The organism is Janthinobacterium sp. BJB401 (assembly GCF_013372745.1).
GTDB classification, from domain to species: domain Bacteria; phylum Pseudomonadota; class Gammaproteobacteria; order Burkholderiales; family Burkholderiaceae_D; genus Janthinobacterium; species Janthinobacterium rivuli.
In genome coordinates this window covers 1-56,822 of sequence record NZ_JABXFH010000035.1, presented here as the reverse complement: position 1 = coordinate 56,822, position 56,822 = coordinate 1, and the positions used below count along the sequence as shown (strand labels likewise).

Annotated in this window: 53 protein-coding genes and 1 riboswitch (1 of these 54 running past the window's edge); of the genes, 26 read left to right on the top strand and 27 right to left on the bottom strand. The window is 63.1% G+C overall.

What is annotated here, in order from left to right:
- The 4 genes from HWE17_RS20380 to HWE17_RS20365 form a co-directional block, all read right to left on the bottom strand.
- Positions 1–430 carry the 5' portion of a PLP-dependent aminotransferase family protein gene (locus HWE17_RS20380; RefSeq protein WP_176390021.1) on the bottom strand. The gene continues 1,013 nt to the left of window position 1, outside the view, so the window shows 430 of its 1,443 coding nt (coding positions 1–430); it begins with the start codon at positions 428–430; the stop codon falls past the left edge of the window.
- A 10-nt stretch (positions 431–440) separates the two neighbouring features.
- Positions 441–1,025: a LysE family translocator gene (locus HWE17_RS20375; protein WP_176390020.1), complete on the bottom strand. Its 585-nt coding sequence runs from the start codon at positions 1,023–1,025 to the stop codon at positions 441–443.
- A gap of 266 nt (positions 1,026–1,291) precedes the next feature.
- Positions 1,292–1,603, bottom strand: coding sequence for a hypothetical protein (locus HWE17_RS20370; RefSeq protein ID WP_152598724.1), 312 nt, complete (start codon positions 1,601–1,603; stop codon positions 1,292–1,294).
- 211 nt (positions 1,604–1,814) lie between these two features.
- Positions 1,815–2,810, bottom strand: a complete 996-nt coding sequence (locus HWE17_RS20365; RefSeq protein ID WP_176390019.1) for an AraC family transcriptional regulator — start codon at positions 2,808–2,810, stop codon at positions 1,815–1,817.
- 59 nt (positions 2,811–2,869) lie between these two features.
- Between HWE17_RS20365 and HWE17_RS20360 the strand changes: the two genes are divergently transcribed.
- The 3 genes from HWE17_RS20360 (at position 2,870) to HWE17_RS20350 (ending at position 9,802) form a co-directional block, all read left to right on the top strand.
- The gene (locus HWE17_RS20360; RefSeq protein ID WP_176390018.1) at positions 2,870–4,087 is read left to right on the top strand and encodes an MFS transporter; all 1,218 of its coding nucleotides are present in this window, start codon (positions 2,870–2,872) and stop codon (positions 4,085–4,087) included.
- A 535-nt stretch (positions 4,088–4,622) separates the two neighbouring features.
- Complete coding sequence (locus HWE17_RS20355) at positions 4,623–5,780, top strand: two-component system response regulator (RefSeq protein WP_176390017.1); 1,158 nt, start codon at positions 4,623–4,625, stop codon at positions 5,778–5,780.
- 8 nt (positions 5,781–5,788) lie between these two features.
- The gene (locus HWE17_RS20350; RefSeq protein WP_176390016.1) at positions 5,789–9,802 is read left to right on the top strand and encodes a response regulator; all 4,014 of its coding nucleotides are present in this window, start codon (positions 5,789–5,791) and stop codon (positions 9,800–9,802) included.
- Between the two features lie 26 nt (positions 9,803–9,828).
- Here HWE17_RS20350 and HWE17_RS20345 read toward each other — a convergent pair whose 3' ends face one another.
- The 3 genes from HWE17_RS20345 to HWE17_RS20335 all read right to left on the bottom strand — a co-directional run bounded on the left by HWE17_RS20345 (position 9,829) and on the right by HWE17_RS20335 (position 14,321).
- Positions 9,829–11,421 (bottom strand): hybrid sensor histidine kinase/response regulator, encoded by a 1,593-nt coding sequence (locus HWE17_RS20345; RefSeq protein ID WP_176390015.1) that lies wholly within the window; start codon positions 11,419–11,421, stop codon positions 9,829–9,831.
- 542 nt (positions 11,422–11,963) lie between these two features.
- Positions 11,964–13,781, bottom strand: coding sequence for a DUF4153 domain-containing protein (locus tag HWE17_RS20340; RefSeq protein WP_176390014.1), 1,818 nt, complete (start codon positions 13,779–13,781; stop codon positions 11,964–11,966).
- A 102-nt stretch (positions 13,782–13,883) separates the two neighbouring features.
- Positions 13,884–14,321, bottom strand: a complete 438-nt coding sequence (locus HWE17_RS20335; protein ID WP_176390013.1) for a hypothetical protein — start codon at positions 14,319–14,321, stop codon at positions 13,884–13,886.
- A 79-nt stretch (positions 14,322–14,400) separates the two neighbouring features.
- Here HWE17_RS20335 and HWE17_RS20330 point away from each other — a divergent pair, with 79 nt between their 5' ends.
- Together HWE17_RS20330 and HWE17_RS20325 are read left to right on the top strand one after the other, a co-directional pair.
- Positions 14,401–14,784, top strand: a complete 384-nt coding sequence (locus HWE17_RS20330; protein WP_176390012.1) for a MerR family transcriptional regulator — start codon at positions 14,401–14,403, stop codon at positions 14,782–14,784.
- Positions 14,771–14,977: a DUF4952 domain-containing protein gene (locus tag HWE17_RS20325; RefSeq protein WP_176390011.1), complete on the top strand. Its 207-nt coding sequence runs from the start codon at positions 14,771–14,773 to the stop codon at positions 14,975–14,977. Before HWE17_RS20330 ends, HWE17_RS20325 begins: the two co-directional genes overlap by 14 nt.
- Here the strand turns inward: HWE17_RS20325 and rraA are convergent.
- Together rraA and HWE17_RS20315 are read right to left on the bottom strand one after the other, a co-directional pair.
- The gene (gene rraA, locus HWE17_RS20320) at positions 14,974–15,468 is read right to left on the bottom strand and encodes a ribonuclease E activity regulator RraA (RefSeq protein ID WP_176390010.1); all 495 of its coding nucleotides are present in this window, start codon (positions 15,466–15,468) and stop codon (positions 14,974–14,976) included. The two genes, HWE17_RS20325 and rraA, sit on opposite strands and share 4 nt — an antisense overlap.
- Positions 15,469–15,500: 32 nt before the next feature.
- Positions 15,501–16,736, bottom strand: coding sequence for an MFS transporter (locus tag HWE17_RS20315; protein WP_176390009.1), 1,236 nt, complete (start codon positions 16,734–16,736; stop codon positions 15,501–15,503).
- Between the two features lie 100 nt (positions 16,737–16,836).
- Here HWE17_RS20315 and HWE17_RS20310 point away from each other — a divergent pair, with 100 nt between their 5' ends.
- The gene (locus HWE17_RS20310; protein WP_176390008.1) at positions 16,837–17,637 is read left to right on the top strand and encodes a helix-turn-helix domain-containing protein; all 801 of its coding nucleotides are present in this window, start codon (positions 16,837–16,839) and stop codon (positions 17,635–17,637) included.
- On the opposite strand, the gene fliD is transcribed toward HWE17_RS20310, so the two are convergent.
- The 4 genes from fliD to alr all read right to left on the bottom strand — a co-directional run bounded on the left by fliD (position 17,634) and on the right by alr (position 22,248).
- Positions 17,634–19,019, bottom strand: coding sequence for a flagellar filament capping protein FliD (gene fliD / locus HWE17_RS20305; protein WP_176390007.1), 1,386 nt, complete (start codon positions 19,017–19,019; stop codon positions 17,634–17,636). The genes HWE17_RS20310 and fliD overlap by 4 nt on opposite strands.
- A gap of 229 nt (positions 19,020–19,248) precedes the next feature.
- On the bottom strand, positions 19,249–19,569 hold the full coding sequence (locus HWE17_RS20300; protein ID WP_225241901.1) for a PilZ domain-containing protein: 321 nt from the start codon (positions 19,567–19,569) through the stop codon (positions 19,249–19,251).
- Positions 19,570–19,700: 131 nt separating this feature from the next.
- Positions 19,701–21,077 carry a DNA repair protein RadA gene (gene radA / locus HWE17_RS20295; RefSeq protein WP_176390005.1) on the bottom strand — a complete coding sequence of 459 codons (1,377 nt, stop codon included), beginning with the start codon at positions 21,075–21,077 and terminating at the stop codon, positions 19,701–19,703.
- Between the two features lie 79 nt (positions 21,078–21,156).
- Positions 21,157–22,248 (bottom strand): alanine racemase, encoded by a 1,092-nt coding sequence (gene alr / locus HWE17_RS20290; RefSeq protein ID WP_176390004.1) that lies wholly within the window; start codon positions 22,246–22,248, stop codon positions 21,157–21,159.
- 246 nt (positions 22,249–22,494) lie between these two features.
- Here alr and lplT point away from each other — a divergent pair, with 246 nt between their 5' ends.
- Positions 22,495–23,757 (top strand): lysophospholipid transporter LplT, encoded by a 1,263-nt coding sequence (gene lplT, locus HWE17_RS20285; protein ID WP_035820370.1) that lies wholly within the window; start codon positions 22,495–22,497, stop codon positions 23,755–23,757.
- A gap of 62 nt (positions 23,758–23,819) precedes the next feature.
- Here the strand turns inward: lplT and HWE17_RS20280 are convergent, their stop codons facing one another.
- Genes HWE17_RS20280 through tsaB form a run of 4 tightly spaced genes read right to left on the bottom strand, consistent with a single transcriptional unit; the run spans position 23,820 to position 26,833 of the window.
- Positions 23,820–24,755, bottom strand: a complete 936-nt coding sequence (locus HWE17_RS20280; RefSeq protein ID WP_369681757.1) for a DUF1853 family protein — start codon at positions 24,753–24,755, stop codon at positions 23,820–23,822.
- Positions 24,751–25,617, bottom strand: coding sequence for a uracil-DNA glycosylase family protein (locus HWE17_RS20275; protein ID WP_176390002.1), 867 nt, complete (start codon positions 25,615–25,617; stop codon positions 24,751–24,753). The genes HWE17_RS20280 and HWE17_RS20275 overlap by 5 nt, the downstream gene beginning before the upstream one ends.
- A complete protein-coding gene (gene rimI / locus HWE17_RS20270) occupies positions 25,614–26,111 on the bottom strand; it encodes a ribosomal protein S18-alanine N-acetyltransferase (protein ID WP_176390001.1) in 498 nt (165 codons plus the stop codon). The genes HWE17_RS20275 and rimI overlap by 4 nt, the downstream gene beginning before the upstream one ends.
- Positions 26,108–26,833, bottom strand: a complete 726-nt coding sequence (gene tsaB / locus HWE17_RS20265) for a tRNA (adenosine(37)-N6)-threonylcarbamoyltransferase complex dimerization subunit type 1 TsaB (protein ID WP_176390000.1) — start codon at positions 26,831–26,833, stop codon at positions 26,108–26,110. The genes rimI and tsaB overlap by 4 nt, the downstream gene beginning before the upstream one ends.
- A 186-nt stretch (positions 26,834–27,019) precedes the next feature.
- Between tsaB and dapC the strand changes: the two genes are divergently transcribed.
- The 8 genes from dapC (at position 27,020) to HWE17_RS20225 (ending at position 36,522) form a co-directional block, all read left to right on the top strand.
- Positions 27,020–28,249, top strand: coding sequence for a succinyldiaminopimelate transaminase (dapC, locus tag HWE17_RS20260; RefSeq protein ID WP_176389999.1), 1,230 nt, complete (start codon positions 27,020–27,022; stop codon positions 28,247–28,249).
- A gap of 17 nt (positions 28,250–28,266) precedes the next feature.
- Complete coding sequence (gene dapD, locus HWE17_RS20255; protein ID WP_046683916.1) at positions 28,267–29,094, top strand: 2,3,4,5-tetrahydropyridine-2,6-dicarboxylate N-succinyltransferase; 828 nt, start codon at positions 28,267–28,269, stop codon at positions 29,092–29,094.
- A 122-nt stretch (positions 29,095–29,216) separates the two neighbouring features.
- Positions 29,217–30,764 carry an FAD-dependent oxidoreductase gene (locus tag HWE17_RS20250; RefSeq protein ID WP_176389998.1) on the top strand — a complete coding sequence of 516 codons (1,548 nt, stop codon included), beginning with the start codon at positions 29,217–29,219 and terminating at the stop codon, positions 30,762–30,764.
- Positions 30,765–30,880: 116 nt separating this feature from the next.
- A complete protein-coding gene (locus tag HWE17_RS20245; RefSeq protein WP_176389997.1) occupies positions 30,881–31,597 on the top strand; it encodes a hypothetical protein in 717 nt (238 codons plus the stop codon).
- A gap of 330 nt (positions 31,598–31,927) precedes the next feature.
- Positions 31,928–32,284, top strand: coding sequence for an ArsC family reductase (locus HWE17_RS20240; protein WP_176389996.1), 357 nt, complete (start codon positions 31,928–31,930; stop codon positions 32,282–32,284).
- 55 nt (positions 32,285–32,339) lie between these two features.
- Entirely contained in the window at positions 32,340–33,476 is a 1,137-nt protein-coding gene (gene dapE, locus HWE17_RS20235) for a succinyl-diaminopimelate desuccinylase (RefSeq protein WP_176389995.1), read from the top strand.
- Positions 33,477–33,532: 56 nt separating this feature from the next.
- Complete coding sequence (gene prmB / locus HWE17_RS20230; RefSeq protein WP_176389994.1) at positions 33,533–34,423, top strand: 50S ribosomal protein L3 N(5)-glutamine methyltransferase; 891 nt, start codon at positions 33,533–33,535, stop codon at positions 34,421–34,423.
- Between the two features lie 104 nt (positions 34,424–34,527).
- The gene (locus tag HWE17_RS20225) at positions 34,528–36,522 is read left to right on the top strand and encodes an ATP-binding cassette domain-containing protein (protein WP_176389993.1); all 1,995 of its coding nucleotides are present in this window, start codon (positions 34,528–34,530) and stop codon (positions 36,520–36,522) included.
- 38 nt (positions 36,523–36,560) lie between these two features.
- Here HWE17_RS20225 and HWE17_RS20220 read toward each other — a convergent pair whose 3' ends face one another.
- Positions 36,561–37,043 carry a chemotaxis protein CheW gene (locus HWE17_RS20220; protein WP_176389992.1) on the bottom strand — a complete coding sequence of 161 codons (483 nt, stop codon included), beginning with the start codon at positions 37,041–37,043 and terminating at the stop codon, positions 36,561–36,563.
- A 196-nt stretch (positions 37,044–37,239) separates the two neighbouring features.
- Between HWE17_RS20220 and arfB the strand changes: the two genes are divergently transcribed.
- The gene (gene arfB, locus HWE17_RS20215) at positions 37,240–37,638 is read left to right on the top strand and encodes an alternative ribosome rescue aminoacyl-tRNA hydrolase ArfB (RefSeq protein ID WP_034749850.1); all 399 of its coding nucleotides are present in this window, start codon (positions 37,240–37,242) and stop codon (positions 37,636–37,638) included.
- Here the strand turns inward: arfB and HWE17_RS20210 are convergent, their stop codons facing one another.
- Positions 37,639–39,498: a flagellar assembly protein A gene (locus HWE17_RS20210; protein WP_369681756.1), complete on the bottom strand. Its 1,860-nt coding sequence runs from the start codon at positions 39,496–39,498 to the stop codon at positions 37,639–37,641.
- A gap of 157 nt (positions 39,499–39,655) precedes the next feature.
- Positions 39,656–40,045: a hypothetical protein gene (locus HWE17_RS20205; protein ID WP_176389990.1), complete on the bottom strand. Its 390-nt coding sequence runs from the start codon at positions 40,043–40,045 to the stop codon at positions 39,656–39,658.
- 263 nt (positions 40,046–40,308) lie between these two features.
- On the opposite strand from HWE17_RS20205, the gene ompR reads away from it, so the two are divergent.
- Positions 40,309–41,010: a two-component system response regulator OmpR gene (ompR, locus tag HWE17_RS20200; protein ID WP_223278807.1), complete on the top strand. Its 702-nt coding sequence runs from the start codon at positions 40,309–40,311 to the stop codon at positions 41,008–41,010.
- A 13-nt stretch (positions 41,011–41,023) separates the two neighbouring features.
- Positions 41,024–42,382 carry a sensor histidine kinase gene (locus HWE17_RS20195; RefSeq protein ID WP_176389989.1) on the top strand — a complete coding sequence of 453 codons (1,359 nt, stop codon included), beginning with the start codon at positions 41,024–41,026 and terminating at the stop codon, positions 42,380–42,382.
- Between the two features lie 44 nt (positions 42,383–42,426).
- Here HWE17_RS20195 and HWE17_RS20190 read toward each other — a convergent pair whose 3' ends face one another.
- Both HWE17_RS20190 and HWE17_RS20185 read right to left on the bottom strand, forming a co-directional pair.
- On the bottom strand, positions 42,427–42,906 hold the full coding sequence (locus HWE17_RS20190) for an Imm26 family immunity protein (RefSeq protein WP_176389988.1): 480 nt from the start codon (positions 42,904–42,906) through the stop codon (positions 42,427–42,429).
- 93 nt (positions 42,907–42,999) lie between these two features.
- Positions 43,000–43,305, bottom strand: a complete 306-nt coding sequence (locus HWE17_RS20185) for a hypothetical protein (protein WP_255206329.1) — start codon at positions 43,303–43,305, stop codon at positions 43,000–43,002.
- Between the two features lie 141 nt (positions 43,306–43,446).
- Here HWE17_RS20185 and HWE17_RS20180 point away from each other — a divergent pair, with 141 nt between their 5' ends.
- Both HWE17_RS20180 and HWE17_RS20175 read left to right on the top strand, forming a co-directional pair.
- Entirely contained in the window at positions 43,447–44,604 is a 1,158-nt protein-coding gene (locus tag HWE17_RS20180; RefSeq protein ID WP_035820398.1) for an iron-containing alcohol dehydrogenase, read from the top strand.
- A gap of 67 nt (positions 44,605–44,671) precedes the next feature.
- Positions 44,672–44,769: riboswitch (TPP riboswitch) on the top strand.
- Between the two features lie 85 nt (positions 44,770–44,854).
- Complete coding sequence (locus HWE17_RS20175; protein WP_176389986.1) at positions 44,855–47,002, top strand: TonB-dependent siderophore receptor; 2,148 nt, start codon at positions 44,855–44,857, stop codon at positions 47,000–47,002.
- Here HWE17_RS20175 and HWE17_RS20170 read toward each other — a convergent pair.
- The 3 genes from HWE17_RS20170 to HWE17_RS20160 form a co-directional block, all read right to left on the bottom strand.
- Complete coding sequence (locus tag HWE17_RS20170) at positions 46,999–47,547, bottom strand: AAA family ATPase (protein WP_176390029.1); 549 nt, start codon at positions 47,545–47,547, stop codon at positions 46,999–47,001. The genes HWE17_RS20175 and HWE17_RS20170 overlap by 4 nt on opposite strands.
- Complete coding sequence (pnuC, locus tag HWE17_RS20165) at positions 47,547–48,158, bottom strand: nicotinamide riboside transporter PnuC (protein WP_176389985.1); 612 nt, start codon at positions 48,156–48,158, stop codon at positions 47,547–47,549. Before pnuC ends, HWE17_RS20170 begins: the two co-directional genes overlap by 1 nt.
- A gap of 74 nt (positions 48,159–48,232) precedes the next feature.
- A complete protein-coding gene (locus HWE17_RS20160) occupies positions 48,233–48,751 on the bottom strand; it encodes a DUF2867 domain-containing protein (RefSeq protein ID WP_255206328.1) in 519 nt (172 codons plus the stop codon).
- A gap of 67 nt (positions 48,752–48,818) precedes the next feature.
- On the opposite strand from HWE17_RS20160, the gene HWE17_RS20155 reads away from it, so the two are divergent.
- From HWE17_RS20155 to HWE17_RS20140, 4 genes are all read left to right on the top strand, one after another.
- Entirely contained in the window at positions 48,819–49,454 is a 636-nt protein-coding gene (locus HWE17_RS20155) for a TetR/AcrR family transcriptional regulator (protein WP_176389984.1), read from the top strand.
- 40 nt (positions 49,455–49,494) lie between these two features.
- Positions 49,495–50,109, top strand: a complete 615-nt coding sequence (locus tag HWE17_RS20150) for a bifunctional 2-polyprenyl-6-hydroxyphenol methylase/3-demethylubiquinol 3-O-methyltransferase UbiG (protein ID WP_176389983.1) — start codon at positions 49,495–49,497, stop codon at positions 50,107–50,109.
- A 99-nt stretch (positions 50,110–50,208) separates the two neighbouring features.
- Complete coding sequence (locus HWE17_RS20145; RefSeq protein WP_176389982.1) at positions 50,209–50,700, top strand: hypothetical protein; 492 nt, start codon at positions 50,209–50,211, stop codon at positions 50,698–50,700.
- A gap of 345 nt (positions 50,701–51,045) precedes the next feature.
- Positions 51,046–51,840 carry a 4'-phosphopantetheinyl transferase gene (locus tag HWE17_RS20140; RefSeq protein ID WP_176389981.1) on the top strand — a complete coding sequence of 265 codons (795 nt, stop codon included), beginning with the start codon at positions 51,046–51,048 and terminating at the stop codon, positions 51,838–51,840.
- A gap of 7 nt (positions 51,841–51,847) precedes the next feature.
- Here the strand turns inward: HWE17_RS20140 and HWE17_RS20135 are convergent, their stop codons facing one another.
- Both HWE17_RS20135 and HWE17_RS20130 read right to left on the bottom strand, forming a co-directional pair.
- Positions 51,848–52,570, bottom strand: a complete 723-nt coding sequence (locus HWE17_RS20135; RefSeq protein ID WP_176389980.1) for an SDR family oxidoreductase — start codon at positions 52,568–52,570, stop codon at positions 51,848–51,850.
- Entirely contained in the window at positions 52,567–54,144 is a 1,578-nt protein-coding gene (locus HWE17_RS20130) for a hypothetical protein (RefSeq protein ID WP_176389979.1), read from the bottom strand. The genes HWE17_RS20135 and HWE17_RS20130 overlap by 4 nt, the downstream gene beginning before the upstream one ends.
- Positions 54,145–54,320: 176 nt before the next feature.
- Here HWE17_RS20130 and HWE17_RS20125 point away from each other — a divergent pair, with 176 nt between their 5' ends.
- Together HWE17_RS20125 and HWE17_RS20120 are read left to right on the top strand one after the other, a co-directional pair.
- A complete protein-coding gene (locus HWE17_RS20125; protein WP_176389978.1) occupies positions 54,321–55,538 on the top strand; it encodes a thioesterase domain-containing protein in 1,218 nt (405 codons plus the stop codon).
- On the top strand, positions 55,516–56,822 hold a 1,307-nt coding region (locus HWE17_RS20120), incomplete at its 3' end, for an amino acid adenylation domain-containing protein (RefSeq protein WP_176389977.1). The genes HWE17_RS20125 and HWE17_RS20120, both read left to right, overlap by 23 nt.

The window sequence follows — 56,822 nt, the reverse complement described above, 5'->3', positions numbered from 1 at the left end:
CCACGCTGCGCGCCAGGCCACGCTGCACGGCGGCCGCCGGCAGCGCGTCCTGCAGCCAGGTGGGCGGCAAGGCGCCGCTGCTGGCCAGCAGCACGCCCGGCCGCTGGTCATTGACTTGCTGGCTCAGCCAGACCGGTTCCTGCTCCTGGCCCGCTTCCAGCGCCACCTCGTCGGGAATGGCGCGGCTGGCGTCAGTGAGTGCGCACACGAAGAAGCCCGTCGTACCGTGCGTATCGATGACGCCTGCGGCCACCAGCCTGTCATACGCCACCACCACGGTGTTGGTGCTGACCGCGAGCTGCGTGGCGAGCTGGCGGATCGACGGCAGCCTAGTGCCGCCAGGCAGGACGCGTTGCGCGATCTGCAGGCGCAATGCAGCCTCGATCTGCTTGAACAGGGCGATGGGCGAGGAGCGGTCGATGGCAAACATGGGTGGAAGTCTAGCGTAAAAACGTCATGGCGAGGACCAGCAGGATGGCGCCCATCGTGAGATTGAAGATACGCTGGTTGCGGGGCGCTTTCAACACGCTGCGAATCGAGACGCCGAACAGCGCCCACATGGCGTTGCACGGCGTGCCCACCACGGTGCCGATCACGGACACCAGCAGCGCGTTGGCGAGCATATTGCCCTGCGCAGGCATGAAGACCGACGCCATGGTGACCGCCTTGAGCCAGCTCTTGGGGTTGAGCGCCTGAAACAGCGCGGCCTGCGCAAACGACACGGCTTTCGCTGTGCTGCCTCCCGCCACCGAGGCGCCGGCAAGCTTCCAGGCCAGGAACATCAGGTACAGCGCGCCCGCGATCCGCAACACCTGCTGCGCCATCGGATACGCGAAGAACACGCTGCCCAGCCCCACGCACATGAGCATGGTCTGCACAAAGATGCCGGCCTGGATGCCGAGGATCACCGGCAGCGCACCGCGATAGCCGAAATTGGCGCCGGTGGTGGCCAGCATGACGTTGTTCGGCCCCGGCGTGGCGGACATCACAAAGCAATAGCTCATCAGGGGCAGGAGTTCGGTCATGGCAGGCAGTCGCAGCGTGGAGAAGGCCCCAGTCTAAAAGCGTGGCACGGCAGGGACAAGGCACAAGGCGCCGCATACAGGCACATGCTGTATCAGTCGAACGACTGCTACAGCGGCGATACAGGCAGCCCCGCCCGGACAAGCATTTGGAAAGCGCTGTTTCTGTCCGGTTGCGGTCGACAGTGCCGAAGGGCATTGTCAACATTGATAACGGACTTCAGCGTCCACCGCAGGCGCACAACGCAACTGGCGGATTGTCAGTGGGCTCAAGCGAGTCGAATTGTCATTTCAAAGGCGCTTCCACATTGGCCGGGATACCACCCCTTCATCAATGCCTGTCGAATAGCGTGTTCCACAACTGAGGGCGTGATAGCACGCGTGAAATTACCCAGCCAAATATCCGGACGTGCGATATCTGTTCTCACCAGAAGGGTGGTTCGGCCACCGCTTTCAGATTCCACTGCGAAAGACAGATTCGCTTCCCCCATGGCCTGTGTATAGGTGGGCAGACTGACCGACCATCGATATGGTAAAGAATCGACAATAATTCGGCGGCTTCCTTTTCTTGCAATGGACATGATATTTCCTGTTCGCCTATGCCAATCTTGTATTGGCCGGCCGGCGTTGTAAGATCACTGAATCCCGTGGTCCGTCTTGATTACAGAAAGGCGCGAACCAATCGCGTCAAATCGTCGAGAAATGCGCTTGATCGACGTGCTGTTCGGCCACTTCGCGCGCCAATGTCGCTGAAAAAAGTGGATTGATCAGCGCTTCCCTCAGCTATTCTCCTCAAAGCATTTGCCGACAGGCACCCGGCGGCTTGCCGATGATGCGCTTGAAAGCACGACTGAACGCGGCTTGAGATGTATAGCCAAGGCGTCGGGCGACGACGTCGATGGACACTCTTTCGTGAGTGAGCAATTGTGTGGCAAGGCGCATTCTCAATTCCGTGGCATAGCGCAGGGGCGGCACGCCGATGGTGGTTTCAAAGCGTCGCGCGAAGACAGAGCGGGAGATATGACACTCCGCAGCCAACTGTGCAACTGTCCATTCACGACCAGGCTGGCGGTGCAGCGCCAATATGGCAAGAGCAAGGCGCGGATCCCGCAATGCGGCGAGGAGACCAGAAGCGTTTTCACAACCGCATTCAATCCAGCCGCGCACGATCATTGCTGCCGCGACCTCCGCCAGGCGAGCCAGAATGCCTGCAAAGCCAATACGGCCGGCGCAGATTTCACGCTTCATGGAATCAAGAACAGGCAGTAAGCCAGGATAGCCTTGCGCTTGCGTGTCGGCCACCATGACGGTTGGCATCAGCTTGCCGATCCCTTGCATCCCGCCGAGATCGAATTCCATGCAGCCGTAAAAAATAACCGCACTGGGCATGGGGTGCGTACTGGGACATGTGTCGACTCCGCTAACGGATTCACCGAGGGGCGCGGCATCGAACTTTGCGATGTCCTGAAATGCAATATCAGCATCCGACAGAAGCTGATGTCTCCTGCCGTGAGGCATGAACACCGCGCTACCGGCAGACAGCTTGTGCAACTCACCATCATCGGTACATATGAAGGCAGTGCCAACGGCCAGGAAGTGGAAGTAGGCGTGGCCTGGCTTGTCTTCAAAGCCTATGCCGAACGCTGGGCCGGTCTGAATACGGCGGTACTGGACTCCACGCAGGCGCATACCTGTCAATAGTTCGCTGATGAGATTAGATGATGGGGAAATTTGATTTTGCTTGCTCATTTTAGGTGTTTCGATCAAAACATCAGGAGTTACCATCATAGATCATCCTGGATTTTACCTCTAGACTTTCGACTCCGATTGTTTTAGGGATTGTAGAGATGAACAACGATGTTTTTGCTACCAAGCAAACGCCCAACGCGAACGATGTGTCTGTTTCAGAGCCAGCGGCAGCAGCATGGATGGCCGTGTTTTCACTGGCAATGGGGGTTTTCGGTTTACTGACGGCGGAGTACCTGCCAGCCAGTCTGTTGACCCCGATGGCCTTCGATCTTGGTGTATCGGAGGCACTAGCTGGTCAGGCAGTGACGGTGACGGCCGTCGTGGCCATGTTCGCCGGGCTGTCGGTGCCAGGCCTCACGCGTCATTTTGACCGGCGTGTCGTCTTGTTGGCTTTCACAGTGCTGATGATCGCCTCCAATTTGCTGGTGGCGTTGTCCTCTAGCTTGACAGTATTGTTGGTGATGCGCATTCTTCTGGGCGTCGCGTTAGGCGGCTTTTGGAGCATGGCGGCAGCCGTGGCCATGCGGCTGGTGCCGGCAAAATTGGTGCCGCGAGCGCTATCCATCATATTCAGTGGCATCGCCATCGGGACGGTCGTTTCCGTACCGTTGGGCAGCTACCTGGGGGGACTATATGGCTGGCGCAGTGCATTTATAGCAGCCGCGGCTGTCGGAGGGCTGACACTTTTGTTTCAATTGTTCACGCTGCCCCGTATGGCGCCGCGCACGATGATGCGCACGACATCGGTACTGCAATTGCTCCGTCGCCCGGGGATTGGGATCGGGATGTTGGGCTGCGTACTTGCCCATACCGGGCAATATGCATTGTTTACCTATATTCGCCCCGCTCTTGAAAGCATTGCCCATATCGATGTAAACGGTTTGTCTCTGATGCTCCTGGGTTTTGGTGTCGCCAACTTCGTTGGCACGCTGCTGGCCGGCTGGCTAATGGAGCGTAGCCTGCGTGCTACTTTAGTGCTCATGCCTGCGCTGGTGGGCCTGGCGGCGTTCGGCATGATCTTACTGCCAGTCGAAGGAACAGGCCTGATGCTTTTGGTCGCTCTGTGGGGCCTGGCGTTCGGCGGCGTACCAGTCGCCTGGTCCAACTGGGTAGCCCGTGCTGTCCCTGATCAAGCGGAGACAGCTGGTGGCATGGTCGTCGCTGCGGTGCAATCGTCAATAGCTGCCGGCGCTGCATTGGGTGGCATGATGTTCGGGTTGGGTGGAGTGACAGGCGTTTTCATGATTGCTGGCGTGGTGATGCTGTTCGCCGCTCTCGTTATCGCTTTAAGAGTTCGAGTCGAACTGCCGCAGTGACCCGCCACGAGTTCGCCAGACGCTCTTCAGGCGATCAAAAATACTGCCTTTCGCTGATGACCAGTTCACCGCCAGCGTACGATATTCTCGGTCTCACCGAGCGTTCATTCAGATGCTCGGGAAAGAGAACACTCTGGCTGCGGTCGGTTCCCTCGACAAAACGCTTCATCCTGCTCTCCTGATTACGTCAAATGAGATATTAACGCTTCAGAAAAAATCTCGTTTACATTGGGGTGCGTTTTCACACACTCTGGCCCCAAAGCAGAAGTTCAGTTTGTCGGTGGTAGTCGCTCTAAACGCACCCTCACTACACTATCTTCATTTTCGACTTTTCGATTGAAAATACGAGGTTAGCGATCTCGCAAGGGCTCTATGCCGGGATGAGGAATCTATGCAATACCCAGGGATCGAGAGAAGGCAGCGTATGCAGCAGGAGCGATTCGCATAGCAAAACTAATATGCAGTTTACTTGCGCACAGGACACAGATATAGTCTAGGCAACAAATTAATGCAGACCTGATTGGAGCATTTAGGCATGAACCCATCTTCTACCCGTCCCGTCAGGCCTGTAATTCTTGTCGTGGACGACACGCCGGATAATCTTCTGTTGATGGCCAACTTGCTCAAGGATAGTTATACGGTCAAAGCAGCGAATAACGGCGAGAAAGCACTGCGCATCGCGCGCGATGCACCGCCGCCCGACCTCATCCTGCTTGACATCATGATGCCTGGGATGACCGGCCACGAAGTGGCGCAGGCACTGCAGGGCGACCCGGCCACGCGCGACATACCCATCATCTTCTTGACCGCTATGGCCTCCAGCGAGGACGAGACGCACGGTCTGGAGCTGGGCGCGGCCGATTACATCACCAAACCGATCAGCCCGCCCGTGGTGCTGGCGCGCGTACGCACCCAACTCAAGGTCAAAGACGCGGCCGACTTCCTGCGCGACAAGAACGAGTACCTGGAACAGGAAGTCCAGCGCCGCACGCGCGAGCTGGGCGCGATCCAGGATGTCACGATCCACGCCATGGCCTCGCTGGCCGAGACGCGTGACAACGAGACCGGCAACCACATCCGCCGCACCCAGCACTACGTCAAGGTGCTGGCCGAACATCTGAGCGAGCATCCGCGCTTCCGCGCTTTCCTCGACCCCGACACCATCAAGCTCTTGTTCAAGTCGGCGCCGTTGCACGACATCGGCAAGATCGGCATCCCCGACCGCATCTTGCTCAAGCCTGGCCGCTTCGAACCCGAGGAATTCGAGATCATGAAGACCCACACCACGCTCGGGCGCGACGCCATCGCCCACGCCGAACAACAACTGGGCATGGACGTCGACTTCCTGCGCCTGGCCAAGGAGATCGCCTACTCACACCAGGAAAAATGGGACGGCAGCGGCTACCCCGAAGGCCTGGCCGGCGACGCCATCCCGATTTCGGCGCGGCTGATGGCGGTGGCCGACGTCTACGACGCCCTGATCAGTCGTCGCGTCTACAAGGAAGGCATGCCGCATGAAAAGGCAGTGCAAATCATCGCCGAGGGGCGCGGCTCGCACTTCGATCCCGACGTCTGCGACGCCTTCCTGGCCAACCTGCCCGCCTTCCAGCAGATCGCCGCGCGCTACGCCGACAGCGACCAGGACATGGCCAAGCAGGCTGCCGCCATCGCACACACCCTGCCTGCACAGTGAGCGCCGGCATGCGTTCGCCCCTGGCTTATCTTGAACGGCTGCGCCTGCGCCAGAAGCTTGCGGCCGGCTTTTGCGCAGTGCTGCTGCTGGCCCTAGCGCTGGGGTTGCAAAGCCTGCGCACCCAAGACCAGTTGAGTAGCGACATGCAGCGCCTGCTCAGCGAGGGCATGATCGGCATCGTACAGGTCAAGGAGGCCCGCATCCAGCTCAACCGCTTTGAGCTAATGCTGCACAAGGTGGCCAACGGCCCGGACCCTGTTGCCGTCGACAAGGCGCTCGAACAGCTAGACAAGACGCGCGAGCAGCTACACTTTGCCGTCGACGAGGCCCGCGCCACCCTGCTGCGCATCGACAACCAGCAACGCCATAACGTCTTTGAAAGCATGCTGGCGCGCGCCGAGCGCATCGCCGACGAGGCAATCGAACTGGCGCGGCTGCACCGCAACGCCGAAGCCAACGCCCTGCTCAACAGCGAGCGCTTCCAGCACGCGATGCGCACCGCCGACCGGCAGATGGCCGAGATCGCCGCCGTCAAGGATTCCAACGCCCGCAGCACCATCTACCAGATTCGCCAATTCGCCCTCACCAGCAGCACCCTCACCTACGCCCTGCTGATCGGTGGCCTGGCGGTGGCGCTGCTATGCGCCTGGTGGATCAGCATCTCGATCCGGCGCCCGGTCAACCGCCTGCGCGAGGCGGTCGATGCGCTGGCCGCCGGCCAGCTCGACAGCGTGATTCCGCATACTGACTACCAGAACGAAACGGGCGACCTGGCCCGCGCCATCGCCAAGTTGCAGGTCGAATCGCGCCAGCTCGACATGCAGCGCTGGATCAAGTCGCAGGAAGCCTCGATCCAGGCCGAACTGCAGCAAGCGGCCAGCCTTGACCAGGCCGCGCAGCGCCTGTTGACGCTACTCGCGCCGCTGGTGCAGGCTGGCCAGGGCGCGCTCTACTTGCTTGACGAAAACGCCGCCGCATTGCGCCTTGCCGCCAGCTACGCCGCCGATCCGGACCATCCGCCGGCGCCGCAACTGGCGTTGGGCAGTGGCCTGCTGGGTCAGTGCGCGCAGGACCGCCAGCCGCTCCGGCTCGACGCCCTGCCGGACGACTACGTGCAGATTCACTCGCAACTGGGGCGGTCGCGCCCACGCCACCTGCAGGTGCTGCCACTGCTGCACGGCGAGCGCCTGATGGGCGTGCTGGAGCTGGCCGGCTTCGACGCTCCCAGCGAATCGGGCCGGGTGCTGATGGACGAGCTGCTGCCCAAACTGGCGATGTCGCTGGAAATCAAGGCACGCAGCCACGCGGTGCAGGCCATGGCGATCGAACTCGAAGCGCAGCAGGTGGTGCTGAAAGCCACCGAGGCCTGGTATCGCGGCATCATCGAGGCTGCGCCGGACGGCATGCTGGTAATCGATGTGCACGGCCTGATCATGATGACCAACCCGCAGCTCGACCAGCTGTTCGGCTACGAGGCCGGCGAGTTGGCCGGCTTGCCGATCGAAACGCTGGTGCCGCCGGAGGCGCACGGGCGCCACGTCGGCTCGCGCAATGGTTTCATCGAGCAAGGCACGGCACGCCAGATGGGCATGACAGGCGCCGACCTGCACGGTATGCGCAAGGATGGCAGCCGCTTCTCGGTCGAGATCGGCCTGTCGCGGCTGCCGGCTATCGCCGAGCGCGGCGTTTGCGTGTGCGCCTCGGTGCGCGACATCAGCGACCGCAAGCTGGCGGAGGCCGAGGTTCTGCGCGCCAAGGAGATCGCCGAGGACGCTACGCGCGCCAAGAGCGATTTCCTGGCCAACATGAGCCACGAGATCCGTACGCCGATGAACGCAATTATCGGCATGAGCCATCTGGCGCTACGCACCGATCTCGACAAAAAACAGCGCAACTACATCGAGAAGGTGCACCGCTCGGCCGAGAACCTGCTGGGCATCATCAACGACATTCTTGACTTCTCCAAGATCGAAGCGGGCAAGATGAACATAGAGCAGGCCCCGTTCCGGCTGGAGGACGTGCTGGAGAATTTCGCCAGCATGATCGGCCTGAAGGCCGAGGAAAAAGGCCTGGAACTACTGTTCGCCACTTCGGCCGACCTGCCGACCGCATTGGTAGGCGATTCGCTGAGGCTGGGTCAGGTATTGGTCAACCTCGGCAACAACGCCGCCAAGTTCACCGAACGCGGTGAGATCGTGGTCGGGATCGAGATGGCTGCCGACGCCGGGGATCAAGTCGAGCTTCACTTCTGGGTGCGCGACAGCGGTATCGGCATGACGGCCGAGCAGTGCGAACGCATGTTCCACTCGTTCAGCCAGGCAGACAGCTCGACCACGCGCAAATACGGAGGCACCGGGCTAGGTCTGGCCATCTCCAAGAAGCTGGTGGAGCTGATGGATGGCCGGATCTGGGTCGAGAGCATGCCGGGCGAGGGCTCGACCTTCCACTTCAGCGCCCGTTTCGGACGCCAGACCGAGGTGCAGCCGCGCCGCATGTTCCACGCCGACGAGCTGCTCGGCCTGCGCGTGCTGGTGGTCGACGACAACGCCAGCGCGCGCGAAATCTTGTCGACAATGGCTCGCAGTTTCGGCTTGGAGGTGGACCTCGCCGACAGCGGCCACAGCGCGCTGCGCACCATGGTCGAGGCTGAGCGCAAAAGCCTGCCCTACGACTTGGTGCTACTGGACTGGCGCATGCCGGGCATGGACGGCGTCGAAACGCTGCAGCGCATGCAGAGCGGCGCCGTGACTCACATCCCTTCTGTCATCATGGTGACTGCCTTCGGCCGGGACGACGCTCAGGAAGCGGCGGCGCTCCAGCAGGTGGCGCTGCCAGCCGTGCTGACCAAGCCAGTCACCCCGTCGACGCTGCTCGAAGCAATCGGCGAGGTACTGGGCAAGGGCGTGGTGGCCGAAACGCGCCAGGCAGAGCGACAGGACCGCAGCGCGGCCGACCAGGCCCGCATGGCCGGCGCCCGCCTGCTGCTGGCCGAGGACAACGATATGAACCAGGAGCTAGCGCGCGAGCTGCTTGAAAGCGCTGGCATCGTGCTCACCATCGTAGGCGATGGGCAACAGGCGCTGGACCTGCTGACCCAAGCCGGGACCGCCGCCTTCGACGGCGTGCTGATGGACTGCCAGATGCCGGTGATGGATGGCTACGAAGCCACCCGCCGCCTGCGCGCCCAACCCCGCTACGCTCAGCTGCCGATCATCGCCATGACCGCTAACGCCATGGCCGGCGACCGCGAAATGGCGCTGGCGGCCGGCATGAACGACCACATCTCCAAGCCGCTGAACGTCGCCTCCATGTTCGCCACCATGAGCAAGTGGATCCGCCCGGCGCAGCCGGCTGTAGCAACGCCCCCGGCGGAGCAGCCCGATGCCGAAGACAAAACGGCCGCCGACGCCCTACCTGCCCAACTCCCCGGTATCGACCAGCGCGCCGGCCTGGCGACCAGCATGGGCCGGCAGGACCTTTACCTGCGCATGCTGGTGCGCTTCCGCGACGGCCACGCTAGACTGCGGGGGGAATTTGAGGCTGCGCGGCAAAGCGATGACCCCACAGCGGCGGCGCGGGTAGCCCACACCTTGCGCGGCACCGCCGGCAACGTCGGTGCCAAAGGCGTGGCGGCGACAGCTACCGCACTGGAACTGGCATGCAAAGCTGGTGTAGCCGAAGCCGAACTGGCTGTGCTGCTGACGGCGGTCGAAAACGAACTGGCGCCGGTGCTGCTCGGCTTGGCGGCACTGGGCAACTATACTGCAGCGGCAGAGAACACCCGGGCCGGGGCCATCGCAGCGGCTCCCGCCCTGCCGCCGGACGCGGCCGCCACACTTGCCCAGCTGCGCAAGCTGCTGGCCGACAGCGACACCGCCGCGCTGGATGTGCTGGAGACATTGGAATCGCAAGCCGCCGGCCACCCGCTGGCGCGACAGCTGCGCAAAGTCAGCCAGGCAATTGAACGCTTCGACTTCGACGCTGCGCTGGAAGCGCTTGATGCCGTGGTGCAGCCAGCCTGACAAGCAAGGCCGCCGCGCGATTCGCCTTAGGCCGGGGGCGGCACCGACGGCAGGCTGACAATCAGGGTGGTGGTCTGGAGCTCGTCATCGACGGCGAAGGCCACCTCGCCGTATTGCGCGCGCGCCAGTAGGCGTGCCGAATAAGTGCCCAGGCCGGTGCCGCCGGACTTACCGTCGGTGACGAACTTGTCAAAGAAGCGTTCGCGTATCGGTTCCGGGATCACACCCTTGTTGACTATCTCGATGCGCAACGGGCTTCCGGCGTACAGCGTGGCAATGACACGGGTGCGCTCTGGCGCTGCCTCGCAGGCGTTCTTGATCAGATTATTCAGCAGCGAATAGGTCAGCATGGCATCGCCCAGCGCTAGCGGAGCGTCGATGCCGACATCGAAATCGGTGTCGACCGCCAACACCAGCTGCTTACCCGCGTAAGTGGCGCGTGCCGTCTCAACCACCCGCCGCAACATGTCGCTGATGGGCAGCGGCGCTGCATGGAGCACGTATTTTCCCGTCTCGATCTTGTACAGCTCGGTGGACAGGTTGACCATGTCGGTCACCTGCAGCATGGCCTGCTCGGCCAGCCGCAAATTCTCAAGCTGTCGGCGGTCCATGTCGGCGGCGTCGATCAGCGACTGCACTATGCCGATGGCGCCGGCCAGCGGTCCCTTGAGGTCGTGCCGCGTCATGGCCTCGACGTCATCGCGCAGGCGGGCGATGGCGAGCATGTTGTCGTAATCGGCTTGCAGGTGGCGGCGCAGCTCGACGTAGCGCATGAAGTTGTCGACCCGCAGCTTGAGCTGGGCCGGGTCGATTGGCTTGGTAATGAAGTCCACCGCGCCCAACTCCATGCCCTGCAGGCGCGCGGCGTCGTCGGTCAGGGCTGTGACGAAGATTATGGGCACGTTTTCCGCGCCGGGATGCTGGCGCATGCGGCGCGCCACTTCAAACCCGTCCATGCCAGGCATCATCACGTCCAACAGCACCAGGTCGGGTGGCGTGTCGCTGCAGCACAGAGCCAACGCTTTCTCGCCGTTGTGCGCTGCCTTGATGCGGTAGCGGCCCTTGAACACATTGGCCAGCACGTACAAGTTGTCGGCAGTGTCATCGACCAGGAGCAAGGTCGGCGGCAACGGTTGCGGCGGTGGCAAATGAACCACAGCCGGTGGCACGACGACGACATCGTCTACGATTACAGCAACGAGCGGCGCATCGATGTTCGTGTCCGGCACTGGTGGTGCAACCTGGTGCGCCATCGCGCGCTTGATGCTGGTGGCCAGCCGGCCCGCCGTGTAGGGTTTGACCAGCAGGTCGCTGACACCGCTGCTGATGGCCGTTTCGATGCGGCTGCGCTCGGCCTCGGCGGTGATCATAATGAACGGCATGTGCATATGGCGCGGACTGGAGCGTATCATCTGCAGTAGGGCGATGCCGGTCAACGCTGGCATATTCCAGTCGGAGATCACCAAATCATAACGCTTGCGCTCAATCATGCGCCAAGCTTCGGCTCCATCGGATGCGAGCTCCACCGCCCCATAGCCGAGCGAGGTCAGTTGGCCAGCAGTGACCTTGCGCATTGTTTCGACGTCGTCGACCACCAGTATTCTCAGCACTTCTGCCATGTCGCCCCCCATGTCGGGCCTGCTACATTGCGTAGCAGACCGCCTCATTTATTATGAGGCATTTTTTTGCTGGGTTGGAGCAAAAACATTTCAACCCATCGTTATTATGTTATAAGGCACAAATAGTGTGACATGAAAAAACGGTGACCATTCTGCTTTGTTCGCGCTAGTAGCCGACGACGTGTTAGCCACGATCTACGGCAGTTCAAGCAGATAGGACTGGCCCACAGCGCAATACGAAGAAAAAATCGCGGTACCATCGAAGGCTATCAATCGGTGGAATACGGCCTCACCGCGTCGGCTAGCGGAATACTTCACCTGAAGCTCAAGAGGAGCAATCACTCAGCATTTCAACTTCAGTTCGCCTGGCAGGGATTAAGATGTGTTCATTGGCTCGCGTGACGGAACGACTCCTACCCAAATAGCCGCCAACTTCGGCTTCTGGCCGATACCGCACAGTCAAAATGATTCAGTGCACGAACTTACTGCCTTCAGCGCCAGCAAGAGGTTTGGTCCGGTGCGCCAAGTCCTCTCACTGCCACTTACGGCCCCGGCGCCGTCTCATCGGGGCAGCTGACCTCATCCTCTGGCGTATATAAGGTCATCGGCACGCGCTGGCCGTCGACTTCCAGTTCGCGCACTTTCGGCGGCACCAGCTGGAACTCGCCCGCCTGCAGTTTCTCGCGCAGGGGCTTGCAGCGCAGGGCATCCGTGGGGATTTGCCCGCGCGCGATCCAGCTGCCGTCGTCCTTTTCCGCCAGCAACACCGACGAGGCACGCGGGTCATTGCTGATCAGCAGCACGTCCTGCTTGCCATCGCCATCGAAATCGAGCAGGTAGGCATCGCACTGCGGCCCTGCCCGTTTCAAACAGGCGGGCAGGCGCCAGGCCGGGCTCACTTGCGTCCAGTCCTGGCGCAGGAAACTCTCCGGCAACTTCGCCGTGGCCGGGCGCAGGGTCAGGTTGATCGACACGTCGCTCAGCGCCCCCGTCTCGTCGAGGCGGTTCTGGCGCTTGAGCATGGCTTCGGCACGGGCCCGCACGATGGCCACGTCTGGCCCCGTCGTGCGTTTCGTCAACTCCTGCAAGGCTGCCTGGCCATAGCGGGCGCCCTGGAAGCGCAGGTATTCGAAATCGAACTTGTCCACGCCGATCTTGCCGCTGTCCAGGCGCGCCATCTGGCTGGCCACGGAAATGCGGGCCGGGTCGGCCAGGGGCGAGAACAGGGCGAACAGCACCAGCAGGGTGACGCCGGCAGTGGCCACATTGACGTTGGCGATCAGGTGCAGCCAGTCGCCATACTTGCTGGCCGCCCAGGCATAGCCGGCGGCGTAGCAGGTGGCGACCAGCAGGCAGGCGGCAGCGATCAGGCGGTCGGACGTCCAGCCATGCGACATCACGCGCAGGGTCAGCGCATAGATGGCGATGCCCACCACCCATGGCAGCAGCAGGCAAGCCAGGCGCGTGCCCAGGCGGATGCCGCGCGCCACGCCATGGCCCACTTCGCCATTCTGGAAGGCGGCATTGATCAGCACCACCAGCACGCCGGCCATGCCCAGCAGCACGGACGCCGCATGGCGCGTGGCCCACAGGCGCTCGAAGCCGATGAAGGGCAAGGTCAGCAGGAAACCGGAGACGAGCACGGCGGCGATCGGCATCAGCCACGACAGCAGCACCAGCAGCAAGGTGCGGATGCCGCGCACGATGGACGGACGCACGTCCGTGATGTGGATGGCAAACGAAAACGCGAAGCAGATGACGGGAATCACGAACCAGGCCTGGCCCAGCAGTTTTTTCAGGAAACTCAGTTTGATGAGCAGGAACAATTGTCCGCCCAGCCACAGCACCAGCCACAGGCCCAGCACGAACAGCAGGGAAAACAGCAGCTGGATACCGAGCTTCCAGGCGATTTCAAAGTAGGTAGGATAACGGGCGATGCGCTGGCCATCCTGGGCGCTGGCCAGCACCAGCGCGTGGGCGATATAAAAACCCACGACGCAAAAACCGAACAGCTGGGCGGAAATGACGCGCAGGGGCGCGCCCGGCTTGTAGTTGCCCCATATCACGTGCTCGGCGCCGCGCGCCACGTCATGCCAGGCCAGCACGGCCATCACGACGGCCGCACCCGCCATCCACAGGCCGATGCGCTTGACCGACATGTGGCCCAGGCTGGACACCAGCAGGATCGGTAGCAGCAGGCTGATCAGCATCAGCGGCGCCAGCAGATAGGCTTCCGTGGCGGGCCAGACCTTGTCTTGCGCCGTGCTGTACAGCCAGTACAGCAGCAAGCCTTGCAGCAGGCCCGTCACCAGGCGCGTCACCGCGATGCGCGGCGCCACCACCGGATCGAGCAACGCCATGTTTTTTCCTGCGACATCCTGCTGCATAATCATCCTCTTAATAGTCGTTCATTGCAGTCATTGCTGTACTGCGAGCACGGCCATTATTGCATTTCGTTATCGTCATCTCAACAGCGATTCACGCGCACGCCCTCCCCGCGCGTCTTCACTGCGGCGCAATGGCAGGCTTTGCGCGAGGCCCCAGGCCAGTTCCGGCACGAGGAACAGCCACAGCACGGGTTGGCCCGTCACCAGCAGCGCCCACGCCATCCAGATGGAAAACAGGTAGCGCGCCGCCGCGTCGTAGCGGCCGAAGCGCGGCTGCGGGTCCAGCATGCGCAGCACCGACCAGACCATCACCACGCTGCCAAACAAGCTGCTGATGAGCAGATGAAACGGTCCGAAGACGGGCAGCGGCAGGCCGCCCAGGCTCACGTTGAGCGCGTTCAAGTGTTCGCGCAGCAGCAAAAACGTCCACGGCGTGGTAAACGGGGCAATCATGAGCACATCATAAATGGCGCTGGCGCGCACCACGCGGCGGAAGGCGGAAATGGACAACATGGGAACTCCTGGTTATGGAAAGCACCCATGATCGAGCTTGGAGTACACTCCATGGTCAAGCATTTTATGAAAGAATTCCATGCAGATCGGCGAGATGGCGCAGGCGACGGGCTTGAGCCGCGATACCCTGCGCTTTTACGAAAAGCGGGGCTTGCTGCGCGCGCGGCGCGGCGCGAATGGCTACCGCGACTACCCGCCCGAGGCGGCCGACTGGCTGCGCTACCTGCGCACGGCGCAGCAGCTGGGTTTTACGCTGGCCGAAATCGAGGCCGACATGCCGCTGCTAGCCAGTGCCGGCGATCCCGCCACGGCGGACCTGCTGCGCGCGGCGCTGGCGCGCAAGCTGGGCGAAATCGATGCGCGCATCGCGGGATTGACGCAATTGCGCGGCGAACTGGTGCTGCGTATGGGGCCGCAGGCGGCCGATTGTCCATTGCGGGGCGATGCCGGTGCAGCGCACTAAATTACTGCCGTGGCTTTACCTGCTGGGCGCCGAGCTGGCCTGCGGCGACTTCCTGTCCCGGCTGGGCAAGAAACCCGCGTATCTCGTCTACCAGGGTTGCCAGCAAAACAGGGAGCGCCATGAAGTCGGTGGCAAGCATGCGCAGCAGACGGAAGCGTATCTGCGGCGCTGCCCTGGTGGGACAGGCCCTTAGTCGAGTTCCTGCCGCGCCACCAGGATGCCGTCCGCATCGGCATAGATCCAGTCGCCCGGATGCACGGCCACGCCGCTGATCTGCACACGCACGTCGCGCTGGCCGGCGCCCGTCTTGTTGCTCTTGCGCGGATGCGTGGCCAGGGCGCGCACACCGATCTGGCAGACATTGATTTCCTCGCTGTCACGGATGCAGCCATCGACGACGATGCCGGCCCAGCCGTTGTTTTCGGCCAGCACACCCAGCTGGCCGCCCACCAGCGCGCGGCGCAGGCTGCCGCCGCCATCGATCACCAGCACATGGCCCTGGCCCGGCGTCTCCAGGGTGCTGCGCACGAGGGCGTTGTCTTCGAACACGTGCAAGGTGGTGGCGGGGCCGCTGAAACGCACGCGCTGGCCAAAGGCGCGGTACACGGGCGGCAGCACGGCCAGGGTGCCATCGTCCAGCATGGCTGCATAGTCGTCGCACAGGTCGGTGGTGGCAAAGGTCATGGGAATTCCTTTCGTAGCAGATGGCAACGATTCTATGCCTTTTGCAGCGCCGCGGCACGGGTTTTGCCGCCCACGCCCACGGCCGTGGCAATCGCCAGCGCCTGGAACACGCCGATGAAGACGAACAGCAGGGCCGGATGGTCGCCATCCATCAGCGCGCCAAAGAACAGGGGGCCGACGGCCAGGCCGCTGTCGAGGCCCGAATACACGACGCCATACACGCGCCCGGTGGCATTTTTCGGCGCGGCCGCGCGTATCATCAGGTCGCGCGACGGCCCCGCCACGCCGGACGTCAAGCCGATGGCGCCCATCAGCACCACCGCGCCCCAGGCCGGCACGACGGCCATGGCCAGCAGCACGGCCAGCAGCGCGGCAGCGGAAAAGGCGATCGCCACGTTGCGGTCCGGCTGCTTGCTGCGCGCGCCCACCACGCCGCCGGCCAGCATGCCTACGGCCGAGGCCAGCATATAGGCCGTGTAGGCGCTGGTGGCCAGCGCCAGGCTCATGCCATACAGCTTGACGAGGGCCACGCTGGCAAAGCTCTGGATGCCGCCCAGGGCGATGGCGGTAATGAAGAAAAAGGCAAAGCACATCCACACGGCAGGCAGGCGCAGGAAGTCCAAGGTGCCTTCGCCGCCAGCCGCCTGGCCTGGCGCGGCCTTTTTCACGGGCTCGGGACGGATGGCGTGGCGGTTCAGGAACAGGATCAACAGCACGCCGAACGGCAGCACGGCCGCGCATTGCAGCGCGACCCGCCAGTCATAATGGGTGGCAACATACGTCATGAACAGGGGCGACAAAGCCCAGCCGATATTGCCGCTGATGCCATGCACGGAAAAGCCGTAGGCCACGCGGGCCGCCGAGACGCGCTGGTTGAGGATGGTGTAATCGGCTGGGTGGAACACGCTGTTGCCCATGCCTGCCAGCATGGCGCCCAGCATCAGCGCCGCATAGCTGTGTGCGGTGGACAGGGCCAGCGCCGACACGCCCAGCAAGAAGATGCCGGAAAACAACACGGCGCGCGCACCGAAGCGGTCGACGACAAAGCCGGCCAGCGCCTGCCCCACGCCCGAGATGATGAAGAACACCGTCATCAGCAGGCCCAGCTCGGCATACGACAGGCCGAAGGCCGGTTTCAGCCAGACGAACAGGGCCGCGAGGATCAGGTGATAGAAGTGCGACACGCCATGCGCCAGCCCCACCAGGCCGATGACGCGGGCGTCGCTGCGCAGGGTGGGAATTTCGGATGCCGAGTGAGTTGTGATCATGTCATACCCTGTCTTATACTGGTGAAGCTCAAGTGTATGCAAAATACCATCGTCTGTTTTCCGACAGAACGACATAATTTATCGAATTAAGGCCAAGCTGATGGGTGTACCTATCCTCCACCATACCCGCATGTGTCCGCCACGGGAAGCGCCCAGCGCGACCATCCCCGTGACGATGGTCGCGCGCGACCTGCAAACCGATGAATTTCTCTTGCCGCACAGCCATCCATGGGGCCAGGTGACCATGGCGCTCGAAGGCGTGCTGCGCATCACCGCCAACAACAGCAGCTGGGTGCTGCCGCCCATGCGCGCCATCTGGATCGCGCCCAACGTGGAGCATGCCGTCACGATACTGGAAAAAACCCGTTTGCGGCCACTATGCATCCATGCCGCGCGCGCGCCGTTCGCGGGCCAGGACTGCAAGGTGCTGGAAGTATCGAACCTGCTGCGCCAGCTGATCATGGCGCTGGAGCAATTGGACCCGGGCCAGGAACCGGCGCGCGAGGCGCTGCTGGCCGAACTGATCCTCGATGAATTGAAACGCTCGGCCACGCATCCCATCCGCGTGCCCTTGCCCAGCGACAAGCGCCTGAAAACCCTGTGCGACAGCCTGATCGAGAAACCGGGCTTGAACCAGACGCTGGAACACTGGGCGCAGCAGGTCGGCGCCTCGGAGCGTACCCTGGCGCGGCTGTTCGAACGGGAATTGGGCATGAGTTTTGGCCAGTGGCGCCAGCAGGTGCGCCTGGCGCACGCGGCGCCCCTGATCGCGCGCGGCGTGCCGCTGTCGCAGGTGGCCGAAGAACTGGGCTACGCCAGCCAGTCGGCCTTTTCCGCCATGTTCAAGAAGACTTTCGGCAGTTCGCCGTCAGCCTTCTTTGCCCAGGGCGAGCGCTCTTAGGCCATGAAGTCGAAGAGGGAATTTTTACCGGTATAACCCGGCAAGGCCGAGTTCGTTCCCATCTGTTCCTGTGCGGAATATGCTTTCACCAGCGCCTGCGCCTGGGCCGTCAGCGCCTTGGCCAGCACGGCTTTCTTGTTGGTCAGGGTGGTGATGTCCTTGCCGACCGTCTGCACTTCCTTGCGGATGATGCTCGTTTCGCCCGTCAGCTCGCCGATCTTGCTGACGAACTGATCCGCCACACCCTTGCCGTTATTGGTAAACATCTTGCTGACGGCGTCCGGATCGGCCGCGATGGCCGCCTTGAGCTTTTTATCGTCGAGCACCAGCTCGCCACTCTTGCCCAGGGTCACGCCGGCGCTGCCGAGCACCGACGATGGCACGCCCGTGCTGGCCGTGCGCAGTACTTGCTCCATCTGCGAACGCACCTGACCCAGGGCCGTGTCGGACTTCAAGTCGCCCTGCTGCAAGCTCTGCAGCTTGCTGTTGAGTTCATTGTAGGCCGTGACGAAGCTGGCCACGTTGGTCGCGATCTGGCTGCTGTCCTTGGCGATGACGAGGTCCGTCACACCCTTTTTCTTCAATTCGATGGTGGCGCCCTCGACAGCCGTCGTCAGGGTATTCGTGGCGCTCTTGATCTCCTTGCCGTCGACGGTCAGCAGCGCATCCTGCGCCGCGGCCGTCTGCTGCATGCCCTTGCCGGCGCCAGGCGCATAGCTGAGCAGATTGCTGACGGCCGCGTCGCCGGACACGCTGATGCGCATGCTGCTGTCGGCGCCGCTCTTGCCGTTCAAGGCCAGCGAGTAGCCATCGGGACCCTTGACCACGCTGGCGTCGATGCCCTGCTGCTTGAGCGCGGCGGCGATGCCGTCGAGGCTATTGTTGCTGCTGTCAATCGTCAGCGAAATGATCTTGCCGCTGCCGGGCGTAAATTGCTTGCCGTCAGCCGAACCCACTTCGATCTTCACCAGCGCCGGCGCACCGGTGCCGATCGGCGCGCTCGAGGATTTCTGCGCGCCGCTGAGCAGGGTCTGTCCCTGCGCCAGCTGCTTGACGTTCAGTTCATGGCTGCCGCTGGCGGCCTTGTCGGTGGTGGTGGCGCTCAGCACATCCTTGCTGCTGGACGTGGCCGACGTGGCCAGGCCGCTGCCGGCCATGTTCTTGGCCACGGTCTGAAATTTTGCCAGCGCCGATTGCAACTGGCCCAGGCCCGAGAACTTGGCCTGGTCGCGCGCCAGACTGGCGTTGAGCTTGACAACGCCCGTGTTCTGCGACTGCATCTGGCGCTCCACCTTCGCATACACATCGGCCGAGATATTGCCCTGCGTCGTCTGCTGCGTGTTGTTGGTGTAAGCCCTGCTGTTGATGGTCGAATTAAACATGGTAGGCGTTCCCGTCGGGTGTAAGGTCAAGGCGCACGGTTCAGGTCGTGACCGTGCTGCGCTGGAGAAGGACGGCAGGCTCGCATGGCGCGGCGGCGTCCCTCTTCTGGTTGATAATTATGCAGTATTACCGGAATATCAAAACAGCGAACAGAGCAAGTTTTTCCTGACTGCAAACCCATATGCACCATTTTAGCGCATTTCACCTGCAGCACGCTCCCGGCTTTCCTCAGCGCATGAATTTCGAAATGGCGCTGCTGACGGCCATGTCCAGGTGCAGGAAAGTGAGTCCCACCTTGAAACCTGCGCTGCTGAAAATACAGTGCGAGACGGACACGCGCGCCTCGATGATGTGCGCCGCGCCATCGTAAAACAGCTCGAACAGCACCTTGCCCTGCTTGCCTGTCGGCACCGGCTCCGCGATGACGGCCGCCATCCCGCCCGGCCCCACATCAAGCGTGCGCGCCGCCACGGGACCCGCGCCATCCATTACCAACATTGCCTTGGCACGCAATATCTTGCGTGCGCCCTGCCTTTGCTCAACTGACACTATATTCCGCTTCTCTAACTATGCATTGTCGATGCGGATTCACGGGGTGAATCCATCGGACAAATATTATAGTTCCAAACGGAAATTTTGTTTGACTTGTCTCAAGCTTGGCATTTAAACCATACCAACTATTACTCCAGGTCGCGTAACTTGTTAAACGCTTCGTCGATACGCTCGACGCCGATGACCTTGAGGCCTTCAATGACTTGCTTGGGCAAGTTCGACTTCGGCACCACAGCCAGGGTAAAGCCCAGCTTGGCAGCTTCGCGCAAGCGCTCCTGGCCCCGTGGCGCGGGACGGATTTCGCCGGCCAGTCCCACCTCGCCAAACACGACCAATCCCCGTGGCAGCGGCTTGTTGCGCATCGACGAGTTAATCGCCAGTAACACGGCCAGGTCGGCCGCCGGCTCCGTGATTTTGACGCCGCCGACGGCATTGATGAACACATCCTGGTCAAAGGCGGCGATGCCCGCGTGGCGGTGCGCGACGGCCAGCAGCATGGCCAGACGGTTCTGCTCCAGGCCGACGGACAGGCGGCGCGCATTCGGCAAGTGGCTCGTGTCGACGAGGGCCTGGATTTCCACCAGCAAGGGGCGCGTGCCTTCCTGCGTCACCATCACGCAGGAACCGGGCACCTGGTTATCGTGCTGCGACAGGAACAGGGCCGATGGATTCGACACCCCCTTCAGCCCCTTTTCCGTCATGGCGAACACGCCCAGTTCGTTGACGGCGCCGAAACGGTTCTTGATGGCGCGCACGAGACGGAAGCTGGAATGGGCGTCGCCCTCGAAATACAGCACCGTGTCGACGATGTGCTCGAGCACGCGGGGGCCGGCCAGCGCACCCTCTTTCGTCACGTGGCCGACTAAGATGATGGTCACGCCCGTCTGCTTGGCCGCCCGCGTCAGCTGGGCCGCGCATTCGCGCACTTGCGCCACGGAACCGGGCGCCGAGCTGAGGGCGTCCGAATACACGGTCTGGATCGAATCGATGACCACCACTTCCGGTTTCAGGTCGTTCAAGGTGGCAAGGATCTTTTCCAGCTGGATCTCGGCCTGCAATTTGAGTTCCTTGGCATCGATGACGAGGCGCTTGGCGCGCAGGGCGATTTGCGCGCCGGACTCTTCGCCGCTGACGTACAGCACGCGCTTGTGGTGCGACATGTTCGCCAGCGCCTGCAGCAGCAGGGTCGACTTGCCGATGCCGGGGTCGCCGCCGATCAGCACCACGCCACCGGCCACCATGCCGCCGCCCAGCACACGGTCGAATTCCTCGATGCCCGTGCCGAAACGGGGCACGTCGATGGCGTCGATATCGTCGAGCGACAGCACGGGCGCCGTCTGGGCCAGCGACATGTGCTGCGGGTTCGAATAGCGGTTGTTGCCGCCCGTTTCGGGCAGGCTTTCCACCATGGTATTCCACTGATTGCACGAGGTGCATTGCCCCATCCATTTATTGCTGACGGCGCCGCAGTCGCTGCAGGTGTAGACGGTCTTGACTTTTGCCATGGTGTACTTTGCCCGGGTAAGGAATAATGCTGTTTATATATACAGTAGATTCACAGTATATACAAACAAGGCGGCGAGGTCACGCCTCGATCACCGGAACGCGGGGCGCAAGTGCACACATCAGCTCGTAGCCGATGGTGCCGGCGGCCAGGGCCACCTCGTCGATCGGCATGCCCTGGCCCCACAGGGTGACGGCACTGCCGACTTTTGCGCCAGGAACCTGCGTCAGATCGACCATCAGCATGTCCATCGACACCCTGCCGATGAGTCCAGTGCGCACGCCGTCGACCAGCACGGGCGTGCCTTCGGGCGCGTGGCGCGGGTAACCGTCCGCATAGCCGCACGCCACCACGCCCACCTTGATATTGCCAGCCGCTTCATAGCGGCTGCCGTAGCCGACCACGTCGCCAGCGGCGATATCCTGGATGCCGATGATGCGGCTGCGCAAGGTCATGGTGGGCAGCAAGCCGAACGCCTGCGCCGAGGTGCCGCCAGGAGCGCCGCTGGGCGTGCCGCCATACAGCATGATGCCGGGACGTACCCAGTCGCTGTCCAGATGGTGCATCAGCAGGCCGGCCGAATTGCACAGGCTGCGCGGCAAGGCTGTGCCAATGCTGGCCGCACCGGCTTCAAAACGCAGCATCTGCTGCTCTAACGGCAAGCGCGTGGGCGCCGCCTCATCCGCATTGGCGAAATGCGTCATCAGGGTGATCGTGCCGACGTGCGGGATGGCGCGCAGGCGCGCATACGCACCCGCCACGGCATCCGGCGTGAAACCCAGGCGGTTCATGCCCGTGTTCATTTTCAGGTGCACATCGATGGCGTGCGGCAGGCGCGCCGCTGCCAGCATGGCGATCTGTTCTTCGCAATGCACGCTGCCATTCAGTTTGTGCTGCGCCATGACCAGCAAATCGCTGGCGTCGAAAAACCCTTCCAGCAGCAAGATGGGCTTGGTCCAGCCCAGTTCGCGCAAGCGCACGGCGTAGTCGACCTCGACCAGCGCCAGGCCATCGGCCTCGGCAAAGCCCCGCATGGCCCGTTCCAGGCCGTGGCCATAGGCGTTCGCCTTGACGACGGCCCACACCTTGGCGCCGCGGGCGCCGGCACGGGCGCGCGCCAGATTGTGTTGCATGGCATCGAGATGGATGGTGGCGATGAGGGGCCTGGGCATATGCGTCGTGTACGGCGAGTGGGAAAGCCGTATTTTACCGGATGCACCGTATGGTGACATGGCAGGCGCCGACGGTCGTGCGCAGAGGACATCATTTATAAAATGCTCACATGTGATGTATTTTTCTGCGGCAGAAAAATTAAGCTTCGCTTAGACAAGACTATGCAAAGCAGCCCCTTCCAAACTTGGGGTTTGCCGTTTTTTCGTGGTATAAAGCAAGCCAGATATGATTTCAGGCATTCCAGAATGAATCGTGGTTTTTATACCATCATGGCGGCGCAGTTCTTTTCCTCGCTGGCAGATAACGCCCTCTTTTTTGTCGCCGTCGATTTATTGGTGTCCATGAAATCACCGGCGTGGATCACGCCGCTGCTCAAACTGTCATTCGTGCTGTTTTACGTGCTGTTGGCCGCTTTTGTCGGCGCCTTCGCAGATGCATTGCCAAAAGGCAAGGTCATGTTCATCGCCAACATGGTCAAGATTTTCGGCTGCGCCCTCGTCTTCTTCCACGTGCACCCGCTGCTGGCCTACGCCGTCGTCGGTTTTGGCGCGGCGGTATACTCACCTGCCAAGTACGGCATTCTGACGGAACTGCTGCCGCCGGAAAAACTGGTGGCGGCGAATGGCTGGATCGAAGGCTTGACCGTCACCTCCATCATCCTCGGCACCGTCATGGGCGGCGCACTCGTCAGCGGCCACGTGTCCGACATGCTGCTGTCCTTCGACTTCCCCCTGATCGACACGGGCATCACCAACAAGACGGAAGCGGCCCTGTGCGTGGTGGTCGGCATTTATGTACTGGCAACCCTGGCCAACCTGAAGATTCCCGACACGGGCTGCGTGTATCCGCACCAGGAACGCAATCCTATCAAACTGATTACCGATTTTGCCAATTGCTATTCCATCCTGTGGAAAGACAAGCTGGGCCAGATCACCCTGGCCGTGACAACCCTGTTCTGGGGCGCCGGCGCCACCTTGCAGCTGATCGTGCTGGAATGGGCCAAGCAATCCTTGAACATGCCCTTCGACAAGGCGACCAGCCTGGTGGGCGTTGTCGCCATCGGCGTGGCCGCCGGCGCCGTGCTGTCGGCCCGTTTCATTCCCCTGCGCAAATCGCTGACCGTCATTCCGCTGGGCATCGCCATGGGCGTCATCGTCATGATGATGACGCAAGTGCATTCCGTATGGATCGCCTACCCGCTGCTGATACTGATCGGCGCCCTGTCCGGCTTCTTCGTCGTGCCCATGAATGCGCTGCTGCAACACCGCGGCCACGTGCTGATGAGCGCGGGCCATTCCATCGCCGTGCAGAACTTCAATGAAAACCTGTCCATTCTCACTATGCTGGCCGTGTATTCCATCATGATCCGCCTGCACCTGCCGCTCAACATCATCATCACCCTGTTCGGCCTGTTCGTCGCCGGCACCATGTACATGATCATGCGCAGGCACAAGCTGAACCAGGCGGAGCACGACAATCTGTCGCTGATTGGCGAGCAGAAACATTAATTACGGTGGTGTCGGATTACGCGGCGTGCCGCCGCTAATCCGACCTACACGACCTACAGGACCTAAGCTGGTAGCGCGCCGGTAATCCGCCGCGCGGCAGCCTGCTCAATCCAGGTAGCGGGCACGACAAAACCGCGCGTACGCTCCACTTCCCAGCCTTCGATAGTATCCACTGTGGCCACCATCACCGGTTGCGCCAGATCAAACAAACGCGCGCGCAAGGCATCCACGTCCAGCACGTCCTCGTCGCGCCCCTTGTATGGCGCCAGCCATTGCAGGCGCGGCAGCACGACGTAGCGCTGCTGCGGCAGTTGCGCCGGCGTGCACCAGAAGCCGTGTCCATGTTCCGGGGAAATGCCGTCCATGGCGGGCGTGGCGCCCGGTGCATAAAACAGCCAGCCCTTGACCAGCGCCTGCGCCGCGCGCACGGGCTGCGACAGCAAGCTTTGTGCGGCCGGATGGCGGGACAAGGCCAATTGTTTGTCGAGAATCTTGCGCATCTTCAAGCCCAGGGTATCGGCCAGGTTCGGGCCGATCAAGTGGTTGAAGACACCCGGATCGGGCGCGCCTTCGAGCAGGTAGAACTTGGTGGCGAATTCCCAGTGCAGCAAGCCATCTCCATCATGCAGCAGAAAATCGAATTCACCCACGGTGTCGTTGCGGTTCACCTGCACTTGCAAGCCATGCGCAGCCAGCACGCCGTGCTGCTCAAAATAAAAGGCCAGCAGCTTTTCAGCATACAGGCCCAGGCGGGAATAGAATTTCGGCCCCAGCGCCGCATCGAGCGGCGACGGGTCATCCTGCAGCGCCCCCAGCCAGACAGCCACGGCAGGCGTGACGGGCGCAAGGCTGGCGATGCGCCCGCCCCAGTGGGGGCTGGACGGATCGAGCAAATCGGGCGAGTCGAGCAGCCAGGCCAGCGCGCGCACGCGAGGATGCGTCAGATGCCCCCAGCGCTGCTCGAAACGGGCCTGGAAAGTGCCGCTGGCAGTCTCAATCACCGTGCGTGCTTTTCGCCAGGCACAGGTCGGCCCAGGCACGGGCCTTGGCCTTGCCCGTCTCGTCCTGCAGCAACATTTCCGGATGGAAGGTGGCCACGACGGAGGCATTGCCCAGTTGGCGCACCGTGCCGCGCACGGGTTTTTCGCCGGGATTGATGCCGGCGGCGGCCATCGAACCCAGGGTGACGATGGTGCGCGGCTGCAGCAGGGCCAGTTCGCGCTCAAAGTACGGGCGGCAGGCGGCCGACTCCGATTCGGTGGGCAAGCGTTCCTGCCCGGCCTCGTCCAGCGGACGGCATTTCAGCAAGTGCGTGATGTACACGCCGCTGCCCGCGTCGACTTCGATGGCTTTCAGCATATTGTCGAGCAATTTGCCCTGCTCGCCCGGCAAGGCGCGCCCTTCGCGCTCTTCCTGGCGCGACGGGCTGCTGGCCAGCATCAGCCAGGCACCCTGACGGTCGCCACGCCCCATGACGACGCCCTTGCGCGTCTTGCACAGATCGCAGCGCGCGCACTTGGCGACGGCGGCCGTCAAGCCCTCCCAGTCGAGGACGGCGATATCGGCATCGCTCAGCTGTTTGACGGGCGGCGGTGGCGGCGCATCGTCGAACCAGGCCGTGTCGTCCTGCTCGGCGGCAGGAGCTGGCGTAGCGGCAACCGCAACGGGCGCTTCGACCTGCACCTCGGCGACCGCCTCAGCAACTACCTCGATCACGGTTTCTACGGCTTCTGCCACAGGCGCCGCCACGACGGCTTCCATTTCCACGGGTGCCTCGACGGCCTCGGCTGCGGCACCCTGGCGCAAGCGCCACAGGGGACCAACGCCCATTTCATCGAGGAAAACGGCGCTGCGGCTCATAAGGTATAACGCATCACGATGGCGTCCTCACGTTGCGAGTTACTGGCCGGATAGTATCCCTTGCGCCGGCCAATCTGTTCAAATCCATAACGCTGGTAGATGTCGAGCGCGCGCACGTTCGACGGGCGCACTTCCAGCAGCATCGATTCCATGCCCAGCTGGCGCGCGCAGGCGCAGGACTGGTTCAGCAGGAAACGGCCCAGACCCTGCCCCTGGATGGCGCCCTCGACGGCCACGTTGAGCAAGTGCGCCTCGTCGACAACCAGCATCAGCAAGAAGTAGCCAAGCAAGGTGCCATCCACGTCGCGCAGCACCCAGGCCGGGTAGCCGCTCTTGAGCGAATCGACAAAGTTGCCATGCGTCCAGGGATGCGGATACACGCGCTGTTCCAGCGCCAGCACCTCCAACAGGTCCGCTTCCTGCATCGGCTGATAGTCGAGGCGCAGCAAGTCCCAGCCTGCCGCGCTGTCCTTGTCCTTGCCCGCTTCCATCATTGTGCCGCCTCCGCAGCGGCCTTGGCGGCCTGCATGTCGAGGCGTTCCGCGCTCGTGTAAGCGATCTTGTTGCGCAAATACAAAGGCTGCGCCTCGGCCGCCGTCACGAACTGACCGGATGTAAAGGCGATGCGCGCCAGCTGCGCCACTTGCACGGCGTGCGGCATGATGGCGGCGTCCGCGCTGGCGGCACATGGCAGCGCGGCCAGGACGTCGGCATAGGCGCTAAAACCGTTGCCGCAACCGGTGACCTCGCCTTGCGGCGCCACGCCGGCCGGCGCGCTCAGGGCCGGTGGCGAAACAATCTGCAAGCCATCCTGGTAATCGTATTGCGCCCAGTACACTTCGCTCATGCGGGCGTCGAGCACGGTCACGATGCGCTGCGCGCCATGCTGCTGGTGGCACGCGAGGGCCATGGCGTCGAGCGTGACGACGGGAACGACGGGCAGATTGGCGCCGTAGGCCAGGCCTTGCGCGATGCCGCAAGCCGTGCGCACGCCCGTAAACGAGCCGGGGCCGGAGCCGTAGGCGATGGCGTCGACGTTGGCCAGGGTCACGCCCGCTTCGGCCAGCAATTCCTGCACCATGGGCAAGATGGACTGGGAATGGGTGCGCACGCCCGACGAGGCGCGGGACAGGACGACATCGCCGCGCAACAAGGCGCAGGAGGCGAGTTCGGACGAGGTTTCAATAGCAAGCAGTGTGGGAAGTAAGGTAGACATAGCGTATTTTACCTTGCCAGGCCCGGAAGCGGCATGCCGTGCAGGTCAACAACAGCCTACTTGCACAGCCCGTGCGCGAGGACGGCTATAATAAAAGGCTAAGCTGATTGCTTGACCGGCGTCATTGCGCCATGCCCGGCAATCCATACGCGACACTATCACCCCACTCTTGCCCTGGTCCGTTCCGTGAATCCACTTCTTGCTAAACTGCAACCATACCCGTTTGAAAAGCTGCGCCAGCTGTTTGCCGGCGTGACGGTCAACCCCGAATATGCGCCCATCAGCCTGGGCATGGGTGAACCCAAGCACCCGACGCCGGCCTTCATCGAGCAGGCATTGACCGACAATATCCACGGCCTGGCCAGCTATCCGACCACCATCGGTTCGGAAGCCTTGCGTACCGCCATCGCCGGCTGGCTCGAGCGCCGCTATGGCATCCCCAAGCTCAATCCTGCCACGCAAATCCTGCCCGTGAACGGTTCGCGCGAAGCGCTGTTTGCGCTGGCGCAAACGGTGATCGATCCATCGGCCGGTTCGCTCGTGATCAGCCCGAATCCGTTCTACCAGATCTATGAAGGCGCGGCCTATCTGGCCGGCGCCGAACCGTATTTCGTCAATTCCGACCCAGCGCGCAATTTCGGCTGCGACTACGACAGCGTACCGACCAGCGTGTGGGAAAAGGTCAAGTTGCTGTTCCTGTGTTCGCCGGGCAACCCGACTGGCGCCGTGCTGACTCTGACGGACTGGGAACACCTGTTCGCCCTGTCCGAACGCTACGATTTCGTCATCGCCGCCGACGAGTGCTATTCCGAGATTTACCACGGCGACACGCCACCGCTGGGCGCGCTGCAGGCGGCGCACATGCTGGGCCTGTCCACCATCGAGCGTCCGTATGCGCGCCTGGTCGTGTTTTCCAGCCTGTCGAAGCGCTCGAACGTGCCGGGCATGCGCTCGGGCTTTGTGGCCGGCGACGCGGAAGTCCTGAAAAAATTCCTGCTCTACCGAACCTACCACGGCGGCGCCATGAGCCCCGCCGTGCAGGCGGCCTCCGTCGCGGCCTGGAACGACGAAACCCATGTCGAGGAAAATCGCGCCAAGTACCGCGCCAAGTTCGACGCCATCACGCCGCTGCTGCAATCGGTGATGGACGTGCAATTGCCGGACGCCGGCTTCTACCTGTGGGCCGACGTCAGCCGCACGGGACTGTCCGACACCGAATTCGCGCAACGCCTGTACGCCGAATATAATGTGACGGTATTGCCTGGCAGTTACCTTGCGCGCGACGCGCACGGCATCAATCCGGGCCGCAACCGCATCCGCATGGCCCTCGTGGCCGAAACGGCCGAAGGGCTGGAAGCAGCGTTGCGCATAGTAAAATTCTGCCAGCAGCTTTCCGCATCCGCATCAACCAACTAAATAAACAAGACATCATCATGAGCCAACAACTGCAAACCATCATCGACCAGGCCTGGGAAAACCGCGCCGAGATCAATCCAGGCAACGGCACGGCCGAACTGCGCGACGCCGTCTCCCACGTCATCAATGGCCTGGACAACGGCAGCATCCGCGTGGCTGAAAAAACCACGGGCGACTGGGTGGTCAACCAGTGGGTCAAGAAAGCCGTGCTGCTGTCGTTCCGCCTGGAAGACAACGTCGTCCTGCCGTCGGACGGCACGATGCAGTTCTACGACAAGGTCCCGACCAAGTTCGCCAATTACACCAAGGAAGACTTCGCCAAAGGCGGTTTCCGCGTGGTGCCGCCAGCCGTCGCACGCCGCGGCAGCTTCATCGCCAAGAACGTCGTGCTGATGCCGTCCTACGTCAACATCGGCGCCTACGTCGATGAAGGCGCCATGGTCGACACCTGGGCCACCGTCGGCTCCTGCGCGCAGATCGGCAAGAACGTCCACCTGTCCGGCGGCGTCGGCATCGGCGGCGTGCTGGAACCCATGCAAGCAAACCCGACCATCATCGAAGACAACTGCTTCATCGGCGCCCGTTCGGAAATCGTCGAAGGCGTGATCGTCGAAGAAAACTCGGTCATCTCGATGGGCGTGTACATCGGCCAGTCGACCAAGATCTACGACCGCGCCACGGGCGAAGTGACCTACGGCCGCGTGCCAGCCGGTTCCGTCGTGGTGTCGGGCAACCTGCCTTCGGAAGATGGCAAGTACTCGCTGTACTGCGCTGTGATCGTCAAGCGCGTGGATGCAAAAACCCGCGCCAAGACCGGCATCAACGAGTTGCTGCGCGGGATTTAATCACTCCGCCGCGAGGCGCACGCAGCACCCTGAATGTCCCGCTTCGGCGGGACATTTTCATTTCCGACTGGCAACTTCAATCGTCGTGCAGCCATCCCCCATCCTGTCCTATACTGGATGGCATGAATACACCTCCCGTCCTGATCGTCGGCGCCGGTCCTACCGGCCTCATGCTTGCCTTGCGCCTGGCGCGCCATGGCGTCGATTGCCGCATCATCGACAAAAATAGCGGTCCCGGGCAGGCGTCGCGGGCCATGGCCGTGCATGCGCGCACGCTGGAGTTTTACCAGCAGCTGGGCTTTGCCGACGAGCTGGTCAGCCTGGGCATCAAGATCAATGCCATGCACATCCATGAAGGTGGCGAGGAGCTGGTGAAACTGGCGCTGGGCGAGATCGGCGAAGGGCTGAGCCCCTACCCTTTTGTGCTGAGCCTGCCGCAGGACGAGCATGAACGCTTCCTCATCAGCAAGCTGGCGGCGGCCGGCGTGCACGTGGAATGGAACGTGGCGCTGGACCTGTGGACACAGGACGATAGCGAAGTGCAAGCCATCCTGCTCAAGGACGGCGAACGCCAATATTGCACGTTCAACTATATTTGCGGCTGCGACGGGGCCCGCAGCAAGGTGCGCGAAATCGCCGGCTTTGAATTCTCCGGCGGCACCTATGATCACCTGTATTACGTGGCAGACGCGCAAGTGGCCGGCAAGAATACGGATTTGCATGCCCATCTGGGCGCGAACTCGTTTGCGCTGATGTTGCCCGTGCGCACCAGTGGCATGCAGCGCCTGATCGGCATCCTGCCCGACCGCCCGGAAGGCGCGCCCGCGCCCGTCTTCGACGATGTGCGCGGCGACGTGGAAAACTTGCTTGGCATCCAAGTCGAACAAATCAACTGGTTTTCCACGTATAAAGTGCACCACCGGGTGGCGGCGCAATTTCGCGAACGGCGCTGCTTCATCCTCGGCGATGCGGCCCACCTGCACAGCCCCGTGGGCGGCCAGGGCATGAACACGGGCCTGGGCGACGCCGTCAACCTGGCCTGGAAACTGGCGCAAAAGCTGCGCGGACAAAGCAACGACGCCCTGCTCGACACCTATGAAAGCGAGCGCATCGTGTTTGCCCGCAAGCTCGTCGCCACCACCGACCGCGCCTTCCAGGCCATCGTCGCGCAAGGCATCGCCGGGCAATTCCTGCGGCGCTGGCTGGTGCCGCACGCGCTGCCCTTCCTCTCGGGCTTCTCGCGGGCGCGCCGTTTGCTGTTCCAGACCGTGTCGCAAATCCAGATCCATTATGAAGACAGCGCCCTCTCCGCCGGCCATGCGGAATACCTGCGCGGCGGCGACCGCCTGCCCTGGTTCTCGGACGGCACGCAAGACAACTTTCTCGCCTTGCGCAGCATGGATTGGCAATTGCACATCTATGGCGAAGCGGCGCCCGAACTGCTGGACGAGGCGCGCGTGCTGAAACTGCCCGTGCACTGCTACACCTTCAATGTCGCCGCCAAACTGGCCGGCCTGGGCCGCGACGCGGCCTACCTCGTGCGCCCCGACGGCCACATCGCGCTGGCCCTGCACCTGCAGGAAAGCGGCGCCCTGCGCGCCCTGGCCTTGCGGCTGGGCCTGCATTTCGGCCCGGCAGAATCGGGCAAGGCTGCGCCACGGCCTGTGTAGGCCAGCCAGACTCCAAGCTTGTGGCAGATCAAAACATGAAGATTTAATTCCCTTGCTTTGTTTGCTTTGTTTGACTTCGTGTCCTATGCTGAAACATGCGTTTCAAGGAGACAGCCATGTCGAACACATCGAACACACGCTCCCCTGTCAGCGATGGCGACACCGGTACGATTGATGAGGCCGCCACCGGCACCGGGCATGCTCCAGCCGCGCCCTCGCTGGCCAGGCAGCTGGCGGATGCACTCGCTCCCAATGCCACGGGCTTGCGTTTTAACATTGCACAAGATACGTTCCAGGAAGCCTATGCATCGCTGCTGGACGCCGTGCCGCGCGACGACCGGCCCGCGCTGCTGGCGCAAATGCGGCGCGACCTCGATATCGTCGCCGAACGCGAGCTGAACCGGGCCTCTGATATCGGCGCGCATGCAGGACACATCAATACCCGGCAATTCATGCGCGGCCTGGAAGGGCAGGAGCGGCCGCAGCGTCAAAAAGACCTGGCCTCGCACAGCTTGCTGTCTGGCCCCGAACTGCGCGCCCGGCTGGAAGTCACGCCGCAGGCGCTCAGTGCGGCACTCAAAGCCAGACGCCTGTTCGCCTTGCGCGGCGCTTCGGGCGAATATGTCTATCCGGCATTTTTCGCCGATCCCCGCCACGACCGCCACATCCTGGAAAAAATCAGCAAAATCCTCGGCGACTTGCCGGGCGCCGCCAAATGGGATTTTTTTATCGCTCCGCGCCTGTCGCTGGGCGGCAAGTCGCCGCTGGAAGCCCTGGCCAAAGGCAAACTCGATGCCGTGATGGCGGCCGCCCGCGCCTACGCTGACGAATAACCGCGCGACCGTGGCAACCTTGCGCCTGCCCCGTCTGCCGCAACTGCCCGCAGCGCTGTACCGTGTCTCCGGCCATGCCACGGGCGAACCGTATTTCGGCAGGGCGAACACCTACCGCTTCGACGATCCCCACCCACAGGCGGCGGCCCGCTTCGGCACCTTCCGCTTGGCATCCGCAGCGCCTGGCACTGAATCTGCCAGGATCATGCAACCTTGTTGCACTGCCGCATCGACTGCGCATCGACTGTATAATGTCGGCTAACATCGTATTTTTCCCTGGCGCAAGCGCCGCGATCAAGCGAACCGCATTCATTCCCCTTAGCCCTACCCATGACGACCATTACACTCTACGGTATCCCCAACTGCGATACCGTCAAAAAGGCCCGCACCTGGCTGGCCGCGCAGCAACTCGATTTCACTTTCCACGACTTCAAGAAGCAGGGCCTGGAACGCGCTACAGTCGAAGCGTGGCTGCAGCAATTGCCGTGGGATGTGCTGGTCAACAAGAAAGGCACGACCTGGCGCGCCCTGTCCGACGAGCGCAAGGCCGCTACCGTCGATGCGGCCAGCGCCCTGGAGCTGATGCTGGAAAACCCGTCCATCATCAAGCGCCCCGTGCTGGATAAGGATGGCAAGTTCAGCGTCGCGTTTTCGGATGCGCAGTACAAGACCATTTTCTCAGTTTAAACCCGACACCTGCAAGGCTGGGGTCGCACCCAAGGGTACGACCCCGCTCGACAACATGACCACCTCCAAAACCCTCGCCCTGACCGAAAAACTGATCGCCCTATCCTCGGTCACGCCCGACGACAAGGGCTGCCAGCAGCACCTGATCGATATCCTCACGCCGCTGGGCTTTGTCTGCGAGACGATACAGTCGAACGACGTCACCAATCTGTGGGCACGCCGCGGCACCACGTCGCCCGTGTTCGTCTTTGCCGGCCATACGGACGTGGTGCCGACCGGCCCCGTCGAGCAATGGCGCTCGCTGCCCTTCATTCCCACGCACCGCGACGGCAAGCTGTACGGCCGTGGCGCGGCCGACATGAAGACCTCGATCGCCGCCATGGTGGTCGCTTGCGAGGAGTTCATTGCCGCCACGCCTGAGCACACGGGCTCGATCGCCTTTTTGATCACCAGCGACGAGGAAGGCCCGGCCACGGATGGCACCGTCATCGTGTGCGACAAATTGAAAGCGCGCGGCGAGCAGATCGATTATTGCCTGGTGGGCGAGCCGACCTCGAGCGCGCAGCTGGGCGACATGATCAAGAACGGCCGCCGCGGTTCGCTGTCGGGCCGTTTGACGATCAAGGGAGTGCAAGGCCATATCGCCTACCCGCACCTGGCAAAGAATCCGATCCACGAAGCGGCGCAGGCGCTGGCCGACCTGGTCGAAGAGAAATGGGATGCCGGCAACGAGTATTACCTGCCGACGTCGTGGCAAATGTCGAATATCAACGCGGGCACGGGCGCGAATAACGTGATTCCCGGCGACATGGTGATCGACTTTAACTTCCGCTTTTCCACGGCCAGCACGGCGGAAAACCTGCAAGAGCGGGTCCACGCCATCCTCGACAAACATGACTTGCAGTACGATTTGCAGTGGACCCTGAGCGGCCTGCCCTTCCTCACGCCGCGCGGCACCTTGAGCGATGCGCTGTCCGCCGCCATCCTGGAAGAAACGGGCCTCGCGACGGAGCTGTCGACCACGGGCGGCACCTCGGATGGCCGGTTTATCGCGCAAATCTGCCCCCAAGTGATAGAATTCGGGCCGCCCAATGCCAGTATTCACAAGATCGACGAGCACATCGAACTGCGCCACATCGATCCCCTGAAGAATATTTACCGGCGCACGCTGGAGCATTTGCTGCCCGTCTGAACCAGAATACCGAGGCCCGTCACGGCGGGCCAGAACACCGTCTTTTCGAGAATGCCATGACCCCGAACCCGTTTTCCACGCCACGCGACCTGCTGCGCTACGCCGTTACCCGTTTCAATACCGCCAAGCTGTTTTTCGGCCACGGCAGCGCCGAAGCGTTCGACGAAGCGGCCTATTTGATCCTGCACACCTTGAAGTTGCCGCTCGACAAGCTCGAACCGTTCCTCGACGCCAAGCTGCTGCCGTCGGAAGTGGCCAGCGTCATGAGCGTCATCGACCGCCGCAGCATCGACCGCGTGCCAGCCGCCTACATCACCAAGGAAGGCTGGCTGGGTACGTATAACTTCTACGTCGACGAGCGCGTGATCGTGCCCCGCTCCTTCATCGCCGAGCTGATTCCTGAATACTTCTCGCCATGGGTGGCGGAGCCGGAAGCCGTGGAAAACATCCTGGAACTGTGCACCGGTTCGGGCTGCCTGTCGATCATGATGGCTGACGCCTTCCCGAACGCCGCCGTCGACGCCGTGGATATTTCGGCCGACGCGCTGGCCGTGGCCAAGCGCAACGTCGACACGTACAAACTGCAGGACCGCGTCAACCTGATCGAATCGGACCTGTACACCAACGTGCCAGCCAAGAAATATGACTTGATCATCAGCAACCCGCCGTACGTGAATTCCGCGTCGATGGGCGCCCTGCCGCAGGAATACCTGGCGGAACCGCAAATCGCCCTCGACGGCGGCAGCGACGGCATGGACCTGGTGCGCAAGATCATCGCCGGCGCGGCCGAACGCCTGACGGACGACGGCATCCTGATGATTGAAATCGGCAATGAACGCGAATACGCGGAAGCGGCCTTCGGCGAGCTGGGCCTGACCTGGCTGACGACGAGCGCCGGCGACGACATGGTCTTCCTGCTGACGGCCGAGCAGTTGAAGCTGGTTTAATTGACAAACGCACGACCTCACTCAACCCAACAGAAAATGCCGGGGTCGTACCCTCAGGGTACGACCCCAGGTTTGCGCCTTTGGGTTAAAACACAAAGAAAAAAATGATACGTTTCCTACAAGTAAGCCTGATGCGCGGCATCAAACCGTTGCTCGAACAAGTCGATGTCACCCTCAATCCGGGCGACAAGATCGGCCTGATCGGCGCCAATGGCGCGGGCAAATCGAGCCTGTTCGCCATGATGCGTGGCGAATTGCACCCTGACCAGGGCGAGATCGATTTCCCGGCCAAATGGCGCGTGGCTTACGTGGCGCAGGAAACGCCGCCGCTGGACCGTGCCGCGCTCGACTACGCGATCGATGGCGACATCACCCTGCGTAAACTCGAAGCGGAACTGGCGCGCCTGGAATCGGAGCCGGCCACGTCGGAAAACGGTATCGCCATCGGCGAAATCTACAGCGCCATGGCCGATGCGGACGCGTATACCGTGCAGTCGCGCGGCGAGCAATTGCTGCTGGGCCTGGGTTTCACCCTGGACCAGATGCAGCAACCTGTCGCCAGTTTCTCCGGCGGCTGGCGCATGCGCTTGAATCTGGCGCAAGCGCTGATGTGTCCATCCGACCTGCTGCTGCTCGATGAACCGACCAACCATTTGGATCTGGACGCCATCATCTGGCTGGAAGACTGGCTCAAGCGCTACGCCGGCACATTATTGATCATTTCCCATGACCGCGACTTCCTCGATGAAGTCGTCAACGTGGTCGTGCACATCGACGAGCGCAAGCTGAAACGCTATTCGGGCAACTATTCGAGCTTCGAGCGCCAACGCGCGGCGCAGATGATCCTGGCCGCCGGCGCGCTGGAAAAGCAGCAGCGCAAGCGCGCCCACCTGGAATCGTTCGTCAACCGCTTCAAGGCGCAAGCGTCGAAGGCCCGCCAGGCGCAAAGCCGCATGAAGGCGCTGGCGAAGATGGAAGAGCTGGCGCCATTGCGCGCCGCCGCCGAATTCTCGTTCGAATTCCGCGAGCCGCTGTCGGCACCAAATCCGCTGCTGGTGATGGAAGACGTCGATGCTGGCTACAAGATCGAAAACGAAGCGACGGGCGAAATCACGCATAAAACCATCGTCAACGGCATCAAGTTTTCGCTGCAGATCGGCCAGCGCATCGGCCTGCTGGGCCAGAACGGCGCCGGCAAATCGACCCTGATCAAGACCATCGCCGGCGAACTGATGCCGCTGACGGGCGACGCCACCATGGGCAAGGGCCTCAACATTGGCTACTTCGCCCAGCACCAGGTGGAAATGCTGCGCCATGACGAATCGCCGCTGTGGCATCTGGCCAAGATCGCCCCGACCGTGCGCGAGCAGGAACTGCGCAACTTCCTCGGCGGCTTCAACTTCCCCGGCAACATGGTCACCGCCTCGATCGCACCGTTCTCGGGCGGCGAAAAAGCCCGTCTGGCGCTGGCCCTGATCGTCTGGCAGCGTCCTAACCTGCTGCTGCTCGATGAACCAACCAATCACCTGGATCTGGAAACGCGCGAAGCGCTGACGGAAGCGCTGGCCCAGTTCGAAGGCACGCTGGTCGTCGTGTCCCATGATCGCCATTTGCTGCGCGCCACCACCGACGAATTCATCATCGTTGCCGACGGCAAGCTGCAACCGTTCGACGGCGACCTGGACGACTACAAGGACTGGCTGTTCAAGACCAAGCTGGGTAAAGGTACCGATGTGCTGCCGGCCGCCGGCAAGGCCAACAAGACGGACTTCCCAGTGACCTCTTCCGTACCTTCGCCGGCAGCCGCCCCTGCCGCGCCCGTGCGCGACAAGCGCAAGGAAGCGGAAGAGCGCCAGAAAACGGCCGCCCTGCGCAAGCCGATCGAAAACAAGATCAAGCGCCAGGAAGAGCAGATCGCCAAGCGCAATGCGCAAAAGGCGGAAACCGACGCCAAACTGGGCGAGCCGACCATCTATGACGCCGCCAACAAGGCGAAATTGAAGCAATTGCTGGCCGACCAGACCTTCTTCACCAAGGATCTGGCGCAGCTGGAAGCGGAATGGCTGGACTTGCAGGATCAATTAGAGAAACTCGGCTAACGCTAAAATACAAAGACGACTTCCGGGTCGTCTTTTTTTTAGGCTGCCTGCATGGGGCTGGGGCTGCGGATCGCCATCAGGCGGTCGATATCGACGAGGATCAATCGGCGCCCCGCCACCGTGCCCAGGCCCAGCAGGTAGTCGGCTTCCGCCTCGCCCAGGCCGGGCACGGCGGCAATGTCGCCGGGCGCCAGGCTGACGATATCGGTGACGCCATCGACCACCATGCCCATCACGCCATTACTCAGCTGCAAGATGATCACGTCCGTGGCCGGGTCGGGCGCGCAGTGGGCGCTGCCGAACGCGGCGCGCATGTCGACGATGGGGATAATCACCCCGCGCGAGACGGCCACGCTGTGCAGCACTTCCCCTTCCGAGGAAAAACGGTCGAGTTCCTTCAACGGACGCAATTCCCGCACGCGGCGGTAATCGAGGCCGTATTCCAGGCCGCCCAGCCGGAAGCTCAAGTACTGCGTCAGGTATTGCGCGGTTGCGGCGCCAGGCGTGGTCGTGGGCTGCATGGTGTTCCTTTCATCCGGTAAGCGCTGCCAGGATGCGCAGTGGCGCAATGTTGGCCCCATGCTAACCAGCATCGCCGCGAACGGCGTTGAGAAACATCAACTTTCCCGGAAGACATCATCGGCCGGCCACCCCGCCCTTGCGCCGGCGCAGCCATCTTCCCTTACAATACCCCCATCGTTTCCCCACAGGCAGGCAATGCAACACCTCGTCAATCCCGCTGAAGTTGAATTTTCCGCCATCCGCGCCCAGGGGCCAGGCGGGCAGAACGTCAACAAGGTCTCCAGCGCCATCCATTTGCGCTTTCCCATCGCCGCCTCGTCGCTGCCGGAAGCGTACAAGGAACGGCTGCTGGCCCTGCGCGACAGCCGCATCAGCAAGGATGGCGTGCTGGTGCTCAAGGCGCAGCAGTCGCGCAGCCAGGAGCAGAACAAGGAAGAAGCGTTGCGGCGCTTGCAGGAAATCATCGACAGCGTGACCTTCCTGCCCGCCGTGCGCCGCGCCACCAAGCCCACGCGCAGCTCGCAGCGGCGCCGCCTCGACAGCAAGAGCACGCACAGCGTGCTGAAACAATCGCGCGGCAAAGTCACGGACTGATTACGGCGGTGGCTGGTACGTCCAGTCCAGGCTGCCCGTGCTATCCGCAAACACGGGCTGCGTGGCCGGCGTGGCGCTGCGCAGCAAGGCCTTGATTTCCTTCGGCGGCCGGTCGTAGACCTTGGCCGGTCCAGGCGGCACGACCAGGGCGCGCACCGTCGTCTCGCCATCGATCAGGCCCAAGGTGCAGCGCGACTGGCCCGCCGTTGCCTGCCGTTCCTGGCGCAGCTGCGCCACTAGGGCCAGCATCTGCGCGTGCAGGATTTCCGACTGTTTTACTTCCACGCGCAGGCGCGCCACCTCTTTCAGGACGGGAGCGATGCGCGCGGCCAGCTTGTCGTACTGCACCTGCTGTGCCGGCTGCAACTGCAATTCGCCGCGCCGCAGCTGGCCCGCCAGGGTCAGGTAGTTGCGCACCTCGGGCAATTGCGCAATGGCATCGATCTCCTGCTGGCGCTTGTGCTGCACTTGCTGATACTGCGCCGCCTTCGCCAGGCTCTCGGCAATCTTTTGATCGAGGGCGCTCAGGTCGGGTACGAGGGGAAACAGCAGCATCTCCACCTGCCTGCGAGGGCCGGCGCTGCCGATGCGGATGGTGCGCGCCGCCACAGCGCAGCCTTCGGCCAGTTCGATGACGACCTCGTCGGCGATGATTTCGCAATTGCTGGCGCTGTCGATCACCACGCGCGTGCCGGCGATGACGCAGCTTTCCGCGCGTTTTACGTGGATTTCACCGCTCAGCGCCTGCAGCACGGAACCGGAAGCGACGCCCTCGACGCGCACGTCGCCATGCTCATTGAAGGCTGTGCCGCCCACCAGGTTGCGCTGCAACCATATCAACCCGCCATGCGAGTGCAAATGGCCATACACGTCGCCATGGATGGTGATGTCGCTGCCGTCGAGCTGGCGCTGCTCCTGCACTTCGCCATATTCCTCGTAGGCGGCGCGCAGCTTCAGATTGCCCGTCGTGCGGCTGCTGACGCCTTCGCGGCTGACGATCTTGTTTTCGATCGACATCTTGCCGTGCTCATCGACATTCACGTAGCCATCCTGGGTGGCGACGAGGAAAGCGCCATCGCTGAAATGCTCGACCGCCGTGCCTGGCCCCGCCACCGTGGCCAGGTCCAGTTCCAGCGGCGCGGGCGGCGGCAGCGCCTTGCCGGCCAGGTCGTAGCCTGGCAAGCCGGGCGTACCAGGCAGCAGACGCAGCAGGCGCGCGTGTTTTTTCACTTGCGGAAAGCGGTTCTTGAAACTGAGCAAATCCAGGCGGCCATCGGAGCGTTCGCGCGGCGCATCGTCGCGGTGGATGCCCTGAGACACTTCGACCAGCTGGGCGTCGCGCCCCGGCTGCGGCGGCAGCACCCGCGCCACCGTGATGCGCTCGGCCTTGCCGCTGGCGAGCATGGCGCGCACGGCCACGCTATCGATGCCGTAGTGCACGCCCTTGCACCACAGGTCGGCCACCAGCTCGTCGAACTCGCGGCGCGCCGGCACCTGGCCATCCGCGTCCGCCGGCAACGCTTCAAAGTAAAACTCGGCGCTGTCGCCACGGATCTTGATTTGCTGATACAGCGCGCGGCGCGGCGGCGGGAATGGCGACACGCGCACAGCGATGCGCAGCAAGGCGTCGCCCTTGGGCGCGGCGCGGGGAGCGGGGGCATGGAACAGGGTCAGCAGGAACAAGCCGTAATCGAGGCCGGCCAGCAGTTGGCCCGACTGGAACAGCTGGTCGACGGCGGCGCGCAGTTGCGCCGGCGCCAGCGACAAATCCAGGAACACGCCCTCGTCGCGCTGGAGCAGGCCGTGCGGCAGGCCGCCTGCGGGGGCCGCATCCGGAACGCGTGTGTCGTCGTCGCTCACCACTTGCCTCCCCCAGCAACAATGTCAGAGAATTGCCTCATTGCGTTAGAACAATATCACGGGGCGTGGCCGTGTGCCTGACTGAGCAACAATGTTGGTGGCCAAATGCAAACAGGGCCACCTCTTGCGAGATGGCCCTGTCGGAGGGGGATGGAGCCTAGCGGCGCGGCGGATTCGAGTAAATGTCCTGGCCCACTTCGTTGATCTGGCGGCGCAGGTCGCGCCGCTCGTCAGGCGTCATGCGGCCCGTGCGGCGCGAAGCGTCGGCGCCTTCGTTGGCGCGGCGCTGCTCTTCGGCACGCGTGTCGAAACTGCGTGCGTCACGCTGTTCGCGCAGTCGCGTATCATTGCTGTTGCTGCGCTGTGCCTGCTCATACCGCTGGGCCTGCATTTGCTGCTGGTCGTCACGGCGTGGCGGCGGCTGGTTTTGCGCCGACGCCAGGCTGGCGGCAAACACGGAACAAATGGCAAATGCGGACAGCACAGTCGTGCGTGCGGCGATAGCTGCGCTGGGAGCGGCGTGAATTTTTTTAGTAAAGATATTCATTGAGTTCCTCTTCCGCGATGCCGTATAAACTAAAGCTGATTTCCACTGTGGCCCCAGTGTATGATGCTTTACACGGTGCAGTAAGAGTAATTGGGTAAAGTTTGTAACACTTTGTAATGGGTCGCCACAGCCCCTTGCCGACGCCGCGCGAGGCGTTACTATAGCAACTAATATAAGATAACACGACACCCTAAATGACCACAACCTCCACTTCCGGCAGCAACACAACAACGCAATCGATTCACGGCCACCAGGCAAAAATCATGGTGGTCGATGACGATGTGCGCCTGCGCGACCTGCTGCGCCGCTACCTGACCGAACAGGGCTTCAATGTCTTCACGGCAGAGAGCGCGACGGCCATGAACAAACTGTGGCTGCGCGAACGCTACGATCTGCTGGTGCTCGACCTGATGCTGCCGGGCGAAGACGGCCTGTCGATCTGCCGCCGCCTGCGCGGCGCGGGCGACCAGACGCCGATCATCATGCTGACGGCCAAGGGCGAGGACGTGGACCGTATCGTGGGCCTGGAAATGGGTGCCGACGATTACCTGCCGAAACCATTCAATCCGCGCGAGCTGGTGGCCCGCATTGGCGCCGTACTGCGCCGCAAGGGTCCCGATGAAATCCCCGGCGCGCCGTCGGAAACGCCGCAAACCTTCGAGTTCGGCGACTTCGTGCTGGACCTGGGCACACGTACCCTCAAAAAGAATGGCGAAACGGTGCCGCTGACGACGGGCGAGTTTTCTGTGCTGAAAGTGTTTGCCCGCCATGCGCGCCAGCCGCTGTCGCGCGAAAAATTGATGGAACTGGCGCGCGGCCGCGAATACGAAGTGTTCGACCGCAGCCTGGACGTGCAAATCTCGCGCCTGCGCAAACTGATCGAACCCGACCCGTCGAGCCCGCTGTTCATCCAGACCGTGTGGGGCCTCGGCTACGTTTTCATTCCGGACGGACAGCCGCGCTGATCGCAGGCGAGGCATGATGAAGCTTGTTCCCGATATCAGCCTGGCGCGGCTGAAAAGCGGCCTGTTCTGGCGCACCTTTTTGCTGCTGGGTACTTTGACCACCGTCAGCATGATCACCTGGATCGGCATGATTTCCGTCATCCAGCGCGAGCCGCAGGCGCAGCAGATTTCCGCCCAGATCATTTCCGTCGTCACCATCACGCATGCGGCATTGACGCACTCGGCGCCCGAGCTGCGGCGCGAGCTGCTGTTCGACCTCGTCAGCAATGAAGGCATCCGCATCTTCTCGCTGGAAGAGGACGACCGCATCGAGCCGCCGCCCGACAATTACCTGATGCCCGAGATCGAGGCGCAGGTGAAGGCCAAGCTGGGCAAGGACACGCGCTTTTCCGCGCGCGTCAACGGGGTGGCCGGCTTCTGGGTCAGCTTCAAGATCGACGACGACGAGTACTGGCTGATGCTGGACCGCGAGCGCCTGCGCGGCCTGACGGGCTTCCAGTGGCTGGGCTGGGCCAGCCTGGTGTCGCTGCTGTCCCTGCTGGGCGCGGCCATCATTTCCAGCCTGATCAATCTGCCGCTGTCGCGTCTGACGGCGGCCGCGCGCGACATCGCCAAGGGCAAGCAGCCAGCGCCGCTGCCGGAAAAGGGCCCGATTGAAATCATCGAGGCGAACCGCAGCTTCAACCAGATGGTCGATGATTTAAAACAGGTGGAATCGGACCGCGCCGTGATTCTGGCCGGCATTTCGCACGATTTGCGCACGCCGCTGGCGCGCATGCAGCTGGAAGTGGAAATGGCCAACCTGTCGGACGAGGCGCGCGAAGGCATCCAGTCCGATATCGGGCAGATGGACGCCATCATCGGCCAGTTCCTCGACTATGCCAAGCCGACGGAAGCGTCGAGCTTTACGGACGTCGACCTCAGCGGTTTGCTGACCGACATGACGCGCGAAGCGATGCGCCTGCCGGACGTGAAGATCAACGCCAGCATCGCCGACGGCGCGCATGCGATGGGCAACCCCACCGATTTACGCCGCGTATTGAACAACCTGATCGAAAATGCGCGCCGCTATGGCAAGACGCCGGGCAGCGACGTGACGGAAATCGACATCGCCTGCCAGGTACGCACCAGCCACGGCGCGAAAAAGGTGATCATCGAAGTGCAGGACCACGGCACGGGTGTGCCGACGGAAAAGATCGAGCAACTGATGAAGCCGTTCACCCGCCTCGACACGGCGCGTGGGCAGGCGAATGGCGCCGGCCTGGGCCTGGCCATCGTCGACCGCGTGCTGCTGCGCCATGGCGCCGAATTGCAAGTGCGCAACCGCGAAGGCGGCGGCCTGGCGTTTCAGATCAGTTTGCCAGCGGCGTAAGCTAACACGCCGGGGTCAGTCCCGTCGGGCCTGACCCCGTGTCATCAAGCCGACGCCTGCTCCTGCACCAGCAATTTGTTCATCAGCAATTCCGTCGCCCCGTAGCCGTACAGGGAATCGCTTTCCATGCCCGGCGTGTCGAAGGGGATCGATTCCTCGCGATTCAGCTTGGCAGGATCGGCGTCCGCATAGCTGGCGCGCCAGGCGCGCTGCAGGGATTCATTGCGGCGGATAAAGGCCGGCATGGGCCAGTCGTCGCGGTTCCAGTGCGGGCTGTCGCCCAGCAGGGGCCAGCGCTCGTTGAGCAGGGCCATGTCGCCCGTGCGCAGGCGGCGCACGGCCTGTCCCGGCCGCAAGCCTTCCAGCTCGTCCAGCGTGGGCAAGCTGTCGCGCTTCGGCCCGAACATATACGCCAGCATGATGCGCCCGGCAGGCGCCCTGCGCGCCACCACGCCGACGGCATAACCGCCGCCCGGCAGGGGCACGGCAAACCAGCTGCCTTCTCGGTATGGTAATGATTTCATTTCTGCAAACTCCCCCAAAATCGTGTTCGGGGCACAGTCTACGCGAAGCAAGGCGAAAGTGGCGCATGGTACGCCACGACAACAAACCAATAGTTACAATATTTTCTCGTCATAGTGATACTGGGCAACAATTGGCCCCGCCTTGAACAGCGCTTCCTTCATGGCCGTGTCCAGGCGCGCGTCGCGGCGGCGCATCCATTCGAGCAGCATGGCCGCTTCCTTGCGGCTGGTGTCGCCCGCATGCGCCAGCACGCGGCGCAGTTCCGGGTCCGTGCACGCCTCGAAGCGCTGGCTGTTCAGGTCCAGCGCATGCAGCGCGGCGATGGTGGCGCCGATGGCGCGGTGCATGTCGAGCGCGGTGGCCGGCAAGCCGGATTCTTCCAGTGGGACGTTGGTCATGCGCATTCCTTTTCGCGTAGTGGTGACATCGGCTGCATTCTCCACCGCGCGGACGAAAAGCTCAAGCGTCCACGACACGTTTCCACCCGTTCGGCCATAATCATGGCTCAGCAACAGCCTAAACCCAGCAGCAGGAGCCCCATGTTCAATTTCGACTTTTACAATCCGACGCAAATCCTTTTCGGCCAGGGCCAGATCGCCGCCATCACGGCGCTGATCCCGCCGCAGGCCAGAGTGCTCATGACGTATGGCGGCGGCAGCATCAGGCAGAACGGCGTCTATGATGAAGTCAGGGCGGCGCTGGCCGGCCATACGGTGCTGGAATTTGCCGGCATCGAACCCAATCCCAGCTATGAAACCCTGATGCAGGCCGTGGCCATGGTGAAAAGCGAGCGCATCGATTTCCTGCTGGCCGTCGGCGGCGGCTCCGTGGTCGATGGCACCAAGTTCATCGCCGCGGCCGCCCTGCACGAAGGCGAGGCGTGGGACATCCTGGCCAAGGGCGGCAAGATCGTCGAGGCCGCCCTGCCCTTCGGCACCGTATTGACCCTGCCGGCCACGGGGTCCGAAATGAATGGTTCGGCCGTGATCACGCGCAAGGCGACGCAGGAAAAACGCTCGTTCATGAGCCGCAAGGTGTATCCGAAATTCTCCGTGCTGGATCCGTCGAAGACCTTTACATTACCGCTGCGCCAGGTGGGCAATGGCGTCGTCGATGCGTTTGCGCACGTCATGGAGCAATACCTGACTTACCCTGTGAACGCGTCCGTGCAGGACCGTTTCGCCGAAGGCATTTTATTGACCCTGATCGAGGAAGGCCCGAAGGCCCTGTCGCACCCGGACGACTACGACGTGCGCGCCAACGTGATGTGGAGCGCCACCCTGGCCTTGAACGGCCTGATCGGCGTGGGCGTGCCGCAGGACTGGTCCACGCACGCCATCGGCCACGAATTGACGGCCTTGTACGAGCTCGACCACGCGCAGACCCTGGCCATCATCCTGCCCAGCATGCTGCGCGTGCGCAAGCAGGCCAAGCGCGCCAAGCTGCTGCAGTACGCGGCCCGCGTGTGGGGACTCGACGGCGGTGACGAGGATGGACGCATCGAGGCCGCCATCGCGCGCACGGAATTCTTCTTCCGGCACATGGGCGTCAAGACGCGCCTGGCCGACTATGGCCTGAATCACGCCAGCGTGGATGCCGTCGTCTCCGCCCTCGACGCGCACGGCATGACGGCGCTGGGCGAACAGCGTGAAGTGACGCCCGCCGTCAGCCGCAAGGTGCTGGAACTGAGCCTGTAGATTCCATACACACTGTTGTAAAACGGTCAGCCGGGTGGGACAGCTGGCCGTGGTTCATGCTAAGCTGTCAGTTCGCTAGGGGTCCTGGAGCAGTCATCCGGGTGAGAGATACCCTTCGTACCTGATCTGGATAATGCCAGCGAAGGAAAGCGCAAAGTACCTCCCTCCTTTGATAGCTCCTGCGTTGGCGCCAGCCGAACAAGCAGCCTGCCGTGCTCTTTACCGAGTCGGCTTGAACCACGAGCAATCTATGTCCACACCGAATTTATCTGTTTCTGTATTGACCCTGGCGATCCTGCACGCGTTTGCCGTACCCGCCCTGGCCGCGAATGACACCGCCGAAGCCGTCGACCCGCAGGCGCAAAGCATGGCCGAAGTCGTCGTCACGGCCAGCAAGGCGCCGGCCGCCAGACGCGCCTCCGTCGGCGGTTTTTCCGACGCGCCGCTGCTGCAGACGCCGGCGTCCGTCACCGTCATCGGGCAGAAAGAAATACAAGATCTGCAGATCCGCAACCTCAGCGACGCCGTCAAGCTCGACGCCAGCATCAATGAATCGTACAACGCCGTCGGCTATGCGGAACAGTTCACCATCCGGGGCTTCAAGCTCGATACGAACTCCAGCTACCGCAAGGATGGCGTGGCGATCCCCGGTGACACGCAAATTCCGTTGGAAAACAAGGAACGCATCGAAGTATTGAAAGGCCTGGCCGGATTGCAGGCAGGCGTGGCCGCGCCGGGCGGCGTGATCGACTTCATCGTCAAGCGCCCGACCGCCGCGCCATTGCGCACCGTCACCGTGGAAACGCGCGAGCGTGGCACCCTGTATGGCGCCGTCGACCTGGGCGGCCGCCTGGAAGACACGCGCTTCGGCTACCGCGTCAACGTGGCGGCCGAGCGCCTGCGCTCCTACATCAAGGGCGCGGATGGCAACCGCAAGTTCATTTCCGGCGCCTTTGACTGGCAAATCTCGCCGCAAGCGCTGCTGCAACTCGATGCCGACTACCAGGACAAGGCGCAGGCGACGGCGCCCGGCTTCCAGCTGCTGAATAACACGACCTTGCCGACCGGCATCAGCGCCGACGCCATGCTCAACTTGCAGCCGTGGACGCGTCCCGTGGAAACCGTCACCAGCAATATCGGCCTGCGCTTCCAGTACGCCTTCAATGACGACTGGCGCGCCACCGTGTCGGCCAACCAGCACTCGTTCAAGCGCGACGACTACACGGCCTTCCCTTACGGCTGCAGCGCGCAAGACCTGTACCCTGGCTTTTGCGGCAATGGCGACTACGACGTGTATGACTACCGCAGCCTGGGCGAAACGAAAAAACCGCTGAGCGCGCAAGCCATGATCCAGGGCAAGTTCGCCACCGGCTCCCTGCGCCATGAATTCACGGCCGGCGTCTCGACCTTCCGCCGCAAGGACCGCGCCGGCCTGTACGTGTACGACTGGGCTGGCGTGAGCAACATCTACCGCCCGCAGATCGTCGACATGTCGACGGGCGTGCAAGGCCCCGTGCGCCTGGTGCGCAAGGATACGGAAAACTCCGTCTTCGTGCAGGATATCGTCAGCCTGGCCCAAAACTGGAAGCTGCATGGCGGCTTGCGCCATATCAATGTCGACGGCTACCAGTATGTGCTGAAGGCCGACACGGAAATCCGCGCCAAGCATGACTTCCTGCTGCCGAACGTCTCGCTCGTCTACACCCCGCTCGACAATCTGTCCGTGTATGCGGCCTATTCGCAGGGCATGGAACATGGCGGCACGGCCGACCGCAAGGCGGAGAACGCCAACGTGGAATTGTCGCCCAGCCGTTCGAAGCAGATCGAACTCGGCGTGAAAATGGATGTAACGCCGGACTTCATGGTGGCGGCCAGCCTGTTCCAGATCCGCAAGGGCCTGGAATTCCAGAATACCGCAGGCTACTTCGTGCGCGAAGGCCAGGCCCAGCACCGTGGCCTGGAATTGTCGGCCCAGGGCAAGGCATCGTCCAACCTGAGCCTGGGCGCCTCCGTGACAGCCCTGAACAGCCAGCAGTCAGGCACGGGCAATGCGGACCTCGATGGCAAGCGCGTGCCCAACGTGCCGGCCTTCAAGGCAGCCGTGCATGCGGATTACGCCGTGCAACAGGTGGCGGGCTTGAGCGTGAATGGCAGCTGGGAATATGCGGGCAAGAAAGCGTTTGAGTACAGCAACACGACCTTCGTGCCGTCGTACAACGTGTTCAACCTGGGCGCCGCGTACGCCACGCGCATCGCCGGCACGCGCGCCGTGCTGCGCGCCAGCGTCAACAACGTGGCCGACAAGTTCTACTGGCGCGACGTGACGCCGGAATCGGACGGCTATCTGTATCCGGGCGCCAGCCGCACATTCAAGGTCTCGGCGCAGTTCGACTTTTAAGTGAGGGAAATGGCAGGCGCTGCAGCTAGCGCCTGCTGCAGCAAAGGCGCCGCCTGTGCCAGGCGCGCCTCCAGGCTGTCGTGCAGCACGTGGTAGGCGATGCCGCGCGCGTCGAGCTCGTCGAGCAGGTAGCGGTAGATCAGCTGGCGCACGGCTTCCGACTCACGCTGCAAGCCGTCGGCCACCCACGGGCTGTCGGGCGCCGTCACCAGCGTCAGATCGTACTGCGTGGCATCGGCCAGCGCCGCCAGCGGCGCATCGGCGCCATGGAAATAATGGCGGCTGTAGACCACCGTCATCAACGGCGTCGTATCGCAAAACAGGAAGTGACGGGCTTGCGCGGCGGCTGCCGCTTCGCGCTCAACTTGCGTGCGCGCGATGCCATACTGGTCGGCCGCAACGGGCACCCTGCCCTGCGTCTCGACGAATTCGCGCAAGTATTCCGGTACCCAGACGCTGCCGTAGCGCTCGGCCAGGGCGGCCGCCAGGGTCGACTTGCCCGACGATTCCGCGCCCAGGATCGCCACGCGCACGCAACGCTCCATCACTTGAGGACCATCGCGCTCGGCGCGGCCGGTGCCGACTTTCTCCACGCCAGCAAGCCGATGATGGCCATCACGACGAAGAAGGCATACAGCACGGCCGTCAGGGTCAGGCCCTTGTGCAGGTACAGCCACACATACAGCACGTCGACGACGATCCAGGCGATCCAGTTTTCCAGTTTCTTGCGCGACAGCAGGAACTGCCCCACCAGGCTGCCTGCCGTGAGGAAACCGTCCGCATGCGGCACGTCCGTGTCCGTCGTCGTCAGCAGCCAGGCGATCAGCAGGAAGCCGACCAGCCAGCCTGCGGCGCAAGCCATCCAGCCGCGGCCATCGAGGCGCGTGACTGGCAGGACCTTGCCGCCGCTGGCCGGATGCAGCCACTGGTACCAGCCCCAGAACGAGACGCTGATGAACAGCAATTGCAAGGCCATGTCGCCATACAGGCGCGACTCGAAAAACACAAAACCGTAGGCGGCCGAGGAAATGATGGCGAACAGCCACGCCCAGTGATTCTGGCGGATGTTCAGCGCAACGGTTGTCAATGCCAGGACAAAGGAAATCAGTTCAAGCGGCGTGGTGGCAAAACCCAGCAGGAGAAGCGTATCGTTCATGGGAATCGTGATGAGGCTGGTGGTGCAGTATGCAATACCAGCCCTGAATAAGCAAGATTGCCCGCTCAGAGCGCTTAGGCGAAGCCGCCCTTGACGGCGCGCGCCAGCGAACGCTGCACGATCAGCTTGTGGAAAGGCCGGATCACCAGGATGTAGGCGCGTCCCACCGCATTATGGCAATGCACGACGCTGGACATGGTGATGCTGCCATGCGGCCCCGCGTCCCGGTGGCGCAGCACCGACAGGCGGAAGTCCAGGTGGCTGTCATCCTCGCCCACGATGATTTCATCGTCGCTGACGGCAAAGATGCGGAAGATGCCGATGCGCTTGCCTGGCCGCGCTTCCATCTGCCTGGCCGTACGGATGCCGAAGCGCGCCACGATGGCGTCGCGCACCACCATCAGCTTGCGCGCCCAGCCCGGCTGGCTGCCCAGCAGGATGCGCGCCAGGCTTTCCATGTCCATCTGGCGCGCCTGCGCGGTCGGCAGGTCGACGGCGTACGCGTCGGCCAGGTGGCTGCCCGGGTACAAAGGGGCGATGCTGGCGCCGGGCGGCATGGCCACGGCGCGTACCACGTTGCTCATCTCTTGCATGTGCTCTCCATGTGTTCAGTGATAACATGAGCATCATACACGACAATGTGAACAGCGATAACATAGAATGACAAGCCCAAGTACTTACCATCACGGCAACCTGCGCGACACCCTGGTCGCCGCCACCATCGCGCAACTGGCGCAGCAGCACGACGCCACCCTCTCGCTGCGCGAACTGGCGCGCACGGTGGGCGTGTCGATCGCCGCCGTGTACCGCCACTTCCCCAGCAAGGAAGCCTTGCTGGCCGACGTGGCGGCGGCCGGCTTCGCCAGCCTGATCGCCAAGTGGGAGGCAGAACTGCCGCCGCAGGGCAGCCTGCCCTCCGAGCAGCGTTTTCAGCTGCTGGGCCAGCAATACATCGAATTCGCCCTGGCCGCACCGGCCCACTACCGGCTGATGTTCGAGCACCAGGACGTGCGCCAGTTCCCCGCCCTGCTGGAAGCGGCGCAGGCGTGCTTCCAGTACGTGCTGCAGACGGCCGGCGCGGCCGTGCGCGAAGCGGGCCTCGATGCGCGCTGGGACAAGGCCGCCGCCAGCGCCGGCTGGTCGCTGGGCCATGGCTACGTGATGCTGCTGCTGAGCGGCCGCCTGGCCATGGCGGACGGCGGCGACGATTTATCGCCCGCGATGGTGCCGCGCTTTTTCCAGTTGCCGGTGGAGGCGTTGCGGCAGGCGCATCAGCAAGCGGGAGAACAGCAATGACGGCCATCGCCAGATGCACCGGCTGATCATGCAACATCCCATGGAACCATCCACTGTCCCGGGCACCGAGGGCTATGCAGACAATGCAGGGCAGCTCATCGCCCGATACGACAGCGTTGCCTTCCTGGAGAAGTACCGCCCCGTTGCTCATCTCTTGCCGACGCGAGCAAGCAGCGTGCTCGACATCGGCGCCGGGACAGGCGGCGACGCGGCGTGCCTGGCAAGCCTGGGGCACACAGTGGTCGCGCTTGAGCCCGTTGCCGCATTCCGCGCAGCGGGCATGAAGGCGCACGCCCCGGCCAACATCGAATGGGTGAACGATAGCCTGCCCGCCCTGTCTGCGATAGGCGCGCGCCAAACCAGGTATGACCTGATTGTCGTCGCGGCCGTCTGGATGCATCTGGCAGCGGAAGAAAGAATGGAGGCGATGGGCAATATCAGCATATTGCTCAAGCCCGGCGCAATGCTCGTCATGTCCCTGAGGCATGGACCAGCCCCTGAAGGCCGTCGCATCTTTGATGTATCCGCCAGTGAAACGGCAGAGCTCGCAATGCGGCATCAGCTCAAAGTGATGCTGCATACGCAGGCGCCATCCGTGCAACTGCAGAATCGCCAGGCGGGGGTGAGCTGGTCCTGGCTTGTTTTTGAGAAATGATTCAAGCTGAAGCAGCATGCGCCAGGGAGTTGGCACGGCGCGCAGTCAGCCGAATCTAGCCATTATTTTTGAAACGCCGTCAATTTATGCACAATATTTATGCACAATATATCGATAGACACGCTCTCCGTGATTGCAAGACAATGCATTGCGCTCACCTGTTTGCAACGCTTTTGCCAGCAGCATGCCCTTGACCATCCCGCCCTGTCCGCGTTCACCGAACACGTGTGGAAAGTGGCACAGCTCGCGCCTGGGGATTTTGCGGCCTGGGAACGCGGCTTTGCTTCACTGGCCGTGAACGGCATGGGCGATCCCTGGCCGGATGACATCCGCATGGCCATCCCCAGGCATCTGCTCGGCACGCTGGAGGAACTTGTTCAGCATGTGCTGGAAACGAGCGCCTGTAGCTGGTATGGCGACGATCTTGCGGCCAGCCGGCGGCAGCTGGAAGCCGTCCTTGCCATCTGTGCCAGGCACGATGTGGCCGTGCCGCAGCTTGCGCACTATGCGCAGCACGATGCGGCGCTGCGCGGCGGCTGGGGGCCGGTGCTGACGGACGAAGAAGTCAGAGCCTGGCAAGCCCTGATATAGCATGCGGCAGGCAACTGATCGGGCAGCCGCTCCTCTTCATCCGTACCGGCATCGACTTGCTTGACCACGGTCGGGAAGCGCGCGCAAGTCCTGATTTGCTCGAAAGCATGGCACAGCTGGCCAATTGCCGGCACGTCGGCTTCCATGCACGCGTTCGTGTCAAAGCTCAGCGAAAGGGACCGGCGTTGAAGGCAAAAGCTGACAATGCCTGATCCTTGAAGGGGGAGGCGCCCAGCACTGCCAGCGACGCGCTGCGGCAAGCGGGTCGTCCATCGTGAGCAATGACCTTGCACGATGGCAGGAATCGGGTAATCTATGCCCATCTCAATGTATAGAACGGCGACGATGAAGCGTGCAGAAGCGAGCGTTGACATGCTGTCCGGGCGCTTGCCGGCCAGCGATGAAGCCCCGCGGCAAGGGCTGCCCCCCCTGCCCCTGCCATTCATCCACCAGGCAGAGGACGGCATGGCGCCTGCGCTGCAGATCACCGTCCTGCATTTCCAGCCCTATCCATTCCAGAGCGCCGCCTTCCATGCGCATGACATCGCCCTGCCCGCCGCCATCGCGCGCAGCGTGCCAAAACGGCAAGCGGAGTATTTTTTCGGCCGGCTGGCAGCGCGCACCGCGCTGGCGCGCCTCGGCATCGCCGACGCGCAGATCGGCACCGGCGCCTCGCGCCAGCCCTTGTGGCCAGCCGGCGTGGTCGGCAGCATCAGCCACGGCGGCGGCTATGCCGCTGCGGTGGCCTTGCCGGCGCAGCGGCACGAAGCCATCGGCATCGACATTGAAGCGGTGGTCGGCGCGGAGATGCGCGAAGCCTTGCTGAGCACGGCGATCGGCCTGCCCGAGCTGGCCCTGCTGCATCAGCTCAACAGCGTAAACCCTCTGGAGTTTTTGATGACGGTGGTGTTTTCCGCCAAGGAAAGTTTTTTCAAGGCCGCCTTTCCCACGGTCGGCTACTATTTCGACTTTACCGCCGTGACACTGACCGCATTCGACGAAGCCCGGCGCACCCTGACGTTTCGGATCAACCAGACGCTGTCGCCGCGTCTGCACGCCAGCGCCCGGTTTTCCGTAGATTACGACTTGCTCGATGCGCACACCGTCATCACGCACTGCGGCTGGCGCGGATGGGTGTGATTCCTGGCTAGGATCCCTGCGACGTGGACGTGACGAATATTTCGCGCATGCACACGCTCTGCGGCAGCTGGTAGGCAAACGCGATGATGCCGGCCACATCTTCCGGAGCCAGCAGGGAGTCGAGCGTGCCCAGCCACTCCTCGAACATGGCGCGGGCGGACGCCGAGGTCGTGCTGCGCAACAGGGGCGTATCGACCACGCCGGGCGAGACGGTGCTGACGCGGATGTTGTGCTCAGCCATGTCCAGCCCCAGCGCCGCCGTATAGCCGTGGACGGCAAATTTGGAAGCGCAATAGCCGGCATGCATGGGAAACGCCTGGCGGCCGGCAATCGAGCTGACATTGAAGACCGTGCCGCGCCGCTGGCGCAGCATGCCTGGCAACACACTCTGAACCAGGTTGACGCTGCCGACGACGTTGGTATTGAGCATCTCGGCAAACTCCGCCGCGTCCTGCCCGGCGGCCGCGGCCAGCCGCATGATGCCCGCGCTGTTGACCAGGCAGTCGACGGTGCCATGGCGCTGCTCCGCCTGGCGCACGGCTTCCTGGACTGCCTGCGCATCGGCCACGTCCAGCGCGGCACAGATGGACTGCGGCAAGTCCAGCGCCTCCAGTGCCGCCTTGCGGCGGCCGATCAGCAGCAGCGGATGGCCGGCGGCGCTGAACTGCCGCGCCACCGCCGCGCCGATCCCGGAACCGGCGCCGCTCACCACGACGAGCGGGCGGCTCAACTGGCCATCCTGGCCGGACGTTTGCGCTGGGCGCGATCCTGCACGTCGGCATACATTTCCTTGACCGCATTGGCGGTGAAATGCGCCATGTATTCGTCGAAGCCGCCCTTTTGCACGATAGGCAGCGGCGGCACGGGCAGCTTGCCGAGCAGGGCCTGGTACAGCGGAGCAATCGGATCGTTCTTGTGCGCCTGGCGGAAACCGTTGGCCGTCACCGCGGCGTTCTCGGCGCCCGAAATCGACGCGGTAGGTGTCATGTCCTCGGGGCTGACGCCGATCTGCGTCTTGACGAACTGCATGTGCTCGTCGCGCCAGGTGCGCACGTATTGATGCATATACACCACCTGGCGCAGTATGTCGGCGCGCGGGTCGCCGTGCTGCTGCAGCAACGCCAGCACGATCTGCTGCAGCCGCTCGTCGTCGCCTGCCAGCTGTTCATCCATCGCCGCCAGTTGCAGGCGCAGGGCTTTGACCAGCGACGGATAAATCGTCAGGAACAAGCCCTTGCGCAAGTTGTGCGAATGCGAGCCGCTGGTGATGCCGAGCGCCGGGCGGATGGCGAAATACGCTTTCGGGCTGAGCGTGCGGACGATGGGACGGATGTTGTCGGTCACCACTTGCAGCAGCTTGCTGCACAGCGCCAGCGAGCGCGCATGCGTGCCGAACGTGGCTTGCTCATTGCCCAGCAAGGCAACGATGATCTCACTGGACACTTCATTGACCAGGCCCACCAGCACTTCGCTGATCTGGTGATAGGCGCGAAATTGCATCAGGCAGGTCGGATCCTTGAGGTCGACGCAGTTGACCGCTTCGCGCACTTCATCATTTTGAATCAGGCGCTGATAGAACACGCCAGCGTCCTCGCCCGCCTCGCGCCGCACGCCGGGCAGGCGCACCTGCTCCATGGCGCTGAGCCAGATCGACTCGTAATTGCTGTTGACGAAGCTGTGGAAGAAGACAAAACGCTGCGGATCGTCGAGATCCTTGTCGCCCAGATCGCTGTACTGCTCGGTGGCCTCGGCCCGCAGGATGGCGTGCATGCGCGCGGCCTGCACCAGATAATCCTGGAAGACGACCGAATCGCGGATGCTGATGCTGTCGCCCTGCTGGCCGCCCTGGTCCACCTGCACCAGCAACTGGGACAGGCTGTACAGGGTTTCGTGGAAACGATTGGCCCAGCCGATCTTCAGCGACGCGTCGGCGATGTGGCCGCGCTTGACGTCGTCCGTGATGCGGCGCGCCAGCACCACCAGATTATTCAGGCAAATCTCGGCGCCACGGAAGATGGCGATGGCCGCGCGGGCCGGCACCGCATGGCCGCTATTGTTGATCAGGCGATCCAGGTACTTAATGCCATGCAATAACTCGTAGTTGGCCAGCACGGCAGTACAGTCGATCTCGCCATTCGTGGCGAATGCGGCACGGCGATGGCGGATTTCCTCTTCGTCAAAGGACTTGGCCAGCAGCTTGGTGGTGGCGTGTTCCTCGGTGACCGGCAAATTACTTTTGCTCTGCAAATACGCGCGCACATCGTCCAGAATGGCTTGCGTGGCGGAGACGGTTGGGGTTTCCATTAAATTCCTCATAGGGCGACAAGGTCAGGGCTGCAGGCAGCAGCCGGCGGGCGAATCGCGGACAAGTATAGAAATCTCTCCCCTGCGCCGAAACTGTCATTTCCTCCAGTTATACGGGGAACCCATCTGTAGTCCAATGGCCCGCTCCAACCGCCCCTACTACACTGGATCCCCGCATGAGTCCTCCATCTTCACGCGACACCCTGCAACAACTGCGTCAGCACATGGCGCGGCTGTACGGCCTGCCGGTGCAACTCAGCCTGCTGGCGGCCCTGCTGCACGCCTGCCAGCACATCTACGGACAACGCACGCAAATATTGCTGCACTGGGCGGGACTGCCCTTGACGCCGGCCGGCGACGACGCCTCGGCCTGGCTGCGGCAACTGCTCGACGCCTGCGAAGCGCCGGCGGCGGGCAGCGCCCCCGGCCGTCCCGCGCAGGCATTGACGCTGGCCAGGATCGAAGTGCGCACGCCCCAGCGCAGCGTGATACTGGCGCCGTGCGATCCGATGCCCTCCGACGACTGGAGCATCCGCGGCGCGCCCGGCGGAGAGGCGCTGCAACAGGCCTGGCAACAGGCCGCCGCCACGCTGGCGCAGACGCTGGAGGCCGAATCGCTGGTCGAACTGTCGCGCGCGCTGGGCCTGCCGCCTGCCGCCAAGCCGCAGCCGGCGCTGTACCTGGTGCATGGCGCCGACGGCAGCGCGGCGCCCTTCGCAGCCCTAGCCGCCCGCCTGGATTGCCGCGTGTTCGCGTTCAACCTGCGCCAGGCCGGGCGCCGCCAGCCAAGCATACAGGCCCTGGCGGCGCACTACGTCAGGCGCATGCTGAGCGGCCCGCCCGCGGCGACCTACCGCATCGGCGGCCATTCCTTCGGCGCCATCGTCGCTGCCGAAATGGCGACGATATTGCGCAGCGTCGGCAAGCAGGTCGACCAGGTGGTGCTGCTGGATCCGTCGCTGGCCATGGCCGCGCGCGACCGCCAGAGCGACGCCGGCAACGAAATGCTGACCCTGTATCTGGCCCTGCATCCCGAGATGACCGAGCAGCAGGTCACAGGACACATGGATGCCGATGAACTGGCCGCGCGCATCGCGCAGCGCATGCCCAAGGGCCGCATCGACGAAGTGTTAAGCAACCGCCACGCCTGCCTGGCCCTGCTGCAGCGCTACCGGCCGACGCCGGGCGGCGCCGACGGCGCCAGCTGCCTGCGCCTGCATGCCCGCCAGCCTTTCATCGCCAGCTGGAACGCGGCGGCCATGGCGCACCGCCAGCCCGGCATCGAAGTGCCAGGCAACCATTTTTCCATGCTGGCCGAGCCCCATGCCGGCAGCCTGGCCCAACTGATACAAACGCACCGAGAATCCAACCATGACCACTCCTTACACTCCTGAATATCCCCATCAGCTGGTCGAGCGCCAGGCCCGCCTGACACCCGCGCTGCCAGCCCTGTGCTCGGCCGCCGGCAGCGTGTCGTATGGCGAACTCAATGCACGCGCCAACCGCCTGGCGCGGCTGCTGCAAACGGTGCATCAGGTGCGGCCGATGGACAGCGTCGCCGTCTGCAGCGCGCATGAGCCAAGCCGTTCGCTGCTGTTGCTGGCGCTGGCCAAGTGCGGCGCCGTGTACGTGCCCTTGGATATCGAATGCCCCACCGAGCGCCTGCAGCGCATCGCGCAACAGGCCGGTGTGCGCCTGCTGCTGACGGCGCTGAGCGAGCGCCGCATGGCGGCCGAGACCACGCTGAACGTGCTGCCGTGCGCGCAAGCCGAGCTCGCTGCCCGCGACCTGTCCGACGCCGACATGGCGCCGCTGGTGCCGGTGACGGCGCCGCTGTACATCATCTTCACCTCCGGCTCGACGGGCCAGCCCAAAGGCGTCGCCGTCTCGCACGCCGCCGCCTACAACCATTTCAGCTGGATCGTGCGCTACCTGAACGTCACGGCCGGCGACTGCTGGCTGCAAAGCATACATCCGTGCTTCGATCCATCAATGCATGAATTGATGGCGCCGCTGATGGTCGGCGCCCGCATCGCCTTCCTCGGCGGCGAGCGCAACATCGACGGCGACCGCATCGTCGACGCCATCGAGCGCCACCAGGCGACCCACATGACCACGGTGCCCACCATGCTCACCCTGATCCTGCAAACGCCGGGCGTGGAGCGCTGCACCTCGATGCGCGCGATGTGCGTCGGCGGCGAGGTCTTCCGGCCGGCGCTGGCGGCACGCGCCACCGCGCTGCTGCCGGCGGCCGGCATCTACAACGTCTACGGCCCCACGGAAGCGACCATCATGGCCAGCGCCTGGCGCTACGACGGCCAGCCCGCCGATTCGCTGCCGATAGGCGAGCCGGTGCCGCACACGCGCTTTTACCTGCGCGACGGGGAAGGCCGGGTGCATCGGCTCAGTCCCTTCCTCGAAGGCGAGCTGTGCATCAGTGGCGCCGCGCTGGCCAACGGTTATGTCAACGATGCGGCCGAAACGGCGCGCAAATTCATCGCCAATCCGCTGCCGGAGCCGGAAGCGCCGCAGCTGTACCAGCGCCTCTACCTGACCGGCGACGTCTGCCGCGTCGACGCCGACGGCGAGCTGCATTGCATCGGCCGCGTCGATGACCAGGTCAAGGTCAACGGCCAGCGCGTCGAACTGGCGGAAATCGAGGCCACGCTGCTCGATTC

Coding starts and splice junctions, on each gene's coding strand:
- HWE17_RS20375 (WP_176390020.1), bottom strand. CDS start 1,025: ATGACCGAACTCCTGCCCCTGATGAGCTATTGCTTTGTGATGTCCGCC.
- HWE17_RS20370 (WP_152598724.1), bottom strand. CDS start 1,603: ATGTCCATTGCAAGAAAAGGAAGCCGCCGAATTATTGTCGATTCTTTA.
- HWE17_RS20365 (WP_176390019.1), bottom strand. CDS start 2,810: ATGATGGTAACTCCTGATGTTTTGATCGAAACACCTAAAATGAGCAAG.
- HWE17_RS20360 (WP_176390018.1), top strand. CDS start 2,870: ATGAACAACGATGTTTTTGCTACCAAGCAAACGCCCAACGCGAACGAT.
- HWE17_RS20355 (WP_176390017.1), top strand. CDS start 4,623: ATGAACCCATCTTCTACCCGTCCCGTCAGGCCTGTAATTCTTGTCGTG.
- HWE17_RS20350 (WP_176390016.1), top strand. CDS start 5,789: ATGCGTTCGCCCCTGGCTTATCTTGAACGGCTGCGCCTGCGCCAGAAG.
- HWE17_RS20345 (WP_176390015.1), bottom strand. CDS start 11,421: ATGGCAGAAGTGCTGAGAATACTGGTGGTCGACGACGTCGAAACAATG.
- HWE17_RS20340 (WP_176390014.1), bottom strand. CDS start 13,781: ATGGCGTTGCTCGATCCGGTGGTGGCGCCGCGCATCGCGGTGACGCGC.
- HWE17_RS20335 (WP_176390013.1), bottom strand. CDS start 14,321: ATGTTGTCCATTTCCGCCTTCCGCCGCGTGGTGCGCGCCAGCGCCATT.
- HWE17_RS20330 (WP_176390012.1), top strand. CDS start 14,401: ATGCAGATCGGCGAGATGGCGCAGGCGACGGGCTTGAGCCGCGATACC.
- rraA (WP_176390010.1), bottom strand. CDS start 15,468: ATGACCTTTGCCACCACCGACCTGTGCGACGACTATGCAGCCATGCTG.
- HWE17_RS20315 (WP_176390009.1), bottom strand. CDS start 16,736: ATGATCACAACTCACTCGGCATCCGAAATTCCCACCCTGCGCAGCGAC.
- HWE17_RS20310 (WP_176390008.1), top strand. CDS start 16,837: ATGGGTGTACCTATCCTCCACCATACCCGCATGTGTCCGCCACGGGAA.
- fliD (WP_176390007.1), bottom strand. CDS start 19,019: ATGTTTAATTCGACCATCAACAGCAGGGCTTACACCAACAACACGCAG.
- radA (WP_176390005.1), bottom strand. CDS start 21,077: ATGGCAAAAGTCAAGACCGTCTACACCTGCAGCGACTGCGGCGCCGTC.
- alr (WP_176390004.1), bottom strand. CDS start 22,248: ATGCCCAGGCCCCTCATCGCCACCATCCATCTCGATGCCATGCAACAC.
- lplT (WP_035820370.1), top strand. CDS start 22,495: ATGAATCGTGGTTTTTATACCATCATGGCGGCGCAGTTCTTTTCCTCG.
- HWE17_RS20275 (WP_176390002.1), bottom strand. CDS start 25,617: ATGAGCCGCAGCGCCGTTTTCCTCGATGAAATGGGCGTTGGTCCCCTG.
- rimI (WP_176390001.1), bottom strand. CDS start 26,111: ATGATGGAAGCGGGCAAGGACAAGGACAGCGCGGCAGGCTGGGACTTG.
- tsaB (WP_176390000.1), bottom strand. CDS start 26,833: ATGTCTACCTTACTTCCCACACTGCTTGCTATTGAAACCTCGTCCGAA.
- dapD (WP_046683916.1), top strand. CDS start 28,267: ATGAGCCAACAACTGCAAACCATCATCGACCAGGCCTGGGAAAACCGC.
- HWE17_RS20250 (WP_176389998.1), top strand. CDS start 29,217: ATGAATACACCTCCCGTCCTGATCGTCGGCGCCGGTCCTACCGGCCTC.
- HWE17_RS20245 (WP_176389997.1), top strand. CDS start 30,881: ATGTCGAACACATCGAACACACGCTCCCCTGTCAGCGATGGCGACACC.
- HWE17_RS20240 (WP_176389996.1), top strand. CDS start 31,928: ATGACGACCATTACACTCTACGGTATCCCCAACTGCGATACCGTCAAA.
- dapE (WP_176389995.1), top strand. CDS start 32,340: ATGACCACCTCCAAAACCCTCGCCCTGACCGAAAAACTGATCGCCCTA.
- prmB (WP_176389994.1), top strand. CDS start 33,533: ATGACCCCGAACCCGTTTTCCACGCCACGCGACCTGCTGCGCTACGCC.
- HWE17_RS20225 (WP_176389993.1), top strand. CDS start 34,528: ATGATACGTTTCCTACAAGTAAGCCTGATGCGCGGCATCAAACCGTTG.
- HWE17_RS20220 (WP_176389992.1), bottom strand. CDS start 37,043: ATGCAGCCCACGACCACGCCTGGCGCCGCAACCGCGCAATACCTGACG.
- arfB (WP_034749850.1), top strand. CDS start 37,240: ATGCAACACCTCGTCAATCCCGCTGAAGTTGAATTTTCCGCCATCCGC.
- HWE17_RS20205 (WP_176389990.1), bottom strand. CDS start 40,045: ATGAATATCTTTACTAAAAAAATTCACGCCGCTCCCAGCGCAGCTATC.
- ompR (WP_223278807.1), top strand. CDS start 40,309: ATGGTGGTCGATGACGATGTGCGCCTGCGCGACCTGCTGCGCCGCTAC.
- HWE17_RS20195 (WP_176389989.1), top strand. CDS start 41,024: ATGATGAAGCTTGTTCCCGATATCAGCCTGGCGCGGCTGAAAAGCGGC.
- HWE17_RS20190 (WP_176389988.1), bottom strand. CDS start 42,906: ATGAAATCATTACCATACCGAGAAGGCAGCTGGTTTGCCGTGCCCCTG.
- HWE17_RS20185 (WP_255206329.1), bottom strand. CDS start 43,305: ATGACCAACGTCCCACTGGAAGAATCCGGCTTGCCGGCCACCGCGCTC.
- HWE17_RS20180 (WP_035820398.1), top strand. CDS start 43,447: ATGTTCAATTTCGACTTTTACAATCCGACGCAAATCCTTTTCGGCCAG.
- HWE17_RS20175 (WP_176389986.1), top strand. CDS start 44,855: ATGTCCACACCGAATTTATCTGTTTCTGTATTGACCCTGGCGATCCTG.
- HWE17_RS20170 (WP_176390029.1), bottom strand. CDS start 47,547: ATGGAGCGTTGCGTGCGCGTGGCGATCCTGGGCGCGGAATCGTCGGGC.
- pnuC (WP_176389985.1), bottom strand. CDS start 48,158: ATGAACGATACGCTTCTCCTGCTGGGTTTTGCCACCACGCCGCTTGAA.
- HWE17_RS20160 (WP_255206328.1), bottom strand. CDS start 48,751: ATGCAAGAGATGAGCAACGTGGTACGCGCCGTGGCCATGCCGCCCGGC.
- HWE17_RS20155 (WP_176389984.1), top strand. CDS start 48,819: ATGACAAGCCCAAGTACTTACCATCACGGCAACCTGCGCGACACCCTG.
- HWE17_RS20150 (WP_176389983.1), top strand. CDS start 49,495: ATGGAACCATCCACTGTCCCGGGCACCGAGGGCTATGCAGACAATGCA.
- HWE17_RS20145 (WP_176389982.1), top strand. CDS start 50,209: ATGCACAATATATCGATAGACACGCTCTCCGTGATTGCAAGACAATGC.
- HWE17_RS20140 (WP_176389981.1), top strand. CDS start 51,046: ATGAAGCGTGCAGAAGCGAGCGTTGACATGCTGTCCGGGCGCTTGCCG.
- HWE17_RS20130 (WP_176389979.1), bottom strand. CDS start 54,144: ATGGAAACCCCAACCGTCTCCGCCACGCAAGCCATTCTGGACGATGTG.
- HWE17_RS20125 (WP_176389978.1), top strand. CDS start 54,321: ATGAGTCCTCCATCTTCACGCGACACCCTGCAACAACTGCGTCAGCAC.